Below are 57,671 nucleotides of genomic sequence, written 5' to 3'. Positions count from 1 at the left end.
GAATGGGGCTGGCTGATCCGGTACATGCACAGCACCGGCGCTTCGCTGTTCTTCATCGTCGTTTACCTGCACATGTTCCGTGGCCTGATGTACGGCTCGTACCAGAAGCCGCGCGAACTGGTGTGGATCCTCGGCATGGTGATCTACCTGGTGCTGATGGCCGAAGCCTTCATGGGTTACGTGCTGCCGTGGGGCCAGATGTCGTTCTGGGGCGCCAAGGTGATCATCTCGCTGTTCGGCGCGATCCCGGTGATCGGTCAAGGCCTCACCGAATGGATCATGGGCGACTACCTGCCCGGCGACGCCACCCTCGGCCGCTTCTTCGCACTGCATGTGATCGCGCTCCCGTTGGTGCTATTGCTGCTGGTCGTGCTGCACTTGGGCGCGTTGCACGAAGTCGGCTCGAACAACCCGGATGGCGTCGAGATCAAGAAAGGTCCCAAGGGCAACCGCTGGTCGACCACCGCACCGCGCGATGGCATCCCGTTCCATCCGTACTACACGGTGAAGGACACCTTCGGCGTCGGCGTGTTCCTGATCCTTGCCGCCTTCATCATCTTCTTCGCGCCGGCACTCGGTGGCTTGTTCCTCGAGCACGACAACTTCACCGAAGCCAACCGCCTGGTCACGCCGGAGCACATCAAGCCGGTGTGGTACTACACGCCGTACTACGCGATGTTGCGCGTGATCCCGCACAAACTGTCCGGTGTCATCGTGATGTTCGGTGCGATCGCAGTGCTGTTCCTGGTGCCGTGGCTGGATCGCGCCAAGGTCAAGTCGTACCGGTACCGCGGGCTGTTGTCGAAGATCGCACTCGGCATCTTCGCGATCTGCTTCGTGTGGCTTGGCAAGATCGGCGCCGGCCCGGGTACGGATCCGGTGGAGACCATCATCGGCCGTGTCCTGACCTTCTTGTACTTCGCTTTCTTCATCACCATGCCGCTGTGGACCAAGCTCGACAAAACCAAGCCGGTGCCGGAACGGGTGACGACGCATGACTAACTTCACCCGCAAACTGACCACGTTCGCAGCTGGCTTGCTGATCTCGACTTCAGCGCTCGCTTCCAGCGGTGGCAACGAGCAGCAGGCGGACACTGACCTCGGCGACCGCGTGTCGCTGCAGCGCGGTGCGCAGCTGTACATGAACTACTGCTCGGGTTGTCATTCGTTGAAATACCTGCGCTATTCGCGCATGGCCGAAGACCTTGGTCTCAGCGAAGAAGAGGTGATGAATAACCTCAACTTCACCGGCGCCAAGTTCGGCGAGACCGTGCTGACCGCGATGCCCGAAGCGCAGGCTACCCAGTGGTTTGGCAAGATGCCGCCGGACCTCAGCGTCATCTCACGCGTGCGCGGCAGCAACTGGATCTACACCTACCTGAAGTCGTTCTACCTGGACGAATCGCGTCCGCTCGGCTGGAACAACACCGTGTTCCCGAACGCATCGATGCCGAACCCGCTGTGGCAGCTGCAGGGTCTGCAGCACGCCGAGTACGGCAAGCCCGATGCGGCCACCGGCGAACGCCATGTCGAAAAGCTGGTCTTGGCGCAGCCAGGCAAGCTCGACAGCGAAGCGTTCAACCAGGCCGCGCGCGACATCACCGCTTTCCTCGAGTACGCCGGCGAACCAGCCGCGCTCAAGCGCCAGAGCATGGGCGTCTGGGTGGTCCTGTTCCTGGCGGCGTTCACCTTCCTGGCGTACCTGCTGAAGAAGGAATACTGGCGCGACGTGCACTAGGCGGATCCCTCCGCGAGAGCACGGCCACCCCCACGGTCGGGCTTTTCACGAAAAGCCGCTGGAGTAGGGCTTTTCGGTAGGATCATGGCTATGCTCGAGGCCGTGGCGACCGCCCGCAAGGGGTGGGCGGCGTCGTGACGACCGGCGGATTCCGGTCGCTGGAGAGGTCGATGATGGCCGCAAGCCCGCGTATGCGTAACGCCCTGACTTTGTTTTCATCCACCGATTGCGTGCTGTGCCATCGCGTGCGCTTGGTGCTGGCCGCCAAAGGCGTCACCTACGACCTGATCGCGGTCGATCCGCAGAATCCTCCGGAAGACCTGATCGACCTCAATCCGTACCACTCCGTGCCTACGCTGGTGGAGCGCGAACTGGTGCTGTACGCCGCCTCCGTGGTGACCGAATATCTCGATGAGCGTTACCCGCATCCGCCGCTGATGCCGGTGGATCCGCTCTCCCGCGCGCGCCTGCGCCTGGCGATGCTGCGCCTCGAACACGACTGGGTGCCGCAGGTGCAGGCGATCCAGCTCGGCAACAAGCAGCAGGCCGAAGCCGGCCGCAAGCGCCTGAAGGAGCTGCTCACTGCGTCGGTGCCGCTGTTCAAGGCCAGCAAGTTCTTCCTCAATCCGGAAATGAGCCTCGCCGACTGCGCCATGGCGCCGATCATCTGGCGTCTGCAAGCGCTCGAGATCCCACTGCCGAAGGACGGCAAGGTGATCGAGGATTACGGCAACCGCATCTTCCGCAATCCTGGTTTCATGCGTAGCCTGACCGACCAGGAAAAGAAGCTGCGCGATTTGCCTACATGAGCGAAGACAGTCCGGCGATGACCAGCCACCGCCCGTACCTGCTGCGGGCGTTGAACGAATGGATCGCCGACAACGGCATGACCCCGCACCTGCTGGTCGATGCCACCCGCCCCGGCGTGCAAGTGCCGACGCAGGCGATCAACGATGGCAAGGTCGTGCTCAACATCGCCGAGCGCGCGGTCGCGCGGCTGCTGATCGACAACGAGAGCGTCAGCTTCACCGCCCGTTTCGGCGGCGTCAGCCATCCGGTGGTTGTGCCGATCAGCGCAGTGCTTGCGATCTACGCGCGCGAAACAGGGCAGGGCATGGCATTGCCGGAGGACGTCGCCACTTCCGGCCCGCAAGACGAACCGCCGCATTCGCCGGATACGCCACCCGAGGATGCAGGCCCGACGCCGCGACGCGGGCATTTGCGGGTGATCAAGTAGCCTCGCCCCAGTATTTGCTGGTCCCGCGCAATTAGTGCAACTCGATCACATTGGCCGCCCGCGTCGGCCCGACGAACGACACCAGGCGCTCACCGCGCAATACGAGCTTGCCGATGTGGCGATCGCTACCGTCATACGAGTACTCGAAGCGGAAGCTGCGTTCGAAGCCGAGCCGGCCGTCTTCGCCACGGTGCAGTCGCAAGCCGGAGGCGTGCACGGTCTGGTCCAGCCATTGCACGCCAGCGGCGCGGCAGGCATCGCGGCCGAGGTGTTCCGCCCGCTCGGCGGCGGCGCGACCGGCGCTCCAGAATGCGAACGCCATCGCAGCAACGATCATCAGGATGAGTAGAGTCGGCATCCATGTAATGTGGCGATAGCAGTGGCCGGTCGCAAGCGTCTTGGCACACGATTCAAGGATACGGAGCCAACTCACGCATGAAACTTGTCTTCCCAGGCGGTGAACATCCGCAAGTGCTGCTCGGGCTTGGCGTCAACCGGATCGGTTCCGACCCCAAGGCCAATATCCTCCTCAACTATCCAGGGGTGCAGCCGCAACATTGCCAGCTGCACGTCACCCACAGCGGGGTGATGCTGGATGTGCCGCACGGCACCACGGTCAGCGTCAACGGACGCCAGGTCGATGGCCTGATCGCACTGCGCCCGGGGGACAGCGTCGCCTTCGACCACGTGCAGGCACGGCTGACGGCAGTAGAAGCCCCGGCGCTGGTGCGGCGTGGGCAGCTGCCGTCGCCGGCGAACGACGACCCAGGCGCCACTGCGATTCGGCCGGCGGTGCCGCGCTACGTGTTGCGTGGCGTCTCTGGCGAGGCTTTCGGCCGCACGTATCCGATCCACGGCACGACCACGATCGGTCGCTCGCCGGAATGCACGCTGCGCCTCGACGAATCCGGCATCTCGCGCGTGCATGCGCGCCTGCAGCCGACCGAGGACGGCATGCTGCTCGAGGACCTGGGTTCCAGCAACGGTAGTTACGTCAACGACAAGCGCGTACTGCGTGGCGAAGCCAGGATCGGCGATGAGATCGGTTTCGACACCTTGCGTTTCCGCCTGACCGCAACGGGCCAGCCCGAGCAGGTGCATGCGGAACGGAAAGCCGACCCGTCGCGGTTGCAGGTGTCGCCGTGGCCCTGGATCGCGCTGGCCACGGTCGCGCTCGCGGCGATCTGGGTTATGGCGGCGCTGCGCTAGCCAGCAGGCCGGCCCAGTTTCATCGAAAGATCGATCGCGTGGACGTGCTTCGTCAGTCCGCCGATCGAGATGCAATCGACGCCATCCGCGGCGACGGCGCGCACGGTATCCAGATCTACGCCGCCGGATACTTCCAGGGGAATTCGACCAGCCGCACGTCGCACGGCCTCGCGTCGCGTGGCAGCATCGAAGTCGTCGATCAGGATGCGTTCGCACCCCGCCTGCAGCGCTTCATCGAGTTGTTCCAGGGTTTCCACTTCCACGATCAGCGGCAACGCCGGATGCATCGCACGTGCGGCATGGATCGCGGCCTGGAGTGAACCCGCAACGCGGATGTGGTTTTCCTTCAGCATCACGGCATCGAACAAACCGATGCGGTGGTTGACGCCCCCGCCGACCCGCACGGCGTACTTCTGTGCCAGGCGCAGGCCGGGGATGGTTTTGCGAGTGTCGAGGATTTGCGGGTCAGGAGCCGGCACCCTGGTGCCGCGTACCGCATCCACATAGGCCGCGGTCGTGGTCGCCGTGCCGCTTAGCGTTTGTAGGAAGTTGAGCGCCGCACGCTCGGCGCTGACCAGTGCGCGGGTGTGGCCTTCCAGCGTCGCCAACACCGTGCCCTTGCCGACGCGATCACCCTCGGCGACACGCCAGTCGATGCGGACGTCCGGATCGAGCGCGCGGTGGCAGGCATCGAACCACGGTCGTCCGCAGACCACCGCGTCTTCCTTGCACAACAGGTAGGCGATGTCGGGTGCATCAGGCAATAGGGAGGCAGTGACGTCACCGCTGCCGAGGTCTTCGGCGAGCGCGCGGGCGACGTCGGATTCGATCACCGTGGTCGGCGGCGCCTCAAACCGCGTGCTCATGCGGATCGAATTCATTCTTTCGGAAAGCCGGCCACCTGCCCCGTGGCGATGCCTTCCTCGACCAGCAGCACCGGGATGCCGTCGTCGATGCGATAGACGAGCTTGCGGTCACGGGTGACCAGCCCCTCGCGTAAGGCATCGGCCTGCGGCGTGTCGTCTATACGCTTGATGCCACCCGCCTTGATGGCCTGGTTCAACGCCTCCAATCCGCGCGCCTCCAGCAGCGCCAGCGGCTGGCGGGTGGCGGGGCAGGCGAGGATGTCGAGGAGTTTCCGGTCCATGGCGATGCCGACGACGTAGGAGGCCGGTAGAATACTTTGTTTAGAGCGGCGTTTTGCCGCAGGAAGCAGTCATGCCAGCACCCTTGGTCGGCATCGTGATGGGCTCCCGTTCCGACTGGGAGACGATGCAGCACGCCGCGCAGAGGCTCGAGGCCCTGGGGGTGCCGCATGAAGTGCGCGTGGTGTCGGCACATCGCACGCCGGATGTGTTGTTCGACTATGCCGCCACCGCCGCCGAGCGCGGCCTGCGCGCGATCATCGCTGGCGCTGGTGGTGCCGCACACTTGCCTGGCATGCTCGCCGCCAAGACCGCGGTGCCGGTGCTCGGCGTGCCGGTGCAATCGAAAGCACTCAACGGCATGGATTCGCTGTTGTCGATCGTGCAGATGCCCGCTGGCATTCCCGTCGCGACCTTCGCCATCGGCAACGCCGGTGCCGCGAACGCCGCATTGTTTGCCGCCGCGATGCTGGCGAACGAACACCCGCATATCGCCACCGCGCTGGCCGCGTTCCGTGCCAAGCAGACGAACGACGTGACCAGCAACGACGACCCGCGCAAATGACGACGGTTGGAATCCTCGGCGGCGGGCAACTGGCCCGCATGCTCGCGCTTTCCGGCGCGCCGCTGGGCCTGCGCTTCCTGGTGATGGACAACACCGCCGACGCCTGCGCCGGCCAGTTCGTGCCGATGGTGGTCGGTGATTACCGTGACGAAACCGCGCTGGCGGAATTCGCCAGCCGCATCGATGTCGCCACCTTCGACTTCGAGAACGTGCCGGCCGACAGTGCCGAGTGGCTCGCCCAGCGCGTTCCCGTGTTCCCGAATCCGCGCGCGCTTGCCGTGGCACAGGATCGTCTCGCCGAGAAGACTCTGTTCCGCGAACTCGGCATCGGCGTACCGGCGTTCGCCGCGATCGACACCCGCGCCGACCTCGATGCCGCGCTTGCGGTGATCGGCGCACCCAGCATCCTCAAGACCCGCCGCCTCGGTTACGACGGCAAGGGCCAGTTCCGCATCAGGACGCTCGCCGACGCGGACGCCGCCTGGGTTGCGCTGAGCGGCAACACGCATGGCTTGATCCTCGAAGCCTTCGTGCCATTCGAACGCGAGCTGTCGGTGGTCGCCGCACGCGGCCGCGATGGCGAGTTCCGCGCATGGCCGCTGACCGAGAACTGGCATGAACACGGCATCCTCTCCGCCAGTCTTGCCCCTGCGCACGTGGCGCCCGCGCTCGCTGCGCACGCGCTCGACTACGCGCGCCGCGTGGGCGAAGCGCTCGACTATGTGGGTGTGTTCGCACTCGAACTGTTCCTGCGTGACGGCGAACTGCTGGCCAATGAAATGGCCCCGCGCGTACACAACTCCGGGCACTGGACCATCGAAGGCAGCGAGACCTCGCAGTTCCAGAACCATTTACGCGCCGTGCTCGGCCTCCCGCTTGGCGACACTCGCATGCTCGGCCACGCCTGCATGCTCAACTGGATTGGTGACCTGCCCGATGCCAACGTCGTGTTGAACGAACCCGGTGGCCACTGGCACGACTACGGCAAAGCCCCACGTGACGGGCGCAAGGTAGGGCATGCGACGGTGCGCGCGGACTCTGCCGAACAGCTGGCAAGTGCGTTGCAACGCGTGGGCATTGCGCTTGGTCGCGAAGCACAGGTTGCGCCTGCCATTCAAGCGCTGCGCTGACGGCGCACGCTTCGGCCTGGAAAACAAAAACGGCCGGGTACTCCGGCCGTTTTGCATTCGACGATGGCGATTCCGGTCAGCGCATGTTCGACGCGACGAAATCCCAATTGACCAGGTTCCAGAACGCTTCGACATACTTCGGTCGCGCGTTGCGGTAGTCGATGTAATAGGCGTGTTCCCACACATCGCAGGTCAGTAGCGGGGTGTCCTCGCCAGTCAGCGGCGTGGCGGCATTCGGCGTGCTGGCCAACGCCAGCGAGCCGTCCGGACGCTGCACCAGCCAACCCCAGCCGGAGCCGAACGTGCCGACCGAAATCTTGGTGAACTCTTCCTTGAACTTGGCGAAGTCGCCGAAGGCCTTGCTGATGGCATCGGCCAGCTTGCCACCCGGCTCGCCGCCACCCGCATTCGGTCCGGAAGCCGGCTTCAGGCAGTTCCAGTAGAAAGTGTGGTTCCAGATTTGCGCGGCGTTGTTGAACATGCCGCCCTGCGCCTTGCGGATGATGTCCTCGAGCGCCATGTCGGCGAACTCGGTACCCTCGATCATCTTGTTGAGGTTGTCGACGTAGGTCTTGTGGTGCTTGCCATAGTGGTAATCGATCGTCTCGCCGGAAATATGCGGCTCGAGCGCGGTACGGTCATAGGGGAGAGCAGGCAGTTCGATAGCCAAAGTCGGCTCCTGTGGGCTGTGGGGGAGGCGGCCTGTGGCCGCGCGAAGGCTTACAATTGGCTTCGCAATTGTATCCCCACGTCGTGTTGAGACGCCGTCATGGCCGCGCAACACGCTATTGCAGGAGTTGTCCATGTCAGTGCTTGAGCGGATCCAGGCCGAAGTAGAAGGCCATCCGATTGTCCTTTTCATGAAGGGAACCCCGCAGTTCCCGATGTGCGGTTTTTCCAGCCGAACTGTGCAGGCGTTGAAGGCCGCGGGGGCGACAGGCATGCACACCATCAATGTGCTGGAAGAACCCGAGATCCGTGCCAATCTGCCGCGCTATTCCGATTGGCCGACGTTCCCGCAGCTTTTCATCAATGGCGAACTGATCGGCGGCTGCGACATCACGCTGGAGCTGTTCGAATCCGGCGAGCTGGCACGCATGATCACGGAAGCGCAGAAGGCGTGAGCGTGGCCGCGGCCACGGAGTCGAACGCGCCGGTGCTGGCCGGACCTGCTCTGAAAGGGCGTGTCGTGCTCGTCACCGGCGCGCATGGCGGGCTCGGCGGCGCGGCATCGCTCGCCTGCGCGCGCGCAGGCGCGACCGTGGTGTTGCTCGGCCGGAAACCGGCGAAGCTGAATCGCCTATACGACGCCGTGGCTAAGGAAGGACCGGAACCATTGCTGTATCCGCTGGACCTGGAGGGCGCATCGCCCGACGACTATGCGGAACTGGCAGCGCGCATCGAAACCGAACTCGGACGGCTCGACGGGCTACTGCACTGCACGGCCGAATTCCGCGGCCTGACTCCGCTCCAACACACGGACCCGGCTGCATTCGCGCGTGCGGTGCATGTCGGCTTGACCGCTCCGTGGTGGCTCACGCAAGCCTGCCTGCCATTGCTGCAGAAGGCCGAAGACAGCGCAGTCGTGTTCGTGCTCGATGACCCGGCGCGCGTCGGACAGGCGTTCTGGGGCGGCTACGGCGTGGCGCAGCACGGTCTCGCTGCATTGGTCGGCATGCTGCATGCCGAGTCGGCGAAGACTTCGATGCGCGTGAGTGGCCTGCGTCCGGGCCCGATGCGTACCGCGTTGCGCGCCAAGGCTTATGTCGAGGACGGCGACCGTGATGCGCGCGATCCGGCGACGTATGCCGACGCCTGCGTCGCCCTGTTGTCGCCTGCTGGCGCTGCGCATCGCGGCACGGTGTGGAGCCCGCGGCCATGACGATCGCGTCCGCCGCGCTCCTGTTGTTCCTCATCCTGGATCCGCTCGGCAACATTCCCGTGTTCCTGAGCCTGCTCAAGCCGCTGCCGGTCGCGCGTCGGCGCATCGTCCTGGCGCGTGAGTTGCTGATCGCGCTGGTCGTGTTGATGGTTTTCCTGCACGGCGGCAAATACATGCTGGAGCTGATGCACCTGCGTCAGGAGTCGGTGTCGATCGCCGGCGGTATCGTCCTGTTCCTGATCGGCATCCGCATGATCTTCCCGCCACCCGAAGGCCTGATGGGCGAGTTGCCCGGTGGCGAGCCCTTCATCGTGCCCATGGCCATTCCGCTGGTGGCCGGCCCTTCGGGCATGGCCGCGGTGATGCTGATGGGCAGCAACGACCCCGGGCGCCTGGCCGACTGGAGCCTGGCCCTGCTGATCGCCTGGGTCGCCACTGCCGCCATCCTGTTCTCCGCGACCTACCTCTACAAATGGCTGGGCTCGCGGGTGCTGATCGCGGTCGAGCGGCTGATGGGCATGCTCCTGGTGGCGATCTCGGTACAGATGTTCCTGGATGGTATCGGCGTATACATCCGCGCTGGCTGAGTCGTTCAGGGGACGGTGTCGACCGCTGTCATTCCGCCGTCATTCCCAATTGTTACCGTGTTAATCTGGCGTTAACCCGTGCGCTACCGCATGGGTGGGGATGCAGAGTTGCCGACGAGCCCGCAATAAGGAATTTGCGCGCGTTGGCATGCGCCATGACGCCGCCACTTTCCTGCAATCGAGGTCAACAAGATGAGTCATCCGAACCGCGCCCGCGTATCCAAACTGTCGCTGGCCCTGATCGCTGCGCTTGCCGCGGCACCTGTTTTTGCGCAGAGCACCTCCGCCGCCCTCGGTGGTCGCGTGGTCGGTGCCGATGCGCAACCGATCGCTGGCGCTGAAGTCACCATCGTCCACACTGCTTCGGGCACGGTCAGCAAGGCCACGACCGACGCCAATGGCCGTTACACCGCCCGCGGTCTCCGTGTCGGCGGTCCGTACACGATCACCGTGAACAAGGCAGGCGCCGGCACCGATAGCGAACAGGGCGTGTACTTGGAGTTGTCGGAGTCGAACAACGTCGACCTGAGCCTCGCCAGCGGTGCGGCTACTACGCTCGAAACCGTCACGATCGTAGGTACGGGCATCAGCGTGTTCGCGCCGAACGCCATGGGTACGGGCAGCAACATCAGCCGCGATCAGCTGGACGGCTTCAGCTCGATCAAGCGTGACCTGCAGGATTACGCGCGCATGGATCCGCGCATGTCGCAGACGGACAAGGAGCGCGGTGAGATCTCGGCCGCCGGCCAGAACACCCGCTACAACTCGATCACCATCGACGGCGTCACCACCAACGACAAGTTCGGCATCGAGTCGAACAACCTGCCGACGATCCGCCAGCCGATCTCGATCGATACCATCGACGCGGTTGAGGTGAACGTCGCCAAGTATGACGTCACCGAGAAGGGCTACACCGGCGCCAACATCAACGCCGTCACCAAGTCTGGCACCAACGATTTCCACGGCTCGGCGTATTACGTTTACCGCGATGCCGACATGGTCGGCGACAGCGAGCAAGGCGCACCATTCACCGGCTTCAAGGAAGACTTCAGCTACGGCGCCACCTTCGGCGGCCCGCTGATGAAGGACCGCCTGTTCTTCTTCCTGAACTATGAGAAGAGCGAGCGCACTGCACCGTCACCCGAATTCGGCCCAGTTGGCAGCGGCAAGCCGAACATCGTCAACATCACCCAGTCGCAGATCGACCAGGTGATCGCCGAGGCCCGGGACAAAAACCTGATCCCCGGCAGCCTGGTGGCCCAGGACCTGTCGACCGAGTCGGAGAGCTGGCTCGCCAAGTTCGACTGGAACATCAACGACGACCATCGCGCATCGTTCCGCATCAACCACACCGAGCAGCTGGAAGCGTTCCAGGGCAACTTCAGCCGCAATGGCCTGTCGCTGTCCAGCTATTGGAACAGGCAGCCGAAAGAGTTCGACAACTACGTCGCCCAGCTGTTCAGCGACTGGTCGGAGAATTTCTCCACCGAGGCACGTCTCTCGTACCAGAACTACCAGAGCAAGCAGCCGCTGATCATGGCCAGGCAGCCGCAGATTCGCGTCGACTTCGGCTCGGCCAATCTGCGCCTCGGCACGGAACAGTTCCGTCATGCCAACGTAATCGACAACAAGACCTGGAATGGCTACTTCGCCGGCAACTGGTACATGGGCGACCACGAGCTCAAGTTCGGCGTGGATCACGAGAAGAACGAAATCTACAACCTGTTCCTGGACTCGGGGTTCGGCACCTATCGCTTCCGCAGCCTTACTGATTTCGAGAACGGCGTTTACAGCGAGTACCAGTTCCGCACATTCCCGGCTGGCGGTTCGCTTGACGATGTTGCGGCCAACTTCACGCTCGAAAACACCGGCCTGTTCGTCCAGGACACCTGGACGCTCACTCCGAACCTGACCCTGCTGTTCGGCGTGCGCGCCGACATCCCCAATGTCGATGAGCCGCCGCGGTTCAATGCCGCGGCCTCGGCTGCGTTCGGCCGCCGCAATGACGTCACGATCGACGGTAATTACCTGATCCAGCCGCGCTTCGGCTTCAACTACACCTTCGACAGTGAGCGCCCGACCCAATTGCGCGGCGGTATCGGCCTGTTCCAGGGCTCGGCCTCCAATGTCTGGCTGACCAACCCGTACACGAACAACGGCCAAACCATCCAGGTATTCGGTTGTGGTACCGGCATCGGCTTCACCAATTCCTGTACGGGAGCTCCGCCGTTCCTGGATGCCAATGCGCCGCGCCCGCAAATCGGCACGGCACGACAGGACGTCGACTTCGTCGAAGAAGACCTGCACCAGCCGTCCGTATGGAAGGCCAATCTCGCGTTCGAGCACGAATTGCCGTGGTACGGCATGGTGGCTTCAGCCGAGCTGCTGCTGACCAGCGTCAACACCGGCCTCTACTACGAACACCTCAACCTCGGCGGTGCATCTCGCATCGGCGCCGACGGCCGCAATCTGTACTGGGGTACCTACAACACGGCTACGCCTTCGGTCTCGGGTGCCCGTGCCAATGCCAACGCGGCTTACCGTGACGTCCTCCTGGCCAGGGAGACCAACAAGGGCGAGGGTCAGAACCTCACCTTCAGCCTCAGCAAACCGATGATCGGCGACAGTCATTGGTACTGGCAGGCTGCGTACAGCTACACCAATGCCACCGAAGTGAACCCGCTCACATCGAGTCGATCCATCTCCGGCTGGCAGAACCGCGCGGTCTTCAATCCGAACGAGGAGGTTTCCGCCCGTTCGAATTACTCGATCCGCCATCGAGTCACAGCCGCCCTGCAGTTCAAGCAGGCCTTCTGGGGTGACAACGACACCAGCATCGCGCTGTTCTACGAAGGCCGTACCGGCAAGCCGTACAGCTGGACGTTCTTCAACGACATGAACGGCGACGGCACCTCTGGCAATGACCTCCTCTACATCCCGGACAACCGTGACGGCGTCGCCTTCGTGTCGCAGGCCGACAAGGATGCGTTCTGGAACTACGTCGCCAGTCACAAGGAGTTCAATGGCGCGGCGGGTGGCGCGATGGAGCGCAACAGTTCGGAAACGAACTGGATCAACAACTTCGACATGCGCATCAGCCAGGAACTGCCGGGCTTCTTCGAGGGCAACAAGGCCGAGTTGTGGATTGACATCCTCAATGTCGGCAACCTGCTCAACAAGAAATGGGGCCATATCGACGAAGTCGGGTTCGACAACAACTTCGGTGGTGTCGTTCGCAGCCCTGTAGACTTTGTCGGTATCAATGCCCAAGGCCAGTATGTCTACGACTTCCGCGGAGACGAAGCGCTGACGCGTCGCGACCGTACTGGCGAATCGCGCTGGTCGCTACAGGTCGGCTTCCGCTACAAGTTCTGATCGGCGATACCCATGACACTCGAAACGGCCGGGGTAACCCGGCCGTTTTCTTTTGCGCGTCCCGCTGCGCTAAAGTCGTCATCATGAACAACGATACGAAAGCTGCGAAAGCGACGAACGCCACCCTGCCAACCGCCAATGCACGCATCTACCCGCGGGGCGGGTTGGATGTACTTTCGCGCGCGGAAGTCGCGCGCCTGCGGGATGCCTCCAGCGGCGGCATGCACGACTTATTGCGGCGTTGCGCGCTGGCGGTGCTGACCAGCGGCAGTGCCTCCGATGACCCCCGTGCGGCGCAGGAGCTGTACCCGGATTTCGACATCGAAGTGCTGCAACAGGACCGCGGCGTGCGTATCGACCTGCGCCACGCGCCAGCAATGGCCTTCGTCGATGGCGAGATCATCCGCGGCGTCGCCGAACTGTTGTTCGCGGTTGTGCGCGACCTTGCTTACACCGCGATCGAACTGGTCAAGGAGGGCGGTCGCGACCTCGAAACCAGCGAAGGCATCACCGACGCCGTGTTCGGCTTGTTACGCAACGCACGCGTGCTGCAACCCGCCGACCCCAACCTGGTGGTGTGCTGGGGTGGGCATTCGATCAATCGCGACGAATACGTCTACACCAAGCAGGTCGGGTACGAGCTCGGCCTGCGCGGACTCGACATCTGCACCGGCTGCGGCCCAGGCGCGATGAAGGGGCCGATGAAGGGCGCCACCATCGCCCATGCCAAGCAGCGCCGGCGCAAGACGCGTTACATCGGCATCACCGAGCCCGGCATCATCGCCGCCGAATCGCCGAACCCGATCGTCAATCACCTGGTGATCATGCCGGACATCGAGAAGCGCCTGGAGGCCTTCGTCCGCATCGGCCACGGCATCATCGTGTTCCCTGGTGGCGTCGGCACCGCGGAGGAAATCCTGTACCTGCTCGGCATCCTGTTGCGCGAGGAGAACAAGGACCTGCCGTTCCCGCTGATCCTCACTGGCCCGACCGCGTCGGCGCCGTACTTCGAACAGATCGACCAGTTCCTGCGCCTCACCTTGGGCGAGGCCGCAACCTCACGCTACGAAATAGTCATCGGTGACCCGGCGACAGTGGCCAAGCACATGGCCTCCGGCATCCGCAAAGTGCGCGAGCACCGCATCGCCCAGAAGGATTCGTTCTTCTTCAACTGGTCGATGCACGTGCCGCTGGAATTCCAGCGACCGTTCGTATGTACTCATGAGGCCATGGCTGCCCTCGACCTGCACCATGGCCGCAAGCCGCACGAACTCGCCGCCGACCTGCGCCGTGCTTTTTCCGGTATCGTCGCCGGCAACGTCAAGGAAGAGGGCATGCGCAGGATCGAGGCGCGCGGCCCATTCGAGATCCATGGCGACCCCGGCATGATGCAAGCCCTTGATGCGTTGCTTCGCGCCTTCGTCGAACAGCGACGGATGAAGATCGCCGGGGAGTATCGGCCCTGTTATCGAGTGATGGCCTGACTAATTTTCCCAGCACTCTGCCGGCGTGCGGGTGCCGGCCTGGTTTAGGGTCAGTGTCGTGCAGGCAACGCCACCTGCGTTGTCTTTGGCCTGTTTGCCGACAGCCGTCACACTTATGGACCATGTGGCCGGTGGACCAGCCGCAACAACGACGTCGGCCCAGTCAAACCATTCTCCGATCCCCGTTGGGCTGGTGGTATCGGGATCGCCGCCAAGCAAAGCCCAGTTAGCGGTATACCCCGGGTTTTCTGCCCTAAACCGCTCTTCCGCCAGGGAGATCTGCTGCATCCGCTGCATGGCGTCCGCGCGTCGCGACTTCCGTATGTACTGGCTGTACATGGGGACGGCGATAGCAGCAAGGACCGCGATGATCACGACCACGATCATGAGTTCGAGCAAGGTAAAACCGAACTGACGGGAACGGGCTTTGGGTAGCATGGAGGCTCTCCGACGATTGCATCCCATCATATCGTGCCCTCTTGCCAAGAGGCGCCGTCCATCTTCAGGCAGGCGCCGCTGGTCGCGGCCAGCTTGCCCTTAAGGCTGGAGGCTGGCTACCGTGAGCCTCGGCGCCGAACGTGTGAGTGACATGAGACATCGCGGCTTTACTCTCATTGAGTTGATGGTGACCCTGGTCGTGCTGACGGTCCTGATAACCATGGCCGTGCCGAGCTTCGCCGACTATTTCCAGAAGGCGCGGGTTCGTGGTGCTGCGGATCAAGTCACGAATCTCCTCGCGCGCGCACGCGCCGCTGCAGTCAAGACCAACATGCCCATCGGCGTGCTCGCGATAGAGAAGGCATCGGGGGGCTGGTGCGTCGGTGCCAGGCAACCTGCGGAACCTGGCGCATGGCAACTGCGCCCGAGCACGGCATCTGGATGCGATTGCGAAACCAGTAGCGCAGTCTGCCTGGTGGATGGCGAAAAGCTTGTCGTGGACAACGCTGACCTCGGGGCTGAGCGAGCGCCGACGATCGATATCGTGGATTTCGATTTTTCGTATACGCCGAAGTTGGGTGGCGTTTCCAGCAATGGTGCGCCGGGCAAGGCATTCCTGGAGAGCGCTGCCAGCAGCTTGGCGATCACCAGTGCCAATGGTCGATACGTCGTCAATGTCATCGTTACCCCGCTTGGACAGTCATATGTATGTGTCCCTGGCGACAAGCCGCCTTTCTTCAGTTATCGCTCCTGTTGAGGTTCACGCGATGCGATTCAAAGCACCCAGGCAAGCAGGCTTCTCACTGGTCGAATTGATGGTCGGGATGGCCGTTGGCCTCATCATGCTGGCGGCCGTCGTCGCGCTTGCAACCTCCGTCCTGCGGACGAACGCCGAGACCGTTACTGTGGCCAAGCTGACACAGGAAGGGCGCGCGATCGGCGACCTGGTGTCGCGGGAATTACGGCGCGCACGCTATAGCGGCAACTATCGCCAGTTCGTTGGTGCGGCCGGCACTGTCCCCAACGCGTTTGGGAACATCGACATCCTCAGTGGCGGCAATTGCGTACGTTTCGCTTATGACACCGACGATGATGGTGCTTTGGACACCAATGAAGTCAAGGTGATCAGCCTGAGTGGAGGCGCCGTTTACTTCGCGCAATACAACGCCTATACCGCCGCGACGTGCTCCACCACCGGCGCGCTCAGAATCAGTTCGCCCGACGTACAGGTCACGAATCTTCTATTTGCACGCGATACCGTTGCCGCCCCCAACCGGATCGATGTGACCTTCCGCCTTGGACTAACGGGCAACGCTGCGATCACGCGCCGCTTCGACCAAGCGGTGCAAGTGCGTAACCCATTCCTCTGATGTTGCCATGAGACTGCATATGACCAACGCTCCTACAATCCGGCAGCGGGGATCGGCACTCACCGTAGCGATCGTGCTTTTGCTGTTGCTCACGCTGGCTATTTTCGTAGCCATGCCTGCCATCCTCGGCGAACAGCGCGTCTCCGGCAACGACGTGCGCGCAAAAATTGCCCAACACGTGGCTGAAGCCGGCTTGAGCCATGGCCGCGAGTTCTTGAGGTTGAACTCGGGAACATTGATTCCAGACCCGCTCGTTGCAACGGATGCGACAAAATGGGTGGTATGCGGGGCGGCCGAAACCACGTTTCCATGCGGCACCATTGAATCCGACGTTGGCAGCTCCGCGCTCCGCGCCAGGCATTATCGTTACATCGGCGGCGGTGGCCGCACCGTGACGTTCTCTCCTGGTCGAATGTACGACGGCACCGGCAACGATGCCGGCAACTTCAATGCCAGTTACGACGTCGGTGTCCTCTTGTGCCGATTGAACACAGCAACCGACTGCACGCTCACGGCCGCCAGTACAACGGCCACGTCGATGTTCACGCTCGTGTCGCGTGGCACGGTCGATGGCGAGGGTACTACCGCGACTGTCAGCGAAACCATCGGCACATTCCGCCTCATCAATCTTTCCACGAATATTCCGCCGGTGATGGCGGCGGGAACGATCACCGGACTCGGCAACTCGACGATCGTCGGCAATCCAAGCGTTGCCCCGCCAAAAGGATTGGCAGTGTGGGCCAGGAATAACTTTGACGGCAGCGGTGGTTCCTGGCAGACCTGCCAGCAGGACGAATACTTCCGTAGCGACATTACGGGCGTCGTGATGATGGGCAAGAGCAAGACCGTGCCCACCTGTGACGATTGTGCCTGCAATGTCGGGCAGAGAGTGTCCAGTGCGAGTACAGGCGAGGGCGAAGACATCCTGGATTCCACCAATACGGATGGGGGAAAGGCTTTCGCTGGTTCACCCTACTACTACCCCTGCGACATGTTCGAGTACGTACTCGGGGTCAAGGCCCGTAATGACACGGATGCCGACGGCGTATGCGAGACGCTGAAGATGACCGACGGGGATCCCACGCAAGCGGATGTCGTGGAATGGCTGGCAGCGAATGCTGAGATCAAGACCTGCGCAGACTTGAATGCAAGCAGTAGCGGGGTGATCTGGGTTCAGGGCCCTTGCACCGGCGGAAACGCCCTAACGGGGCAGATCGGCTCGCCTGACGACCCGGTGGTCCTGGTGATCGACGGTTCACTCAAGTTGAATACGAACGTCAAATTCTTCGGGCTCATCTTCCTGAGGTATACCGGTACTGCCTTTACTACTTGCGTATCCGATGGCACCGGGTGCCCGGAACTCGAGCCTGGCGGCGGTGGAGCCAAGATTTACGGGTCGCTCGTCATGGAAGGCGGCGGCAAGATCAACGGCACCGTAGATGTCATTTACTTGCCGCAGCTCGTCTCGGCCTTCAATGAGTCCCCCGGGAACAATCGGTTCGCCGGACTGCCCGGCTCATGGTCCGACCGCGTGGCGTACTGAGGTGGCAATCATCATGAACACAAAGCTCCCGCAGCGCGTTGCCGGCTTTACATTGCTCGATGCGTTGATCGCAGTCGTGGTCCTCGCGACCGGCATCCTCGCGCTGACCTTCCTGCAAGTCACGATGTTACGAACCGCCGCCGAGTCCAGGGAGCGGAGCGTGGCCATGACGTTGGCGCAGAACATCGTGGAGGAACGGCGGGCCAACGGTAATCAGACGTTCCCCAACTACCAGGCGCTCGATAGCCAGGGGACCTTCACCTCTGGCGCCTGCGACTATGACAATGCAGGGGCTTTGGTTCCACCGAATTCCTCCGGGCTTCCGTCGGATTACCGTTATTGCGTCCAGGTGCAGCGCTTCCGCGCCAGTGGCAACACCTTTGCCGCCGTGCCGACCAGCGGCGTTGGGGCGCCGGCTTATGGGGGACTCATTCCCGAGTTCAAGCAAATCACGGTCGACATCGGCTGGCGCAAGACAGATGGCTCGTGGGGGAACCTCCGCTTGGGCGATGCGCTCAGTGGCATCCCACTGATCAATTCGAATGATCTCGAGAATCGGCCGATTTCCACCAGCGTCGTACAGCCGCCACCGAGCAAGTTGACCGATGAAGATGTGCTGACCCAGAACACCAATTTCACCACCATTCCGCTTGATGACGGCACTGGTGCACGAATTGCGGCGACGAATCCCACGCCAAAGGTCATTGGCGGTGGCGTGGCTGAAACCAGTTTCCAGGTCTATAAGTACGAGGACGTGGGCGGTGGTTTGATCAATGTGCAGCGGGAGATCGACACACGCGTCATCGGTTGCAAGTGCACTTCGAGGAGTGCGCCCGACCTTCTCGCTCCCGATCAGAGCACCACCACCGAACTTTTCCTGACGCGCCCACTACGTACGACCTATTGGGATGGTGCTCGCTATACTGAGCCGGGCCAGGCTACCTATCCGACTACCGATCTCATTGGCGCGGAACAGACTTCGGCAGTGGGCCTGCAAAGCCCGCTATGCGACGTATGCTGCCGCGACCATCATGATCCATCCAGTGTCGACTACGCTGGACCGACCTCTGCCGAATCGGATGACATTCCGAAATTCGACCCGTATCGGGCAGATCATATCCACTACGTTGATCCAACGGGCGACCTCACCGCGAACCGTGTCACGGCAGCGAATCAGAACTACGAAGAAGTGTGCCGCGTAATCCGCGTCAACGGGATGTACCGGGTTTCGCAGGATCCACTACTGGATCACTATGCGTATATCCCGACCGACAACAACGCTATCGACTACACGACGATATCGGCTACCGCTGGCTACCAGAATTTCGTCAAGACCTATGTCAATGATCGCGTCCTGCCGCTTTCAGGGTATGACTGGGCAGTCAACCGGGTCACGGTCAGCGCGCTCGAAAGCTCAAATGGATTGAATGACCAGGCAGGCAGCCCGATCCAGATCAATTTGGACGACCGTCGTTACCTGCAGAACCGCGCGATCCTGATGGACGTGCTCGGCTTCGAAGCAAAAAGCGTAATGCAGTCCTGCATCGACGAAACGGGCACGGGGACTCCGACGGACCAGGCCTGTGCGTTGCGGCACACCCCGTTCGCCAGCATCAACTTGACCGAACTGACACGCTGGTCAGTGGAGCGTGATACGGCCGCGGCCAGGGATCCCATCACGGTCCAGCCCAAGAACTTCTCGGTGTCGACGCCGACCGGAGCGCCAGTCGCCGGGCAGGTATTTGATGCGTCAGGCGCGATCGCAAATTCCATCGCTGACGCCGTTGGCGCGATCAACCGTTCGGTCGCCACGCTCGTGGACAAGCTCCCCGTGGTTTACCAGGCGGTTACCGACACCTTGTGGCCGGCATCAGACAGGCAAGGCTTCCAGTTCATAGGTGGCACGCGCCCAAGCGTGAAGATCACCATCTCACTGACCGGCCTGAGCTATTTCACCAATCATACCGGCGACAGCTTTGCTCCCTACATCGGCTGGGTCAACGCGGCCCAGGCCACGCAAGGTGATTGCATTCGTGTCGTGAATACCACCAGTTTCGTCTGCGATCTTTATACCGCCGCGAATGCGTCCAATGTGCAGATCCGGATGTTCAACTACCACCAGCAGTTGACCGCGCAGAACAACGGTGCAGTATGCGGTAGCGGCCCGAGCCGCGTGCGAGCGGATTTGCCCCGTTGCAACCTGTTCCGCCCCAACGCATTTACCGGAAGTACCACGGTCACCTTTACACCACCGGCCTTCCGGACCTCTTCGGATGCAGGCAAGCCCAGGGATGACGAGGCTTCGGCGGACCTGGGTGCGGTTGTCGACGGAGGTAGTTACTCCGTTACCTTCGAGGAATCGACCAGCAATCCGTTCAATGCGACGTTTACCTGCGACGCGCTGACCGGGCAGCCTGTGCTGAGCTTCCAGGATCAGGAATGCCGGCGATAAAAAGAAAGGGCCTGCTGGTGCAGGCCCTTTTTTCTGAAGCTGGCGCCCGAAGTTGGACTCGAACCAACGACCCCCTGATTAACAGTCAAGTGCTCTAACCGGCTGAGCTATTCGGGCAGGGGCGCCATTGTGCCGAGCCAGCGCGCCGCGCGCAACCTGACGATGCTCACATTGGCGAAATGCAGGCAAGCGCCGCAGCCTTGGTTGGTTTGCCTGAATGCAGCCGGCCGTCGTTGGCCAAAACCAATGTCACGGCTTGCTCCGGCCCGCGACCGTCGCAAAGGGTGAAAGTGACGTTGGAACCGGCATTCCCGCCATTGGGCTGGAATACCAGCCGAGTGCGGCCCGTCGTGCTGCGCAGGTGCACTTTGCCGCCCAGGGATACGGTGATCTTGAGCAAAGTCTCGTTGCCGTCGCGGGTGCGATCACCGTCGATGTCGGCGTAGACGATCCAGCCTTGGCTCCAATCGATGCTGCTTCGACAACCGCCGGCTTCGTCGCCCGGGCAGAGAACAACGTCTCCGCCGGTCAGCACGGAGTGCCTGACCGCGCCAAGCACCGATTCCACCAGCGCTGCCTGCGCCGCGCCGCTGCAAGTGGCTTCGCGGGCGTTTGACCAGGCCGGCACCGCCGCGCAAATCAAGGCGCTGACCACGGCCAACGCAATCATCGCTTCGATCAAGGTGAATCCGCAGTTCGTGCTTCGCACAGCGATTTCCCAGTGGCTGGATGACCGGGTCAGGCTAAGGTCGGCGTGCTTCCGGGACGATCAGGCGTTCATGCTTGCGAGGGTAGGAAAATCCCGCATCCGCCCGCATCTTCGACGGAGCTACACTGATCGATCGACTCTTCTCCCCCGGCCATGAACGATCTCATTCACCCAGCTGGTTTCGAATTGGTCGCGCCGTACTCCCCAGCCGGCGATCAACCACAGGCAATCGCGAAGCTGATCGAAGGCTTCGAGTCCGGCCTGGCACGGCAGACCCTGCTCGGCGTCACCGGCTCGGGCAAGACCTACACCATCGCCAATGTCATCGAGGCGGTGCAGAAACCGACGCTGGTGATGGCGCCGAACAAGACCCTGGCGGCGCAGCTGTACGGGGAGTTCAAGGCGTTCTTCCCGCACAACGCGGTTGAGTACTTCGTCAGCTATTACGACTACTACCAGCCCGAGGCCTACGTCCCGTCCTCCGACACCTATATCGAGAAGGACAGTTCGATCAACGAGCACATCGAACAGATGCGGTTGTCGGCGACCAAGGCGCTGCTGGAACGGCGCGACGCCATCATCGTCTGTACCGTTTCGGCGATCTATGGCCTCGGCGATCCGAACGAATACTTCAAGATGGTGCTGCACATGGTGCGCGGCGAGCGCATCGACCAGCGCGAGCTGATCCGCCGCCTGACCGAGATGCAGTACACGCGCAACGAGTTCGAGCTGCAGCGTGGCCACTTCCGCGTGCGTGGCGAAACCATCGACGTGCATCCCGCCGAATCCGACGTTGAGGCGCTGCGGATCGAGCTGTTCGATGGTGAGATCGAGAACCTGACGCTGTTCGATCCGCTCACCGGTGAAACCATTCGCAAGCTGCCGCGCTACACCATCTATCCGAAGTCGCACTACGTCACCACCCGACGCACCGTGCTCGATGCGGTCGAGGCGATCAAGATCGAGTTGCGCGAGCGCCTTGAGCAGCTTTACGCGCAGAACAAGCTGGTGGAAGCCCAGCGCCTGGGGCAACGCACGCAGTTCGACCTCGAGATGATGGCCGAGGTCGGCTACTGCAACGGCATCGAGAATTACTCGCGCCACCTGACCGGGCGCATGCCGGGCGAAGCGCCGCCGTGCCTGTTCGACTACCTGCCACCGGATGCATTGCTGGTGGTCGACGAATCGCACGTCACCATCCCGCAGATCGGTGCGATGTACAAAGGCGATCGTTCACGAAAGGAAACCCTGGTCGAATTCGGTTTCCGCCTGCCGTCGGCACTGGATAACCGCCCATTGAAGTTCGATGAATGGGAGCTGCGTTCGCCGCGTAGCGTTTACGTATCGGCGACGCCGAGGGATTACGAACGGGAAAAATCGGAAGGGCAGGTGGTCGAGCTGGTGGTGCGGCCGACCGGCCTGATCGACCCGCAAGTCGAGATTCGCCCCGTGGCCACGCAGGTCGACGACCTGCTGTCGGAGATCAACGAGCGCGTGTCCTGGGGCGATCGCGTCCTGGTCACCACGTTGACCAAGCGCATGGCCGAGAACCTCACCGAATATCTGGGCGAACATGGCGTGCGCGTGCGTTACCTGCACTCCGACGTGGAAACGGTGGAACGCGTTGAGATCATCCGCGACCTGCGCCTCGGCAAGTTCGACGTACTCGTCGGCATCAACCTGTTGCGCGAAGGTCTGGATATGCCGGAGGTGTCGCTGGTGGCGATCCTCGATGCCGACAAGGAGGGTTTCCTGCGTTCGGCTGGTTCGCTGATCCAGACCATTGGCCGTGCCGCGCGCAACCTGCGCGGCAAGGCGATCCTGTATGCGGATCGGGTGACGCGCTCGATGCAGCTCGCCATTGACGAGACCGACCGTCGCCGCCACAAGCAGGTCGAATACAACGAACACCACGGCATCACCCCGATTTCCGTGTCGAAGCCCATCGTCGACATCATGGAAGGCGCGCGCAGCGAACCGGGCGAGGAGAAACGGGCACGTGGCAAGGCGCGCAAGGTGGCGGAGGAGCGCGAGGATTACGCGTTGCTCACCCCGGCGCAGATCGCCAGCAGGCTCAAGGCGCTGGAACAGCAGATGTACCAGCACGCCCGCGACCTCGAATTCGAGGAGGCGGCACGGGTGCGCGACCAGATCCGCCGGCTCAAGGACGCCAGCCTGGCTGTCTAGGAGCGGATTCCGGTTGTCCCTGGCTGGCTGGCTGGGCTAAACTGCGCGCCCTCGCCGCAATGCGGTGTGGACAGCGGTAACGTTTAAAAACTTGGGCGGTTAGCTCAGCGGTAGAGCACTACCTTGACATGGTAGGGGTCACAGGTTCGAACCCTGTACCGCCCACCACGCACCAGCGTGGATCGCGAACGAAGACATTCAGACAGGTGGCCCGCGGAAACGTTGGCCGAGCGTGCGACATGAGGACTACCGACGCCCACTGTTAATCGTCCCCAAGTCGCAGGCTGTTGCAGGCGCCCTTGGGCGCTTTTTTTATTTCCGGCGTCCTAAATTCCTCATCCATGATCACGATCACGCTCCCCGACGGCAGCCGCCGTGAATTCGTCGCCCCCGTCACCGTCCAGGACCTGGCCGCCTCGATCGGCGCCGGCCTGGCCAAGGCCGCGCTGGCCGGCAAAGTCGACGGCAAGCTGGTCGATACCAGCTTCCTGATCGACCACGACGTTGCGGTCGAGATCGTCACCGACAAGCATCCCGACGCCCTCGAGGTGCTGCGCCACTCCACTGCACACTTGCTGGCGCAGGCCGTGCAGCGCCTGTTCCCGGGCGCGCAGGTCACGATCGGCCCGGTGATCGACAACGGCTTCTATTACGACTTCGCCTACGAGCGCCCGTTCACGCCGGAAGACCTGCCGGCGATCGAGGCGGAGATGCAGAAGATCGTCAAGGAAGCGCTGCCGGTGTCGCGCAGCGTGAAGTCGCGCGATGACGCGGTTGCCTTCTTCAAGGGGTTGGGCGAGCTCTACAAGGCCGAGATCATCGAATCCATTCCCGCGGACGAGGATCTCTCCCTCTACAGCCAGGGCGAATTCACCGACCTGTGCCGCGGCCCGCATGTCTCGGGCACCGATAAGCTGCGCGCCTTCAAGCTGATGAAGGTCGCCGGCGCGTACTGGCGCGGCGATTCCAACAACCAGATGCTCAGCCGCATCTACGGCACGGCGTGGCTGAACGATAAGGACCTCAAGGCTTACCTCACCCAGTTGGAAGAGGCCGAAAAGCGCGACCACCGCAAGATCGCCAAGCAGCAGGATCTGTTCCACCTGCAGGAAGAGGCCCCGGGCCTGATTTTCTGGCACCCGAAGGGCTGGTCGATCTGGCAGGTGGTCGAGCAGCACATGCGCAAGGTCTACCGCGACAGCGGCTACCAGGAAGTACGCTGCCCGCAGATCCTCGACGTGTCGCTGTGGCAGAAGTCCGGCCACTGGGACAACTACAAGGAAAACATGTTCTTCACCGAGTCCGAGAAGCGGACCTACGCGGTGAAGCCCATGAACTGCCCCGGCCACGTGCAGATATTCAACTCCGGCCTGCACAGCTATCGCGACCTGCCGATCCGCTACGGCGAGTTCGGCGCCTGCCATCGCAATGAGCCCTCCGGTGCGCTGCACGGCATCCTACGCGTGCGCGGGTTCACCCAGGACGACGGCCATATCTTCTGCACCGAGGACCAGATCGAGTCCGAAGTGACCGCGTTCCACCGCCAGGCCATGGCGGTCTACGCCGACTTCGGCTTCACCGACGTGCAGCTCAAGATCGCGCTGCGCCCGGAGCCGCGCCTCGGCGACGACGCCACTTGGGACAAGGCCGAGAGCGCCCTGCGCAGTGCGCTCGGCGCCGCTGGCGTCGAATGGCAGGAGCTTCCGGGCGAGGGCGCGTTCTACGGCCCGAAGATCGAATACCACCTCAAGGACGCCATCGGCCGGACCTGGCAGCTAGGCACCATGCAGGTGGATTTCATGATGCCGGGCCGGCTCGGCGCCGAGTACATCGACGAGAACAGCCAGCGCCAGCAGCCGGTGATGCTGCACCGGGCCATCGTCGGTTCGATGGAGCGGTTCATCGGCATCCTGATCGAGCACCACGCCGGACATTTCCCGTCCTGGCTGGCCCCGGTGCAGGCGGTGGTGATGAATATCACCGACGCCCAGGCCGATTATGTGGATGAAGTCCGGAAAACCCTTGCAAATCAAGGCTTCCGGGTGGCAGCCGATTTGCGGAACGAAAAGATCGGCTATAAGATTCGCGAGCACACGCTGCAGCGCGTGCCGTACCTGCTGGTGGTCGGGGACCGCGAGAAGGAAAATGGCGCAGTGGCCGTGCGCACGCGCAGTGGCGAGGACCTGGGGACCATGTCCGTTGCCGATTTCGTAGCGCGTTTGCGCAGGGAACAGGCTCGCCACGAGCACGCTGCAGTTTGAATAGTCCCGGCCGCGCGTGAGCGGCCGGCATGTTCCACCTCGGAGATTGAAACATCACTACCCCCGAAAAGCAGAACCGAAAGAACCAGGAGATCCGCGTGCCGCGCGTGCGCGTCATCGGCAGCGACGGCGAGATGATCGGAGTCTTGTCGCGCGACGAGGCCCTGCGCATGGCCGAGGACGAGGGCCTGGACCTCGTCGAGATCCAGCCGAACGCCGATCCGCCCGTGTGCAAGATCATGGACTTCGGCAAGTTCAAGTTCGAACTGCAGAAGAAGGCCAACGAGGCCAAGAAGAAGACCAAGCAGGTCGAGATCAAGGAAGTGAAGTTCCGCCCGGTCACCGATGAGGGTGACTACCAGATCAAGCTGCGCAAAATGCGCGAGTTCCTGGAAGAGGGCGACAAGATCAAGGTCAACATCCGTTTCCGTGGCCGCGAGATGAGCCACCAGGAACTCGGCCGCGAGATGGCCAACCGCATCGAGGCCGACCTTGGCGAGAACATCGTGGTCGAATCGCGCCCGCGTCTGGAAGGGCGGCAGATGGTCATGATGATCGCGCCGAAGAAGAAGACCTGACGGCCGGCCCGGCCGCAACTGCTTCAATTTGCAAGGATTTCCAAGACGGGGCATACTGTGCGGCCCGGTTCGCCGGGTTTGTTGTGCGCAGTACCCAGGACATGTCTTGATTCATCGCTGAATCAATGACTTACGACCGGCAAGGGCAGGACGGAAAGCGTGGCACCAGCCACCGCCCAGGCCAGTGACAGATTTCGAAAGGATCCCCAATGCCCAAGATCAAGACCAATCGGGCGGCGGCCAAGCGCTTCCGGAAGACCGCTTCCGGCAAGTACAAGTGCGGCCACGCCAACAAGAGCCACATCCTCACCAAGAAGGCGACCAAGCGGAAGCGCAACCTTCGGCAGACGAACCATGTTCGTGCCGAGGACGCGGGCCGTCTGGACCGCATGCTTCCGTATTTGTGAGGAGACTGAACCATGGCACGAGTTAAACGTGGTGTTACGGCGCGTCGCCGCCACAAGAAAATCCTGAAGCAGGCCAAGGGCTACTATCACGCCCGCCGCAAAGTCTTCCGCGTCGCCAAGCAGGCGGTGACGAAGGCGCTGCAGTACGCCTACATCGGCCGCAAGCAGAAGAAGCGCAATTTCCGTTCGCTGTGGATCACCCGCATCAATGCGGCGGCCCGCATCAACGGCATGAGCTACAGCCGCTTCATGAACGGCCTGTTGAAGGCCGGCATCACCCTCGACCGCAAGGTGCTGGCGGACATCGCCGTGCACGACGCGGCGGGTTTTGCCGCGCTGGCCGAAAAGGCAAAGGGCGCGCTCGCGGCGTAAGTTTTGTCGGCCTTTCCGTAGTTCGCGCTTCGAGCGCGGGCTTCTGAAGTCGAAAAACGCAGTACACGCATGGGGAAGGGCGCAAGTCCTTCCCCATGTTCGTTTGGGGACCGAGGAACTCGATGGATATCGAACAACTCAGCAAGCAGGCATTGGCCGACATCGCCGCGGCCGATTCGCCGGATGCGATCGAGACGCTGCGCGTCGCGCTGCTCGGCAAGCACGGCAGCATCACCACGCAGCTGAAGGCGTTGGGCACGCTGCCTGGGGACCAGCGCAAGAGCGCAGGCGAGGCGATCAACCGTGCCCGCGATGCAATCGGCGAAGCGCTGGGCGCGCGCAAGATCGAGCTCGACGGTGCCGCACTCGACGCGCGCCTCGCCACCGAAACCATCGACGTCACCCTGCCGGGACGCGACGCCACACGTGGCGGCCTGCATCCGGTCAGCCGCACGCTGGAACGCATCACCGACATCTTCGGCCGGCTCGGTTACGAACTTTCCGACGGGCCCGAGATCGAGGACGACTGGCACAACTTCGAAGCGCTGAACTTCCCGCCGCACCACCCGGCGCGCGCGATGCACGACACGTTCTACTTCGGCGACGGTCGGCTGTTGCGTACGCACACGTCGGGTGTGCAGGTGCGCTACATGAAAGAGCATCAGCCACCGCTGCGCATGATCGCCGCCGGTAAGGTCTACCGCAGCGACAGTGACCAGACCCACACACCGATGTTCCACCAGGTCGAAGGCCTGCTGGTCGACGAGCACGCCAGCTTCGCCGACCTCAAGGGCACGCTGAGCGAATTCGTGCGCGCGTTCTTTGAGCGCGACTTCGCCATGCGCTTCCGCCCGAGCTATTTTCCGTTCACCGAACCATCGGCTGAAGTCGACATCGCCTGGCAACAGCCGGACGGCAGTACGCGCTGGCTGGAAGTGCTCGGCTGCGGGATGGTCCATCCGAACGTGCTGCGCAACGTCGGCATCGATCCGGAGCGCTATACCGGTTTCGCCTTCGGCCTCGGCGTCGAGCGCTTCGCCATGCTGCGCTACGGCGTTGACGACCTGCGCAGCTTCTTCGAGAACGACGTGCGTTTCCTGCGCCAGTTCGCCTGATTCATGCCGATTGAACCACGCCGATTGATTCACGCCGATCCGAGCAATCCCCGATGAAATTCTCCGAAAACTGGCTGCGCCAGCACGTCAAGACCGATGCGACGCGCGAGGAACTCGCGGCGACGCTCACTGCGATCGGCCTCGAAGTCGAAGAGATGACCGTGCTCGGCGCCGCGCTCGACGGTGTCGTGGTCGCGCGCATCGTCGACTGCGCCAAGCATCCGGAAGCCGATCGCCTGCAGGTCTGCCAGGTCGACACTGGCAGCGAGCGCCTGCAGATCGTCTGCGGTGCACCTAACGCGCGTCCCGGCCTGATTGCCCCGCTGGCCACCGTCGGTACGCGCGTCGGCGAGATCACGATCAAGGCGGCCAAGCTGCGCGGCGTCGATTCGAACGGCATGCTCTGCTCGGCGAAGGAACTCGGCCTCGATGCCGATGCGTCCGGCCTGCTCGAATTGCCGGGCGATGCGCCGGTGGGCACACCGCTGGCCGATTACCTCGGCCTGCCGGACGCCAGCATCGAACTGAAGCTCACGCCGAACCGCGCCGACTGCTTCAGCGTGCGCGGCATCGCCTTCGACGTGGCGGCTGCCTGCGGCTCCGACGTGGTGCCGTTCGACGCGACGCCGATGCCGGCCTTGAACAACGAAAGTCTCCCGGTCGAATTGGATGCCGGCGCGAAGGTGCCGCGTTTCGTGGGTCGCGTCATCGAGGGCGTGAACGCCGCCGTGCCCACGCCCGTCTGGATGGCCGAGCGCCTGCGCTGCAGCGGCGTTCGGCCGATCAGCTTCCTGGTCGATGTGACCCAGTACGTGATGCTGGAGCTCGGGCAGCCGATGCACGCCTTCGATCGCGACACACTGGTGGGGCCCGTCGTGGTGCGCCACGCACGAGCAGGCGAGCAAACGAAGCTGCTCGACGGGCGCACTGTGTCGCTCGACGAGGATTTCCTCGTGGTGTCCGACAGTCAGGGAGGGACAGGCGCACGTGTGGTCGCCCTCGGCGGCATCATGGGCGGTTACGACACCCGCGTGACCGATGCGACACGTAACGTCTTCCTCGAAGCGGCGCACTGGATTCCCTCTGCGATCATCGGTCGTGGACGCAAGCTGGGCCTGCATACGGACGCGGGCCATCGTTTCGAGCGCGGCGTCGATCCGGAATTGCCGCGCCAGGCGGTTGAAGTAGCGTCGCGCCTGATCGTCGAGATCGCAGGTGGCGCACCCGGCCCGGTAACTGAAGCGGTCCTGCCGCAGCACTTGCTGCAGCCGCAGCCGGTCGTGCTGCGTCGCACGCGCCTGGCGCGCGTGCTCGGCGTTTCGATTACCGACGGTGAAGTCGAACGCATCCTCCGCGCGCTGGGCCTGTCGGTCGAGAACACCGCCGATGGTTGGCGCGTGACGCCGCCGACCCGCCGCTTCGATCTCGCGATCGAAGAAGACCTGGTCGAGGAAATCGCCCGCATCCACGGTTACGACGCGATCCCGACCACGCTGCCCGGCGGCGCCACGCGCCTGGCCGCGCCCAGCGAAACCAGCGTCGACGAAGTCACCGTGCGTCGCCAGCTCGCCGCGCGCGATTACCTCGAGGCGATCAACTACGCCTTCGTCGACGCCGATCTGTTGGCGAAGTGGAATGCCACCGATGCTGCGGTACCGCTGGCGAATCCGCTCAGCGCCGAACTCGGCGTGATGCGCACGGTTTTGCTGCCGGGCCTGGTTGCCGCGCTCGCGCGCAATGCTGCGCGCCAGCAACCGCGCGTGCGTTTGTTCGAACTCGGCAAGACGTTCGCGAACGCCAATGGCGCGCCGACCGAAACCTTGCGCGTTGCCGCCGTCGCTTGCGGCGATGTCAGGTCCGAGCAATGGGACGCGGCCGCGCGCAAGGTCGATTTCCACGATCTGAAGGGCGACTTCGACAGCCTTGCTGCGTTGTCGGGTGCGGCGCTCGAATACCGGTCGTCGCAAGCCGCCTGGGGCCATCCCGGCCGCTCTGCCGATGTCTACCGTGACGGCGTGAAGCTGGGCTGGATCGGCCAGTTGCACCCGCGCCTGCAGCAAGCCCTGGACCTGGATGTCGATGCGGTCGCGTTCGAGCTGGACCTCGCCCCGCTGCTGGCCCGCGCAATACCGAAGGCGCAGCCGCTGTCCAAGTATCCGTCCGTCCGCCGCGACCTCGCGTTCGTCGTCGCCGATCAGGTGCCTTGGGCGGCGCTCCAGGCCAGCGTGAAGGCCGCCGCGGGCGCGTCCCTGCGCGATCTGGTGCTGTTCGACCGTTATGCCGGCAAGGGCGTGGAAACCGGATTCAAGAGTCTCGCTATGGGCTTGATTCTGCAGGATGAATCCCGCACGCTGACCGACCGCGATGTGGAGGCGGTGGTGGCCGAGGTGGTGGCCGCCCTGCAGCGTGACCACGGCGCGGTCATCCGCAGTTGATCGTTCACAGGGGGACGAGAGGATGGCTTTGACCAAAGCAGAAATGGCCGAGCGTTTGTTCGACGAGGTCGGACTGAACAAGCGCGAGGCGAAGGAGTTCGTCGACGCGTTCTTCGATGCGTTGCGCGAGGCGTTGGAGGGCGGGCGACAGGTGAAGCTGTCGGGGTTCGGCAACTTCGACCTGCGCCGCAAGAACCAACGGCCGGGGCGCAACCCGAAGACCGGCGAAGAGATCCCGATCTCGGCGCGTACGGTGGTGACCTTCCGTCCGGGCCAGAAGTTGAAGGAGCGCGTGGAAGCCTATGCCGGGGCTGGACATGCTTGATCCGGGCAGTAATCGCGAACTTCCGCCGATCCCGGCGAAGCGCTACTTCACCATCGGTGAAGTCAGCGAGCTGTGCGACGTCAAGCCGCACGTGCTGCGCTATTGGGAAACCGAATTTCCGTCGCTGAAGCCGGTCAAGCGCCGCGGTAACCGCCGCTACTACCAGCGCCACGACGTGCTGATGGTGCGCCAGATTCGAGGCCTGCTGTACGAGCAGGGCTACACCATCGGTGGCGCCCGCCTGCGCCTCGAAGGTGAGGCGGCGAAGGACGAATCCGCGCTGAGCTCGCAGATCATCAAGCAGGTGCGGATGGAACTGGAAGAAGTCCTGCAGCTGCTGCGCCGCTGAGGAAGGTACAATTCGTTTTGAAGTCGGGGCGTAGCGCAGCCTGGTAGCGCATCTGCCTGGGGGGCAGAGGGTCGTCGGTTCAAATCCGGCCGTCCCGACCAATCGATCACCTAAAACGCCCGGTCATTACCGGGCGTTTTTCGTTCGCGGAACTTGCAACATCAAACCCAGTCCTATCAGCGGCTGCCCCGGTCGCGGGCTTACGAAATCCTCACCGTTGGAAAGGGAGCGCATTGGATGCGTCCAGGGTTATTGGCCTGCCTGCTGGTCTCATCCAGCTTATCGCCTGCGTTCGCTCAGTCGAGCCCTGGTCCGGTTACGCCAGCGTCGGACATCCGGAATATCGACACCGTCGTGGTCACCGGTTCGCAGCCGGGACCCGGTATGTGGAAAGTGTCGAAGGGCGATCACGTGATGTGGGTGTTGGGCACAGTGTCACCGCTGCCATCGCGCATGGAATGGCAGTCCAGTGAAGTGGAGCGCGTGATCGCCCGGGCCGACGAAGTGATCTGGTCACCGGCGATCACGGTCAGCGTCAAGGTCGGCTTTTTCAGCGGATTGCTGCTGGCGCCGAAGGCGCTTGGCGCGCGTAAGAATCCGGACGGCGAAACGCTGGCGCAGGTCGTGCCTGCCGACATGTACGCGCGCTGGCAAGTGCTCAAGCGCAAGTACGTGGGCCGCGACGGCGGGATCGAGCAATGGCGGCCACTTTTCGCCGCGATCGAACTGTACGACGAGGCGATCAAGGACAGCGGCTTACGCAAGAGCGGCGTCGTCGGGCCCGTGCTGCAGCGCGCGATCAAGGCACGCAAGCCGAAGGAAACCAATCCGGCGGTAACGGTCGTCATCGCAGACCCAAAGGCGGCCTTGACGGAATTCCGGGCATCGAAACTCGACGACATGGATTGCTTCGCCAAGACCCTGCAGCGTCTTGAAACCGATCTGGACGCCATGCGCCTGCGCGCGAACGCGTGGGCCATCGGCGACATCGCAGCCTTGCGCGCATTGCCGTATAGCGATCAGAGCGAGGCCTGTGACCGCGCTGCAACCGAGACAGGGGTGGTGCGGAAGCGTTTGGGGATTGGCGATCTCGAAGCCGAGAAGCGTTCGCGCTGGCTGCAGGCGGCGGAACAGGCCCTCGCGAACAATGCCGTCACCTTTGCCGTGCTGCCAATGCGCGAGTTTCTGAAGACGGACGGCTACATCGCGGCGTTGCAAGCGCGTGGTTACGCGGTCGAAGCGCCGGAATAATCAGCCGGCGGCAGTCCGCGCGGCTTGCGATGCGGTGACTTGCGGCCAACGCGCCAGCAACGACGCGCGAATGCCGGCGGTGTCGAGGCCAGCTTCGGCCAGCAAATCCTCGCGGCTCGCGTGATGCTGGAAATGATCCGGCAGGCCGAGGTGCAGTACCGGCAGCTGGATGTTTTCTTCCGCGAGCAGTTCCGCCACACCCGAACCCGCGCCGCCGGCGACGACGTTGTCTTCGAGCGTCACGAAGGCGTCGTGCGTCTCCGCCAATTCAAGGATCAACGCGCGATCCAGCGGTTTGACGAAGCGCATGTTGACGACGGTCAGGCCGAGTTCTTCGCCGATCTTGTCAGCCGCCGGTATGAGCGCGCCGAAGGCGAGCAGGGCGATGCGCGCGCCACGACGGCGTAGTTCGGCTTTGCCGATCGGCAGCGTGTCCAGCGTCTGTTGCACAGCCACGCCCGGGCCGCTGCCACGCGGGTAGCGCACTGCGGCCGGGCCTTCGAAACGGTAGCCGGTGCTGAGCATCTGCCGGCATTCGTTTTCGTCGCTCGCGGCCATTACCACCATGTTCGGCACGCAGCGCAGGTAGCTCAGGTCGAGGTTGCCGGCGTGTGTCGCGCCATCGGGACCAACCACGCCGGCGCGGTCGAGTGCGAACAGCACATCGAGGTTCTGGATTGCGACGTCGTGGATCAGCTGGTCGTAGCCACGCTGCAGGAAGGTCGAATAGATCGCGACCACCGGCTTGGCACCTTCGCAGGCCATGCCGGCAGCGAGCGTTACGGCGTGTTGTTCGGCGATGGCGACGTCGAAATAGCGCTCCGGATACTCCTTCGAGTAGCGCACCAGGCCAGAGCCTTCGCGCATCGCGGGAGTAATCGCGAGCAGTTTCTCGTCTGCGGCGGCCATGTCGCAGAGCCAGTCGCCGAACACATCGGTGTAGGTCGGCTTCTTCGCCCCGGATTTGCTGACCAGGCCTTGCGATGGATCGAATGGGCCGACAGCGTGGTAACCGATCTGGTCGTCTTCGGCGAGTTCGTAGCCTTTGCCCTTGGTGGTGATGATGTGCAACAGCTGCGGACCCTTGAGCGTCTTCAGCGTCTTCAGCGTCTTCACGAGCGAGGCGACGTCATGGCCGTCGAGCGGGCCGGTGTAATGGAAACCCATCTCCTCGAACAGCGTGGACGGCACGAACATGCCCTTCCAGTGTTCTTCCCAGCGACGCACGAACTTCGCCGGCGCGCCATGCTTGTCGCCGAGGAGCTTCTTGCCACCTTCGCGTAGCGCGTTGAGCGTCTTGCTGCCGGTCATGCGGCCGAGCATCTTGGTGAGACCGCCGACGTTCTCGGAGATCGACATCCGGTTGTCGTTGAGGACGACCAGGAGATTGGGCTCGGGCTCCATGCCGCCGGCGTGATTCAAGGCCTCAAACGCCATGCCCGCGGTCATCGCGCCGTCGCCGATCACAGCGACGACCTTGCGCTCGCTGCCGGCGTGCGCGGCGGCGATGGCCATGCCGAGCGCGGCGGAGATCGACGTCGACGAATGGCCGACGCCGAAAGTGTCGTATTCGGATTCCTCGCGCTTGGGGAACGGCGCTACGCCATCCTTCTGCTTGACGGTGTGGATGCTGTCGCGGCGGCCGGTGAGGATCTTGTGCGGATAGCTCTGGTGGCCGACGTCCCAGACGATGCGATCGTCCGGGGTGTCGTACATCCAGTGCAGGGCGACGGTCAATTCGATCACGCCGAGGCCGGCGCCGAAATGGCCGCCGCTCTTGCCGACGGATTCGATCAGGTAGGCGCGCAGTTCCTCGGCGATCGCCGGCAGTTCGTCTTCGCCGAATTGGCGGAGGTCGGCCGGGGTTTCGATCCGGGACAGGCGCGGATAGCGCGCGCTGTCGATGAATGTGGGGTCGATCATCGTGCTTATTGTAAAGCGCGACTGGGGCCTGTTAGCGCTATCCGCGCAGATGGCGTTGCCCTTCAGTGGCCGCCAGGTGGTGTTGCGCGACGCAGCGCCTTGAGGGTCAAGGCGCGCTGCTTATTTCCCGCGCAGGCGCCCGAATAGACCGCCCGATTTCTGCGAATCCGGCTCGGGTTCCGGCTCCTGGTATTGCTCGGCGTAGCCGGTGGCGAGATTGGCGTTGACGAAGTCGATGACTTCCTCGCGGGCGACGCCGCTGGCGGCGGCAACTTCGTCCAACGTGGCCGGGCCCTTCATCATCGCGGTCGCGATGCGGAAATGCTTTGGGAACTCGCGTTCGGTCTGTGGCCACTTGGTGAGTCTGAAGTGGCCGGTTGGGTCATAGCCGGGCAGCAGGAACTTGCCCTTGCCGGCGAGCAGGGCGCCGTACCACTGAAGGCGCGACAAGGGTTGAGCAGCCCCGAGCGCCGTGGATTCGCGCGCCCAGGCGGCAGGGTCGACAGCAGCGAAATCGCCAGCAACCACAACACCTTCGAAGTAGCTGGCGAGTGATTTCAGGGCCGCCGGGCCGTGGTACTGGCGCGAGGCAGGGTCGATCAACAGCGTCGGCCCGGCATTGCGGCCGTAGCGTACGCGTCCTGCCAGCAAGCCCGGGGCCAGCCAGTCGGCGAGACCGCGGGGTACCGCAGGGGTATGCGCGGGTGGGAGCGCCGCAGTGCTGGGTTTGATCGTGGTGGGTGCCAGGGTGCCCGCGGCGACCGAGGCCGGGAGTGTGGGCGCCGGCGGTGGTGCCTTGGCCTCCTCCTTGACCGGCTGCGGGCGCTCTTCCGGCAACTGGTCCTGCGGCAGTGGGGCCGGGCTCATGCCTGAGGGCACTGCGGGCGCAGGCGATTTTGGCGCGGATGGTGCTGGGGCCGGCGGGGGCGCAACCGGCGCGATCGGAGCCTTGGGCAGGACACCATTTTCGAGCGCGATCTGGGTGAGCAGTGCGGTGAACCCATCGGGATTGAGCGGACGGCCGAGGCGATAGTCGGTCTGCGTGCGCGGCGCCGAGGTCAGGCCGATCACCCGCTTGCCAGCGGCGTGCAGGCGCAGCCAACTCATCGGGCCGTACATGCTGTCCATGTCGACGATGACGAAGTCGGCTGCGTTCTCGTCCAGCATCTGCCAGCGGTCACCGCTTTGCGCGTTCGCAATCTTGAATGCGGTGCGCAGGTCCGCCTCGGTGGTGGAGTCCATTCCGGTAGTGCCGAGGGTTAACGCCATTGCCAGGGTCCGGATCGGGAAAGTCCGGAGTGTAACTTTATCGGCGTCTTCGTTCTGGCGAAGCGGGCACGACTCAGGCGTGAGACCGCGCTTTCTTGGGCAGATGGGACTTCAGGAATGCCATCTGGTCGGCCAGGATGTGGCGGTTGCTGAGGATCAGGTGCTCGATCCAGCTAGGCCGATACGGTACGGCCAGCAGCGGCATGCTCGCCTGCTGTGGGGTGCGGCCGCCTTTGCGCGAGTTGCAATGGAAACAGGCCGAGACCACGTTCTCCCAGATGTCGCGACCGCCTTTCGACAGCGGCAGGACGTGATCGCGGGTGAGGTGCGGACGCGGGAATTCGTGGCCGCAGTACAGGCACAGGTGCTGGTCGCGCGCGAACAGCGCGACGTTGGTCAACGCCGGGGTCGGGTCGAGCGCATGTGCTCGGGCGTGGCCACGCGCGGCGATGATCGGATGCAGTTCGAGCTGGCTCTGCACGCCGGTGGCGCGACAGGTGCCCCCGTGCACGGTCAGGCAGGGATCACCGAGTGTCCAGGCGACCGCATCGCGCACGTACAGGCAGGTTGCGTCCTGCCAGCTCATCCAATCGAGCACGCGGCCATGCGCGTCCAGCGACAGCAGGCGTACGGCGTTGAAGCGCAGGGGATTTTGGGCAGCGACGGGAGCGGGAGCCAGTCCGCGCTGTTCGAACTCAGCGAGGGTTCCGGCTCGGACCAGGCGAAGCTTCGCTCTATCGGTCTCCATCGGGAAATCAGCTTATACCCCTTTGTTTACTTTTTGTGTAGGCGGCTGGAATGAATCGGCGTTTTTGTAGTGCCGAGCGGGCTCGGCACTGCCGTTTCTGCGTCAGTTGTCGAATGCCGCTTCGTCCAGTGCAGTCAGCGTGCTCGCCGGGGTGGCGATCGCGGCGGCGTGGGCGAGCGTGCGCGGGAGGATGCGGGCGAAGTAGAAACGGGCGGTTTCGCGCTTGCCTGCCTTGAACTTTTCCGACTGCGACGAGGTTTCCGCGGCGGCAACACTGCGCGCCCACCAGTAGGCGAGAGTGACGTAGCCCGAATACATCAGGTAGTCGTAGGCAGCCGCTCCGATTTCCTCGGGATTGGCGGCTGCACGCTGGCCGATCTGCAGGGTGAGTTGCTGCCACTGCGCGGCCTTCTCGCGCAGTGGCCCGATGAATTCGGCAACAGCGGGATTGCCCGACTGTTCATTGCAGAACTGCTCGATCATGCCGAGGAACAGTTTCAGCCCCGTACCCTTGAGTTGCATCACCTTGCGGCCGAGCAGGTCCAGCGCCTGGATGCCGGTGGTGCCTTCGTACAGGGTGGTGATGCGCGCGTCACGTGCGAGTTGTTCGATGCCGTGCTCGCCGATGTAGCCATGGCCGCCGAAACACTGCAGCGCGTTGTAGGTGCACTCGATGCCCCACTCGGTGAGGCAACCCTTGACGATCGGGGTCACGAAGTCGAGTAGCGCGTCGGCTTGCGCTCGCTCTTCCTCACTGGTGCCGCGCGCGGCGCCGTCGACCAGCAACGTGGCGTGGTATGCCATCACCCGGCCGGCTTCGATGATCGCCTTGCAGGTCAGCAGCATGCGGCGCACGTCGGGCTGGACGATGATCGGGTCAGCAGGCTTGTCGGGAAATTTAGGGCCGGAGAGTGAGCGGCTTTGCAGGCGGTCGCGCGAATAGCGCAACGCGTTCTGGTAGGCGCGATCGGACAAGGCCAGGCCCTGCAGGCCAACGCCGAGGCGCGCGGTGTTCATCATGGTGAACATCGCCATCAGGCCCTTGTTGGGTTGGCCGACGAGATAACCCTGCGCCCCATCGAAGTTCATCACGCAAGTCGATGAGCCGTGCAGGCCCATCTTGTGTTCGATGCTGCCGCAACGCACGGTGTTTGCTGCCCCGACGGTGCCATCGCGCGCGACTTTCACTTTCGGCACGATGAACAGCGAAATGCCCTTGCTGCCGGCCGGTGCATCAGGCAGGCGCGCGAGCACCAGGTGCAAGATGTTGTCGACCATGTCGTGCTCGCCGGCGGTGATGAAGATCTTGGTGCCGGTGATGCCATAGCTGCCGTCTGCTTGCGGTTCGGCTTTGGTTTTCAGTAGGCCGAGATCGGTACCGCAATGCGGTTCGGTCAGGCACATCGAGCCGGTCCATCGGCCTTCCACCAGCGGTTTGAGGAACGTCTCCTGCTGCCAGGCCTCACCGTGGTGTTGCAACGCATCGATCGCGCCGTGCGAGAGCAGCGGAAACGTGCTCCAGGCGAGGTTGGCGGCGTCGATCATTTCCTTGAACGGCACCGCGGCGGCGTGCGGCAAACCTTGGCCGCCGAACTCAGCTGGCGAAGTCAGTCCGGGCCAACCGCCTTCGACGAATTGCACGTAAGCCGGCTTGAAGCCTGGCGGCGTGGCCACCGTGCCTGTGGTCTTGTCGAACCGCGAACCGATACGGTCGCCAGCTTCGTTGAGCGGCGCGAGGATGGTTTCGGTGAAACGCGCGCCTTCGTCGTAGATCGCATCGAGCAGGTCGCGCGTGGCATCGGCGAAGCCGAGCTTCTGGAATTGCGCTTCGGCGCCCAGGACGTCGAACAACGCGAAACGCATGTCGGTGAGGGGGGCTTTGTAGGTGCTCATGTTTCGTAGTCGCAGATTGAAAAATGGGAATCAAGAAAGAAGCGTTCGTCGGTTTGGGTTATAGGCTGAAGTGGCCCATCGATTCCCATTTGCAATTCCGGTTCCGGTGTTTCAGCGCAATACACCAGGCAGGCCCGGTGCGGGCGTCAGCGAACTGCTGCGATCGATGTCGAAGTTGCGCAAGCGCTCTTCGTCGGGCGTGGCGTCGACGTTGCCCTTGAGCGTGTAGGTGATGCTGCGGTGGCTGGCGAGTGCGTCGGCGAGCACGATGCGTGCCCCGGATGTCGGAGTGAGCGAGAGCGTCACCACATCGGCCGATTCTGGTCCGATCTCGATCGCGGGCTGGCCTAGCAGAGTGCCGGCGGACTCGCTGCCGACGGTGAGCGCGAGGCTGACGCGGTCGAAGCGCATCGGGATGCTGCTGAAATTGTTGATGCGCAGGTCCACCGACCAGGCGCCGTCGGCGCGCACGGTCAGTTGCTGGATGCTGGCCGCGGGTTCGGATACGCGCCGCACAGGACCACCGCCGCAGGCGGCGAGTAAAGCGCACAACAAAGCCATGACAATGATTCGCATCGTTCCCGATCTCCGCTGTAGAGGCGGCGAGCATACACCGGGGTACGGTGGCGATGGCGGACGTGCGAGGCCGCGAAAAAGTGAAGCCCGCCGTAAGACTGCGGCGGGCTTCAGGTGCGCTGTTCGAGGGGTACGACCAGCGCGGTCGGCCGGATGACCCTCCCCCGGGCGCTCCAGTCGTGTGCAGGCTGGTCCGGTTAGCGTCGCGGTGCTATCCGGTGCAGCACTCACGGCGGAGGGGGAAAACCACCCACGCGCGCAAAGAGGTGAAGCCCGCCGCAGGGAACGACGGGCTTCGGGGTTGCACTGATCGGGGGTGACGGTCAGCGCGAGACAACGCTTGCTTACGGTCAGTACACGCCGAGCCAACGGCTGGCCGCGGCGGCGTAGGCGCCGCGGGTGACGAGTTGGGCGGGGTCGAAGTAGGCCTTCAACGTCGGCTGCAGATCGAACGGCCCCTGCGCCAGGGCGAAGCGTGCATTGATCAGGCCCAGGTCCAGTGCCAGCTGCACATAACCCTGCAGGCTGGCTGGAATGGTGGTCGCGTCTTCGATCGGAATGCGCTTGCCATCGGACAACACCGTCAGCGTGCCGCTGAAGCCAGCCGCCTGGTCCTGTAGAGCCAGTGCCTGCACCAGCGAATAGGCCATGCTCACGCGCGTCACCGAATCGCCCGCGCGGAATGCGCCGTTGAGCTTGCCCATCATGCCGGCTTGCCGCTGTTCGCGATTGCGCAGCGCCGCACCTTTGGCCGCCACCGCTTCCGCGAACGGGGCCAGCGGATCGCTGGGGTACAAATCGGTAAAGCTCGATACGGCGTTGCTCGGCTGGAACTGCCGTGCGCCCGCGCCCATCACCAGGTACTGCGCGAGCTCGCCGCGAGTCAGCACCTGGTCAGGGCGGAAGTTGCCATCGCTGTAGCTGTCGACCAGGCGATTGGCCACACCGAACTCGATGAAGCCGCGTGCCGCGTGGCCGGCGATGTCGTTCAAACCGCTGTAACCATCGGTGCGCACTTGCTTGACATTGACGTTGACCGTAGCCGGCACGCCGTAACCGTTGGTGACCTTCGCTGGATCGAGGGCGACGCCCGAGACCGAACCGACGCCGCGTACGGTCACCGTCCATGTGCCCGCCACGCCCGGCGCGGAAACCGCGACGTTCGAGCCGAGCACCGGCAAGCCGACCGAGGAGCCATAGCGCTTGCCGTTCGGATCCGTCAGCGAGATCGCCAGCGTGTTGTCGCCGATGTTGGCGCGGGCGTTGACCAGCGAGATATCGGCGCCGACCTCGAACTGTTGCGAACCGGTCGGACCGACCGGGCTGAATTCGATCGGATAGTCGGTGCTGTTGCCGGTAGAGACGTTGGCGCTGGCGTTGAAGGTCCGGTTGCTATTGAGCGTGCTGCCGAAACCAGTAGCACCGAGCGCCGCCTTCACTGCGTCGTGGGCGTTGACGTAACCCGCGCCGGCTTCCCAGGCTTCGTTGCCGGGGATGTTGGTGGCGGTCTGTTGCAGGATCTGTTTCACCTCGCGCCAGCTCATGCGGGGGTTGGCTTCCAGCATCAGTGCGACGATGCCGGCCACGTGTGGCGCCGCCATCGAGGTACCACTCATGTGCGTGTAGCGCGCGGCAAGCGCGGGACCGAGGACGTTGATGTCCTGTTCCGCGGCCAGCTTGTCGATCGTGCCGAGCGAAGCGCGGGTCGAAACGATATCGACGCCGGGGGACGTCACCGTCGGGCGATCGGCCCAGCTGTATTGCTCGCCGTCGACCGTCACCGTGCCGCCCTTGCCGTTCTCGCCGCGCGAGGAGAAGCCGGCGAGCTCGCCGCCCTTGTCGCCCGCGGCGACCGCGATCACCCACGGTGCCTTCTTGAAGTTGCCGGTGATCGTGGCTTCGCCCGGACCGGAATTACCGGCCGAGAACACCACCACCACGCCACGGTCGGACAGCTTCTTGGTCGCGATGTTGGTCGGATCGTCCGGGTCGAACTCGGTGCCGACGTCGCCAGTGTTGCCGAACGAGTTGGAAATGACGCGGATGTTGTACTGCGCCTGGTGCGTGAGCGCGTAATCGAAACCACCGATCGTATCGAGCACGAACAGCGCAGCGCCCGAGCCATAGCCGATGATGCTCGCGCCCGGCGCCACGCCTTCGAAGTCGCCGCCCGGCGAGGCCGCACCGGTGCCGCCGATGATGCCGGCGCAGTGGGTGCCATGACCGCCGCCGAGGTCGGTGTTGGCGACGCCTTCGATGTAGGTGATCGGCAGTTGTGAATCGAGCGCATACAAATTGGTCTGCGCCGCGACGTTCTGGACGACGTGTGCGGGGTATTGCAGGTCGGAGTGGGTGCCGTCGATGCCGGAATCATTCACCACGACACCGATGCCCTTGCCGGTGTACGGCAAGCCCGCGGCATTGCGCAGGCTGCTGTCGGTGCGCAGGCGATCGACGCCGGTGATCTGGGTGGCTTCCTTGTTGTCGTACTCCAGCGGTGCGTTCAGCCAGATCGAGCGCACGTCCGGCATCGCCAGCAGCGATTGCACCTGCGCCGGAGTGGCCAGCGCGCCGGCGATCGGCAACGCGCGCATGTTGAGGCCCTTGATGCCGAGTGCATTGAGGCGCTGGGTCTGTTCTGTGGTCAGCGGTCCGTCGCCGTTGAAGCTGATGATGACCTCGACAGGCTCGTTGGCGGCCAGTGTGGGCAGCACGCGCTCCAGTTGCAGATCGAGGCGGCGCGCCTCGGCGAGCAACGGAGTGGCCAGGATGGCGGCGGCGAGCAGGCTCGCCCGCAGCGTACGGGGAACAAACGACATGGAAGAACCCTCGTGAATGTGACAGGAGCGCTGAGCGCCGCAGCAGCATGGAGTGCGCTGCCCTGTGCCACATCCGGAACAGTCCCCAGCGCAAGTTGGGGAAAACACTCGTGTACGGCGTAATGACCCGCGTATACGGCGTAACAGTGATCGGCATGGCAAATCGTGCCGCGGAATGGCAATCGACTTCAGCGGCACGTCGTCCTTGTGCTGCAGCTGCTGATGCAGCCGATGCGATCAGTCCAGCAAGCCCTTGCGCAGGGCGTAACGCACCAGCTCGGCGGTGTTTCGCACATCGAGCTTGTCGAGCACGCGGGCGCGGTGGTTCTCCGCGGTCTTGGCACTGATCTCGAGCCTGCGTGCGATTTCCTTGGTGGTCAGGCCTTCCACGATCAGGTGGAACACTTCGCGTTCGCGTGTGGTCAGGCGGCCATAAGGGTCGTCGACCACACGTTCAGGATGCTGCAACTGCTCAGCCAGGGCCCTTGAAGCTTGGGGTCCGAAGTAGCCGCGCCCGGCCTGCAGGCTGTGCACGGCGGCAAGCAGTTCCGATGCGGCGCTGTCCTTGACCAGGTAACCGGAAGCACCGGCACGCACCGCCTGCAGCACGTATTCGTCTTCCTGGTGCATGGTCAGCATCAGCACCTTGGTCTCGGGCAGTGCTTCGCGTAGCCGCCGGACCACTTCGAGCCCGTTGAGCCGTGGCATCGAGATATCTGCGACGACGATGTCGGGGCGTGTGGCGATCGCCTTGGTCACCGCTTCCAGGCCATCGGCGGCCTGCGCCACGACCTGCACGCTGCTATCGGCCTGCAATAGGCCGACCAGGCTTTCGCGGACCAGCGTGTGGTCGTCTGCGAGTAGTACACGGATGATGCCGATCCCCATGCCGGCAAGTTGCGCGCGTGCCCCGGTCGCCGTCAAGTCGGCGGCGTACCGGTCACGCGTCGATCAGCGGCACGACGGCGCGCAGGCGCGTGCCTGCGCCGGGCGCGGAATGGATTTCGAGCCGCCCGTCGTACAAGCGCAACCGTTCGCGCATGCCGCCGAGACCGCTGCCACCGGAGCGCAAGGCTGCATCGGGATCGCAGCCGCGGCCATCGTCGACCACCTGCAATTGCAGCAGCCCGCTGCGGGCGACCAATCGCAGCAACACACTGCGCGCATCGGCGTGCTTGGCGGCGTTGTTAAGGGCCTCCTGGGCGACGCGGAACAGCAGGGTCTGCACATCGCCGTCCAGTGGCGGCAGCGCATCGATCTCGACGGTGACTTCCATGCCGCTGGATTCGCGCTGGCTGCGTGCCAGCCATTGCAGGGCGGGGCCCAAGCCCAGGTCGTCGAGGACCTGCGGACGCAGTAGACGCGACAGCTCACGGGTATCGGTGAGGGTGTCGCTGCACAGCGCAATCGCCGCATCGAGTTGCGTGCGTTGTTCCGGCGTCACACCGAAGCCGAGCTGGAGCTGCACGAGGCGATGCTTGAGCGCCGTCAGGTTCTGGCCGATCCCGTCATGCAGTTCGCGCGCGAGGCGGCGCTGCTCGTCCTCCTGCACTCGCCATACTGCCCGGCCGAGTCGGCGGAATTCGCGTTCGTTGGCTTCCAGTCGTTGCAGCAGGCGTTCGTACTGCTCACGCAGGGCAGGGAGCAAGTCATCGCGTTGATCATGATCCCGCCCGCTTGGGATGTCGCTCATGATGGCGGCTCCATCGCAATGCCCGCGATTCTGGTCGCAGCATCAAATCCAGCGCGCTGCTCGCCGGGAATCTGCGCGCGCAATTGTTCCCAGGCGCGGGCTGCGGCAGCCCCTGCGGTGGCGGCACCAGCCGGGTCGCCGGCAGCGGTCAGCGCACGCGCGCCCAGTGCATGCAGTTGCGCCGCGCGCTGGAAATCACCTGCGCGCAGGCGCGCCTGCGCGTCGCGATATGCGCTCACGGCGGCAGCCGGATCACCACGCGCCATCGCGTTCACCATCGCCATTTCCAGCCAGCGCAGGCGCAGCGCGGCATGACCGAGTGCGCTGGTGTCTGCATCGAGCGTGCCGGCATCCGGACCTTGCAAGGCAACCTGCAATTGCAGTGCCTTGACCCCCGAGGCCGCCGCCAGGCGTGCGGCTTCTGCGAGCTGCGATCGTGCAACGGCCGCGTCGCCGCGGCCTTGCGCCAACTGCGCGCGCAGGCTGGCGGCGATTGCGCGTTGTTCGCCGGAGGCCTGAGCCAGCGTCGGTGCCGCTGCATCGAGCATGCGTGCGGCATCGGCGTCGGCATGCATCGCCAGCAGCGCCTGGACTCGCAGCAATGTGGCGTCGGCCTGGCCGCGCGCATCATCGCGCTGCTTGAACAACGCTTCGGCTTTGCCTGCTTGTTCGAGCGCGGCGCCGAAATGACCCTGCAGCAACTCCAGTTCGGCGAGATGGCGACGGCTGACCGCAACTTCCTCCAGCATCTGCTGCTGTTCGGCGTTCGCCAGCGATTGCTGCAGGAGTCGGCGCGCATCGTGCCAGTGCCCACGCGCGATCGCGAGCAGGCCGAGGCCTTGATCGGCACGAATACGACCGGTCAGGTCACCGATCTCGGCATAACCATTGGCGGCCTGCTGCAGATACACCTGCGCGTCGTCGTAGGCACCAAGCTGATAGTGGGCAAAGCCGATGTCGTTGAGCGCCTGCGCCTTGCCGAGCGGGTCGTCCAGCTGCTGCCAGGCCTGCAACGCGCGCCGGAATGCCGCCAATGCGCCGCGGTAATCGCCGCGCTCCTCGGCGAGCAGGCCCAACTCGTTCTCGACCGCGGCCAGGCCGGCGCGATCGTCGAGCTCGGCATGCAGTGCGCGCGCCTGCGCAAGGACGGTTGCGGCTTCGTCGAATTTGCTGGCCTGGGTCAGCAGGTTGCCGAGGTTGCGCAGGCTGGTCGCTTCGCCACGACGATTGCCGACCGCGCGCCGCAACTCCACCGCCTTGCGGTATTGCTCGATGGCATCGGCGGTCTGGCCGAGGCGGTTGTAGCCGATGCCGAGCGCATTGATGGTCTCGCCTTCGCCGAAGCGGTTGCCGCTGCGTTTGTACAGGACCAGTGCGCGCACCAGGTAGTCGTCGACGGCACGCCGCGAGGCGCCGCTGAGGATGGAGAACTTGCCAAGCTCGAACCAGGTACGCGGGTCCTGCGCGTCACGCATCGACAATTTCTGCAGGCTGGCGACCGCGGCCTTGAAGTCGCCTCCCGCGCCTAGCGCGCGCGCAAGGTTGAGTTCGGCCCAGGTGTCGTCCGGCGTTGTCGCCAGCATGGCGCGCCAAGCCGCGACCGCAGCCGGCGGATCGCCTTCGAGCAGGGCGCGCTCGGCGCTGAACTGGCGCTGGAGGCGTTGTGTTGCCTTTGCAACGGAGGACTGGCCTTGGTCGAGTGCGGTGAAGGCCGCGTCCTGGTCGCCAATCGCCAGCGCGATCTGCGCCTGCGCCAACCACGCCGCGGTGTAATCCGGTGCGACCTGGGTGGCCGAGCGCAACTGCGTGGCGGCATCCGCGAGTCGGCCGTGTTGCCAGGCAAGCATGCCGTTGCCGTAGGCATCAAGTGCTTTCGGTTGCGCGGGCAGGTGCACTTCGATCGTGGCCTTCTTCAGGCCCAGCGCATTCGCGGTGTGCGCTTGCGTGGTCCACGCGCGCAAGGCCGCGAGTGGATCAGCCGCGACCGGGCCTTCGATCAGCTGCGGCGTTTGCGCATCGCTGTGCAATTCGGCCCGCAATCGCCAGCGACCGTTCTCGGCGAGCAGTTGCGGTTGCAATACACGTTGTGCGGCGGCGACCGTGCGCAAGGCGCCGATATCGGGCGGCGCCGTGCCGGTGGGATCGAGTTGGCGCAGCGCTTGTGCGGTGCGTTCCCCATCGACGACTGCGAATCCCGGGATCGCCGCCAGCGCATCCCGCAGATGTGCGCCGGCGCCGGCCAGCTGTGACGCCAACGCGCGGTCGCCAGCGTCGGTTTGCACGATCGGCAGAACCAGCAGTCGCTGCAGCGGCGGCGATACCGCAGCAATTGCAGCAGAGGGTTGCTCACGCTGCATCCACCAAGCGCCGAGTGCTACAGCGAGCGCGAGCACGGCCGCGGCGCCGATCCACAGACCTGGACGGAACTCGCGCGCGACTTCGCGTTTGTCGATCGCCGCGATCACCGCCGCGGCGTCGCGGAATCTGTGCGCTGGTTGCGGCCGCAGCAGCTTGTCGACCAGTCGTGACACCCATGCGGGTACATCGCTGCGATGCTTCGACAGCGGTTCCGGCGTGCGTACCAACCGTTGCGCGAGGATCTCGGCGACGGTGCCACCGGAGAATGGCGGCTTGCCCGCCAGCATCTCGTACAGGATCAATCCCAACGCATACAGGTCGCTGCGCGCATCCACCGTGTCGCCGCGCGCCTGTTCCGGCGACAGGTACTCCGGCGTGCCGACGACGGTGCCGGATTGGGTCAGGCCGGTGCTCGCGAGCGAGCGTGCGATACCGAAATCGCTGATGTAGGCATTGCCCTGCCCGTCGAGCAGGACGTTCGCCGGTTTCATGTCGCGATGGACCACGCCCTTGGCGTGTGCGGCGGCGAGGCCCTCGGCGAGCTGGCGGGTGATGCGCAGCGCGTCCTCGATAGCGAAGGGACCATCGCGGTCGATGCGTCGATCGAGTGATTCGCCATCGACGAAGTCCATGCTGATCAGCCAGCGGTCTTCGTGCTGGGCGAGATCGTGGATGCGCACCACGTGCGGGTTCGACACCTGCCGCGCCAGCAGCAGCTCCTGGCGGAAGCGTTCGAAGGCACCGCTGCGGGAGGCCAGTTCCGGGCGCAGCAACTTCAGCGCCACCGGCACTTCCAGCGCGAGATCCGTGGCGCGATAGACCACGCCCATGCCACCGACGCCGAGCATGGCTTCGATACGAAAGCGCCCGGCCAGGACCGCGCCGACGGCAAAGTCGGCATGGGCGTACAAGCCGGTGGCGGTAGCGGCTGGCGGTAGTGCCTCGCTCACGCGATGTGTCCTTCGCGAGTGTGTGCGGAGACGATCGTCTTCCAGCGCGGTGCGTTATTCAAAACCTCGATCGCCTGTCCGGCCAGCATCCATACCGCGGCGCTTTCGGCAAAGGCGCTCAGCAGTTCCACATCGAGTTGGGTGATCGGTTCGCCGGGTTCGCTGCGGTCCGCATACACCGCGCCAAGCACGCGCTCGCCATCCAGCAGCGGCAGGCACACCAGGCATTGCAAACCCAAGCCGATGACCGAGGCGCGGCCAGCCAGCCAGGGCTCGCTGTCCATCTGGTTGACCACGACCGGTTTGCGCTGGGTCAGCGCCCGCTGCACGGCACCGACGCTGCCGGAGAAGTTGCGGGTGTTCAAGGCACTGGGATCGATGGTCCTGCTCGCGCACACCACGTAATCGTCGCCGCGGGCCATCAACAGGAAGCCGCGGCTGCAGCCGGCCAGCTCGAGCACGCCGCGCAGGATGTCGTCGAGCAGCGCACCGAAAGGTGCCTGGCGGTCAATGCGCCTGATCAGCGCCTGCGACTGCGCATGGCGCGATTGCTGGCGAGCGCTGAGCGCCGCAGCCTGCACCGCATCCAGGACCGCGAATTCGCAATGCACGTCGCCGAAGCGCAGCCAGCAGGTCCGGTCCAGCATGGCTTCGCTGATCGGGTGGCCGTCGATGAAACTGCCGTTCTTGCTGCCGAGGTCGCGCAGGCGCCACCCCCCGGGCTCGCCGCGCAGTTCGGCATGGGTACGGGACACCGAGGCATGCTCGAGGACCAGATCGCAATCGCTGGCCCTACCGATACGCAAAAGGTCGTCAGGCGCCAGCGATCGGATGATGGCGGCGCCGCTATCAGGTGGATAGGCAATCAGACGCGCCTGTTGCATCGGGCCATCTTAGCGCGGGGTGGCTGGGCGAATGATGGGCGCTCTCTTCCAGCAGGCTGCCGTGCAGGTGCGAGCCGGCCAAGCCCGCTTGAACAGGCTTGGCCGTAGCGCCGACGCGGCAGCATGGGCGATCGGATCGTCGCGCCTTATTGCCCGTAATCGCGCAAGTAGGCGACGCTGAACTTGAGCGTCGCGGCGCCGGCGATCAGTTCGCCGGCATGGTTCTCGACGTCGCGGGTCGACCGCCACACATCGGGGATATAGGTGCCGGCCCGAGCGGTGGCACGGGCGGTGATCGAGTCGATCGCCACAATCGCATTGGCATAGTTGCCGCTGGCAATGGCGGACTCGGCGGCATTGAGCAGGGTGGTGAACGCCGGCTGTTCGCTGGCCGGCAACCTGGCGATGCGGGTACGCAAATAGCTGATCTTCTCGGCGACGACCGTCCCGGTCGCACGCAGGTCGACCAGCACCAGGAATTGCGAGAAACCGCCGTAACGGCTACGCGCTCGTACGCTGCCGGAAGCGATCTCTTCGGTGATGTCGCGGAACTTGCCGTCGAGTGGCGCCTTGAACACCCGCAGGTGGCTGCCGACGCTATAAGGCAGCAGGATGGTGTGCAGTTCGTAGCGGCCGCTGCGACGGAAGCTGAGTCCACCCGCAGATGGCGGCTCGACGGTGATCAGCAACGGCAGCGTCGAGGTGATCTGGGTCAAGCTGGGCAGGCGGCCGCGCAGTAGCGGGTCGGTGAGGCTGACCAGTTGAGCGCTGATCCCCACACTCGAAGGGGTCAAGCCGCTGACCTGATCGAACGTCAGCGTCACGTCGGCCAAGGTGCCGACCAGTGGAAGGCCGACGCGTGCGGTAGCCGTATTACCCGCGACCTTGACCTCGACGGGCAAAGACTGGGCATGGGCCAAGGTCATGGCCGTCGACAGAACCAGCGCGCTCCAGATGCGGAACGCACAGCGCGTGAGCTTCTTCATACCACCCCCTGTGCCTCGTCACCGCTTGCAGGGCGGTCTCGAGGCTTGGCGACTTGGGTCACCTGTGAACAGAAGCAGCACTACTTGTACGGCAAGACTGGCAGGACGAACCCAAACCGTGACGCAGGTCGAATCTCTAGGCGTTTTCCCCTGGTTTGTCAACAGAAATCCCTCGCGCGGTCCCATGCCCCCTGGGGGACTTCACCTGGGCCGCATGGGGACTTTCCCGCGTCGACGAAACATCGCTATCGGGCAACGCTGTTTATGCCGTAAGCAGCCAAGGAGAATGGCGATGCGCAGCGATGCGATACCGGTGAAGACCGCCGCCGGGATGCGCGAGGTCACTCGGCACGAACAGCCGCTTTCCTGTCGCGCTCGGGCGATGCTGATTGCAATCTTCGGTGACCTCACCGTGCGGGAGTTGCGCCAGCGCTTCAACGACATCATCGACGCCGACCAGGTGCTCGACGAGCTGCATCAACTGGGCCTGATCGAATTCAACCAGCGCGACGGCCTCGTGCCCGAGGGTGTGACGTCGGAACAATTGGCGCGCACGTTGATGGCGGAGGTGGCGACCGTCGCGCCCGGCATGAACAGTTATCTGTTCACCCTGCGGATGCGGGCTTGCGAGTCACGCGAACAGCTGTGCGGCTTGTTGCCGTCGTACCACGAACTGCTGGCGGGTGCGGTTGGCGAGACCTACGCGCTGAAACAATCCGCACGTGTCGGCCTGTTGCTGGCGTCGCCCTGACCGGACCTGCATTGGCAGGCCCGGGTCTACTACTGCCCGAAATCGCGCAAGTACGCGACGCTGAAGCGCAAGGTCGCCGCACCAGCGACCAAATTGCCGGCCTGGTTGTCGACGTCGCGGGTGGCACGCCATTCATTGGCGATGAATTGCCCGGCACGGGCTTGCGCACGGCCGCGGAAGGCGTCGACGGCGGCAAGTGCGGCAGTGTAATTGCCCAGCGCGACGGCGTTCTGGACCTCATCGAGCTTGGCGTCGAACGCGCCACGTTCGCTAAACGGGAGGGTCGACACCTTGTCGCGCAGCCAGCCGATTTTCTCGTTGATGACCGCGCCAGTGGTGCGGACATCGGTGAGGATCAGGAACTGCGAAAAGCCGCCATAAGTGCTGCGTGCTCGGACGCTGCCTTCGGCGATCTCATCGGTGACGTCGCGGAAATTACCGCCCAGCGGAGCCTTGAACACACGCAGCGAACTGCCGAGCGTGTAGGGCAGGGCATGGGTGTGGATTTCAAGCCGGCCGACGTCGCGGAAGCTCAGGCCGCCGTTGGCGGGCGGTTCGACCGTGATCATCACCGGCAGGCCGGTGGTGAGTGTGGTCAGGCTGGTGTCGGGCAGGCGCGCCAACAGCGAACTGTCGAGCGGACTGACCACTTCGGCGCTCACGCCGAGACTGGTTGCGCTCAGGCCGCTGGCGTCCTGGAAGTCGAGGATGAGTTCTGCGACCTCGGTCCCATCGATGGTGATCGAGGCATGGGCATGGTTGCCCGATGCTTCCACGGTGACCGGTAGTGATTGTGCTGCGGCGATCCCTGTGCAGACGAAAAGCATGGCGGCGAACAAGGCCTTCGACGCCAGGGCGAACTTCACCATGCTTGCTCCACAACCGCGGCCACGAAGCGCGAAGACTAATCGCGATTCCAACCCGGCGTCTGTAGGTAGTTTCACCCAGCGCTGCCTTGTGTTCAGCAGCGTGATGAGGGTTGTGTCGCAGAACGTCGCTCCGAGCGCGTCGGTGAGGGTTTTCCCCCGTTCGCCGTGAAGGCAACGCCGGATCAACATCGCGGGTCCCCTGAGAGCTGAATGCGCTGCGCACCCATCCTGGGGCGACCCGGAGCCAGATCATCAAGGAGCTCGACATGCCGCATTCGCATCCCTGCCCACCCACCAAAACGTTCCGAATCTGCGCACTCGCTGCCGGCTTGCTAGCCAGCGGCGTGGCGCTTGCCGATGCCCAGCTCGATCCGCGCCTCGTCTCGAAGCTGGTTACCGCGTTGCCGTTCGAGCAACTGCAGATCGTGGTGACCTACGACCAGGCCAATCCGGTCAGCACGGGCCAGATCGCCGCATTGAAAGCGCTTGGCATCGACAAGGGCATCGCGATGCGCGTGTTGCCGATCGCTGGTGCTTTTGCGACCCCCGCCGAAATCCGCGCACTGGCACAGCGCGACGATGTCGCCGCGATCCATCTCAATCGTGACCTGGAGTACTACAACGCCGACGCGCGTCAGCTGTCGGGTGTCGACCAACTGCAAGCCGATCCGGCCTTGGGCTTTACCGGTCAGGGCGTGACCGTGATGGTCAACGATTCGGGCATCGATGCCACCCACGAGGATCTCAAGTTTGGCGTTCGCGTCGTGGAGAACGTCCAGGCGTTGACCAATTTGTCCTCTGTGCTGACTTTCCTGCCGGTGACCTACCTCGAAGGCCAGCTCAATACCGATATCAGTTCCGGTCATGGCACCCATTGCGCCGGCACGGTTGGTGGCAGCGGTGCGCGTTCGGCCGGTCAGCATCGTGGCGTCGCGACGGGGGCGAACATCGTTGGCTACGGTTCCGGCGCGGTGATTTCGATCCTCGATGCAGTCGGCGGCTTCGATTACGCCATCGCCAAGCAGAATGCATTCAATGCGCCGATCAAGGTGATCTCGAATTCCTGGGGCACCAGCGGCGCGTTCGATCCCACCGATCCTGTCAACGTCGCGAGTTACGCCGCATACAAGAAGGGCATCGTCAGCGTGTTCGCGGCCGGCAACGATGGCCCGGCGGAAAACACCCACAACCCTTACGCGCAGGCACCATGGGTGATCTCGGTTGGCGCTGGTAACAAGGACGGCACGCTCGCCGACTTCTCATCGCGCGGCAAGATCGGCGAGAGCGGCAACTTCACCATGGGTGATGGCGTGCAGTGGACCTACGTCAACCAGCCAAGCCTGGTGGCCACTGGCGTCGACATCGTGTCCACGCGCGCATTGACCGGTGCGCTGCCGTTGCTGGCGGTGTCACAGGATCTCTCGCTGGGCGCGCAAGCCGCGTTCTACACGCACATGAGTGGTACCTCGATGGCGACGCCGCACGTTGCCGGCATCGTCGCGCTGTTGTTCGAAGCCAACCCCGGGCTGACACCGCTGGCGGTGAAACAAGTACTGCAATCCACCGCCAATCCGATGGCGGGGCGACAGCCGTTCGAAGTGGGCAGTGGCCATGTCGATGCCTACGAAGCCGCGCAGGTGGCGCAGGGTTTGTAGAGCACATCACTTGGCACGATTTCACGGCCCGGATTTCCCCGGGCCGTTTTTTCTTGCGCACGCGATGACCAAGAAGCGTTGTGCTTACGTCGTATAGCGGGCGCGCTGGTGGTTTTCCCCCAATACGGTTGAAGGCAACCACGGATGTGATCGGTTGCTGCGGTAACGAACACTGCGGGCTCTCCTCATCTTGGAGGAGTCCTTCGGAGACCGCACACCATGCTGTTCCATGCATCTACCCCCGCCAAGCATCGGACCTTCAAGGTCTGCGCTATTGCTGCCGGCCTGTTCGCCAGCGGCGTCGCCCTCGCCGACGCCCAACTCGACCCGCAGCTGTTGTCGCGCATGGAGAGCGCGCTGCCGACCGATGAACTGCAGATCGTCGTCAGCTACGAACAATCCGTCCCGGTGACCACCGGCCAAATCGCTGCGCTGAACGCGCTCGGCATCACCAAGGGCGTCACCATGCGCACCTTGCCGATCGCCGGTGCACTGGCGACACCGGCCGAAATCCGCGCGCTTGCACTGCGCAACGATGTCGCCTCGATCTATTTCAACGCCCCGCTGCGTTACTTCAACAAGGAAGCACGCGAAATCACCGGCGCCGCACGTGCCGTGCAGAACCCGGGTGATTACGGCCGCGCGATTCCGTTCAGCGGTGCCGGCGTAACCGTGTTGGTCAACGACTCCGGCGTCGACGCCACGCATGAAGACCTCAAGCTCGGCGAACACGTGGTGCAGAACGTACTCGGTGCGCAGAACATCCTGGCGGAACTCGCCACCGAGTTCGCACCGGGCATCGTGCCGGTCACTTACCTCGAAGGCGTGCCAAACACCGACCTGGGCTCCGGCCACGGCACCCACTGCGCCGGTACGATCGGCGGCACCGGTGAGCGTTCCAATGGCCTGTACCGCGGTGTCGCGCCGGGTGCGGACCTGGTCGGCTACGGTTCGGGCGCGGTAATCCTCGTGCTCGATGCGGTCGGCGGTCTCGATTACGCCGCGACCAACCAGTTCAGTTTCGACAGCGCGATCCGCGTCACCAGCAACTCCTGGGGCAGCTCGGGTCCGTTCGATCCGATGAACCCGGTCAACATCGCCACCTACGAGTTGTACAAGCGCGGCATCGTCAGCGTGTTCGCCGCCGGCAACGATGGCCCGGGCGAAGACACGCACAACCCGTATGCGCAGGCGCCGTGGGTGATCTCCGTCGGCGCTGGCGAAAAGGATGGCGTGCTCACCAGTTTCTCATCGCGCGGCAAGCGCGGTGAGACCGGCACGTTCACCATGCCAGACGGCAAGTCGTGGACCTACGTCAACAAGCCGACCATCGTCGCGACTGGCGTCGACATCGTCTCCACGCGCGACCTGCTCGGCGTATTGCCGCCGCTCGAAGCGCAACACGACGCCGAAACCCTGGCGCCGGCGTACCTGCCGTTCTACACCCACATGAGCGGCACCTCGATGGCGACGCCGCACGTGGCCGGCATCGTCGCGCTGATGCTGGAAGCCAATCCGCATCTCACTCCGGCGCAGGTCAAGAACATCATCGAACGCACCGCCACCAACATGACCGGTCGCCTGTCATGGGAAGCTGGACACGGCCATATCAATGCCTACGCGGCGGTCGCCGAAGCGGCCGGCACACGCGCAGGTTGGGGCGGCACCGTCAACGCGCTGCGCACGTTCAACAGCAATGCGATCCTGCTCGGTGGCGTGCCGAACCGTCCGTTCTCGGTCGATTTCGCCCCGGTCGGCACCGTCGAGGAAGAAGAGTTCACCGTCGGTAACGACATCGCCTGGGTTGCCGCACGCGCGACCATCGGCGAGAACACGCTGGCCCTGGTGCTCACCGATCCGGACGGCATCAAGTACGGCTCCGCAATTGCGTTGCCTGTCCTTGGCGACACAGTCACCACCGGTGCCCCCGGCAAGCCTGGCGTGTGGAAGATCAGCGTCCGCGGCATCGGTTCGGTGTCCGGCGCCGATGTCGATCCGCTCAACGTCACCAACGGCTACGGCTTGCCGGGCACCGTCAATGGCGAGATCAGCTTCCTGCGCAGCGGCGGCTACACGGGCTTGAACGACATCGCCAACCACCCGGCTCGGCAGGCGATCGAGTTCGCCGTCGCCAATCGTCTGGTGGATGGCTATCCGGACAACTTCCGCCCCGACCAGAACCTCAAGCGCAGCGAACTCGCGCAGTATCTGCTGATGGGGCAGAGCGTGCGCCAGCACCTGCCGTTCAATGGCCGCTCGAGCTTCAGCGACCTGGCCGCCGGTGATTCACGCTATGCCTATGCCGAATCGGCAGTGGCCAATGGCGGCGCGCTGCGTGACCTGACGCAGGGCCAGAACGGCGTGATGGGCAAGCTCAACGGCGCGTTCCGTCCGAACGACAACGTCACCCGCGTCAGCCTCGCGTACTCGCTGGTGCAGAGCATGGCGTTGCAGAACGAAGCGCAGGCCTTCACGGGCGAGCTGACCGTGTTCTACGACGGCAAGCGCTTCCCGATCGATGATGCAGGTTCGATCCCGGCCTCGCTGCGCGGTTACGTGCAACTGGCGCTGGACCGCGGCCTGATCAACGCGCGCTTTACTGTGACTCAGGGACCGTTCGATCTGTTCCCGACCCTGCACGCGTACTTCGACCCCAACAAGACCGTCACCCGCGCCGCCTTCGCAGTCGCCGCCGGTCGTTACCAGGTCAGCTACCAGAGCGTCGAGGACTAAGCCGCATCCAGGCACGGAAGCTTGCAAAGCGGCCCGGGGAAACCGGGCCGCTTTCTTTTTGCAGATTTGGAAACGGCTCGCATTTTCGTACAGGCTCTTGAATTTGCTGGAAAGTCGAAGACGAAATTCGAATCCACGATCCCCACAATCCCAACCCAATCCGCTGATAGACTCGGGTCATCTGGCGCGCTCGGGGCGTGCCACGTCGGCTAGGGACTGGCTACTGCCGTGCAATGCGGCTGGCCACAGGGATAGGTAGGGGAATCGAATGAAAGCAATTTGTCGTGCGTTACTCGCAAGCTGCCTACTCGCCTGTGGCTTGGTCTGCGCACAAGGCAACTCGATGAGCGACGAGTATGCCAAGCAGATCAAATCTGCCGAGGCGGTGGGTGCGCTCGGCAATGACCTGTTCGGTGAGAAGGTGAACCTCTATACCGGCAGCACCGAGTTCACAGTCACCGATGTCAGCTTGCGCGGCAATAACAGTCTGCCCGTAGCCATCGGTCGTCGTTACACCGTGCAGCCACGCCTCGAGATCGATAGTTTCTATCGTCCCTTCGGTGACTGGGACTTCGACATTCCGCATCTGCAGGGCATTTTTGGTGGGGCCTGGTTAACTCGTGCCGGAACTCGCCGCTGCAATGTCTCGGCTTATGAAGCAATTCCGCCGAAGGTGACCTATCAAGACGCCTCCTTCGACGGCATTGAATACTGGAGTGGCAACCATCTGTATGTTCCCGGGCAAGGCAGTCAGGAAATGCTTTTGACCGTGCCCGAGAACACACATCGGCCTACGGATGGCAGCACGTACCTATGGGTCACGGCCAATCACTGGTACTTCTCCTGCATCCCCGATCCCAATGGGGGTGACGCCTTCCTGGCCATCGCGCCGGATGGCACGCGCTATTGGTTCGACTGGCTAGCAACCCGCAGTTACCCGGCCCTGGAAAAAGGCACCAACGTTCCCACCGGAATGATGGCCAGCAAGGCGAGCGGGAACGGGAAGAAAGGAAGGGTCACCCCGACGATATTTGCGGGCTATCGCATGCCACGCAACGAAGCTTGGCTGATGCCGACCCGCGTAGAGGATCGCTTCGGCAACTGGGTCACCTATACCTATGACGCCGCCAATCGCTGGCAACTCAAGCAGATTCTGGCAAGCGATGGCCGGCAGTTGACCGTCACCTACAACGCCTCCGGCGTCGTCTCCACCGTGAGTGATGGCACCCGCACATGGACCTATAACGCGGGCGCGAGCACCCTGAGCAGTGTCACCTTGCCCGATGGTAGCCAATGGCAATACGCCCTCGGCAGCTTGAACGCGGAGATGGAGACATCGGAAGGCGGCATGTGCGACGGACTTTATCTGCCCGGCACCGAGAGCTACACCGGCACGATGGTTCATCCCTCAGGCGCGACGGGGCAGTTTACGTTCAAGGGTGCGTTGCACGGCCGTTCTTACGTGACGCGGGTGTGTTACGAGATAGTGGGCGGATCCGCCAGCTACACCGCCCGCTACGCGAAGGAGTTCGCACAACTGGCGATCCAGCAGAAGACCATTTCAGGTCCCGGGCTGACGACGGCGCAATGGACCTACAGCTACGGTCCCACCAACGACAGCTTTTCCGACGAATGCCCGACCGCTTGCCCGACCACCAAGACGGTGGAAGTGTCCGGTCCTGACAGCCAATGGATTCGCTACACCTTCGGCAACAAGTTCCTGGATACCGACGGCAAGCTAGTCCAGGTCGAGACCGGCACCGGCCCGACCAACATCCTGCGTATTGAGACCACAAGCTATCTGACCGATCCGACCGGCCAGAACTATCCGTCGCGGATTGGCCACAGCCCCTATACCCGCAGCGATCGGACAGCCGAAAGGCACGCGCCCATGGTGCAACGACAGACAACGCAACAAGGGCGCGTCTTTACCTGGCAGGTTGAGCAAGTCAATGGGATCTACGACATGGACCAGCTTGCCCGACCCACCAAAGTCACCAAATCGAGCGGGCAGTAAATGGGAACTATGGAACTTCAAATGAAAAACGGCTCAGGCAACCCCGTTTCGCAAAGCAGCTTGCGGTGCCTTGTCATGGCAGCAGGCCTGGCGTGCGGCATTCCGCTTTACGCCTTAGCGGCGACCTACGCATGGGAAGAGGGATACAAGCAGGTCATCCCGTCCTCGAACATCGAGGCGCTGTCGCCCGATGGCATGTTCGGCGAACAGATCGGGCTGTATACCGGGTCGCTGTCGTTCCTCAGCCCCACGGTAGACCTGCGTGGCAACAACGACCTCAAAGTGTCGTTCGGTCTCGCCTTTTCTTTCGACAACCCCAAAGTTCCAAGCACCTGGTTGCCTGCTGTTCCGCATCTCGAGGGGGTGTATCCGCGGGACGTGGTCTGGAAGCGGATGAACCAGATTTCAGGCATCGAAGTCGGACGATGCAGTGCCGGTAAGGCCGCCCCGCCTTGGGCGAGTGGTGGCCAAGTTGGCAGCATGAGCAATGTAACGTCGACATGGGATGCGACCGAATACTGGAACGGCGACTTCCTGGTCTTACCGGGAGCAGGGAGCCAGGAAATACTGAAAGCCCAATCCACGGGCGTTAAGTTGCCCACGGACGGCAAGACGTACGTTTGGGTGACCCAACAGGGTTGGCGCTTCACTTGCCTGCCGACGGCCAAGAATGATCCTGGCGAAGGTTTCGTTGGTGTCTCACCCGATGGGATGCGCTACCACTTCGACTGGTTCGCGGTGCGTGACGAGGGTGGGATCGATCGCCCGGTCGGAGCTGGTCCTGCTCCAAAAAAAGGGGGCAAGAAAGGCCAAGTGACACCCACCGTTTCGGCGCGCAAGGTGGACTACTTGCTGCGTGACCGGGTGTACATCTACCCGACCCTTGTCGAAGACCGGTTTGGTAATTCGGTCACCTATACCTACGATGCGTTGGGCGTGAAAAGCATCACCGCCAGTGATGGCAGATCGATTAGCGTGACGCGGGTCAATGACACCACGACCGTCACCGCTGCAGGAAAGACGTGGACGTATACAAGTTCTACGGTCACTCTGCCGGATGGCAGTCGCTGGGTGTATGACTTCAGTCACCTATCAAGCTTGCTTAATTACAGTTCGGATGGCGGCGTCGCCTCGACAAGTCAATGCGACACCCTCCCCCCGGCTACTCATGGAAATGCTGCCCCTTATTACGGCACGGTCACGCATCCCTCTGGTGCAACCGCGACGTTCACCATCGCCCCAACGCGTCACGGCCGCTCATACATTCCGCGTAACTGCATCGGTGGTGCCGTGGAGGGCGGCTACTTCTATTACGCCTACCGTCCCTACTTGTTCGACACCGTGTCGCTCGTCAGGCGCGAGGTGACCGGCCCGGGGCTGCCGACGATGACGTGGCAATACTC

Annotated in this window: 49 protein-coding genes and 3 tRNA genes (2 of these 52 running past the window's edge); 33 read left to right on the top strand and 19 right to left on the bottom strand. The window is 63.7% G+C overall.

Features of this window, described 5'->3' with window-relative positions:
- From MO486_RS03355 to MO486_RS03340, 4 genes are all read left to right on the top strand, one after another.
- Window positions 1-1,002 carry the 3' portion of a cytochrome bc complex cytochrome b subunit gene (locus MO486_RS03355; RefSeq protein WP_242904519.1) on the top strand. 258 nt of this gene lie to the left of the window's left edge, so 1,002 of the gene's 1,260 nt are visible here — the last part of the coding sequence; its start codon lies off the left edge, out of view; the stop codon is at window positions 1,000-1,002.
- Window positions 995-1,738 (top strand): cytochrome c1, encoded by a 744-nt coding sequence (locus MO486_RS03350; RefSeq protein ID WP_242904517.1) that lies wholly within the window; start codon window positions 995-997, stop codon window positions 1,736-1,738. Before MO486_RS03355 ends, MO486_RS03350 begins: the two co-directional genes overlap by 8 nt.
- Window positions 1,739-1,911: 173 nt before the next feature.
- Entirely contained in the window at window positions 1,912-2,547 is a 636-nt protein-coding gene (locus tag MO486_RS03345; RefSeq protein ID WP_242904615.1) for a glutathione S-transferase N-terminal domain-containing protein, read from the top strand.
- Entirely contained in the window at window positions 2,544-2,975 is a 432-nt protein-coding gene (locus tag MO486_RS03340; RefSeq protein WP_242904516.1) for a ClpXP protease specificity-enhancing factor, read from the top strand. The genes MO486_RS03345 and MO486_RS03340 overlap by 4 nt, the downstream gene beginning before the upstream one ends.
- 31 nt (window positions 2,976-3,006) lie before the next feature.
- Here the strand turns inward: MO486_RS03340 and MO486_RS03335 are convergent, their stop codons facing one another.
- Complete coding sequence (locus tag MO486_RS03335) at window positions 3,007-3,333, bottom strand: DUF3301 domain-containing protein (RefSeq protein ID WP_242904515.1); 327 nt, start codon at window positions 3,331-3,333, stop codon at window positions 3,007-3,009.
- A 77-nt stretch (window positions 3,334-3,410) separates the two neighbouring features.
- Here MO486_RS03335 and MO486_RS03330 point away from each other — a divergent pair, with 77 nt between their 5' ends.
- A complete protein-coding gene (locus tag MO486_RS03330) occupies window positions 3,411-4,184 on the top strand; it encodes an FHA domain-containing protein (protein ID WP_242904514.1) in 774 nt (257 codons plus the stop codon).
- On the opposite strand, the gene nadC is transcribed toward MO486_RS03330, so the two are convergent.
- Together nadC and MO486_RS03320 are read right to left on the bottom strand one after the other, a co-directional pair.
- Window positions 4,181-5,050 (bottom strand): carboxylating nicotinate-nucleotide diphosphorylase, encoded by an 870-nt coding sequence (gene nadC, locus MO486_RS03325; protein ID WP_242904513.1) that lies wholly within the window; start codon window positions 5,048-5,050, stop codon window positions 4,181-4,183. The genes MO486_RS03330 and nadC overlap by 4 nt on opposite strands.
- Before the next feature lie 11 nt (window positions 5,051-5,061).
- Window positions 5,062-5,331: a Trm112 family protein gene (locus MO486_RS03320; RefSeq protein WP_242904512.1), complete on the bottom strand. Its 270-nt coding sequence runs from the start codon at window positions 5,329-5,331 to the stop codon at window positions 5,062-5,064.
- Window positions 5,332-5,402: 71 nt separating this feature from the next.
- Here MO486_RS03320 and purE point away from each other — a divergent pair, with 71 nt between their 5' ends.
- Together purE and MO486_RS03310 are read left to right on the top strand one after the other, a co-directional pair.
- Entirely contained in the window at window positions 5,403-5,894 is a 492-nt protein-coding gene (purE, locus tag MO486_RS03315; RefSeq protein WP_242904510.1) for a 5-(carboxyamino)imidazole ribonucleotide mutase, read from the top strand.
- Window positions 5,891-7,024 (top strand): 5-(carboxyamino)imidazole ribonucleotide synthase, encoded by a 1,134-nt coding sequence (locus MO486_RS03310; protein ID WP_242904508.1) that lies wholly within the window; start codon window positions 5,891-5,893, stop codon window positions 7,022-7,024. Before purE ends, MO486_RS03310 begins: the two co-directional genes overlap by 4 nt.
- 76 nt (window positions 7,025-7,100) lie before the next feature.
- On the opposite strand, the gene MO486_RS03305 is transcribed toward MO486_RS03310, so the two are convergent.
- A complete protein-coding gene (locus tag MO486_RS03305) occupies window positions 7,101-7,694 on the bottom strand; it encodes a Fe-Mn family superoxide dismutase (protein WP_242904506.1) in 594 nt (197 codons plus the stop codon).
- Window positions 7,695-7,827: 133 nt separating this feature from the next.
- On the opposite strand from MO486_RS03305, the gene grxD reads away from it, so the two are divergent.
- The 5 genes from grxD to ppnN all read left to right on the top strand — a co-directional run bounded on the left by grxD (window position 7,828) and on the right by ppnN (window position 14,352).
- The gene (gene grxD / locus MO486_RS03300; RefSeq protein WP_242904613.1) at window positions 7,828-8,148 is read left to right on the top strand and encodes a Grx4 family monothiol glutaredoxin; all 321 of its coding nucleotides are present in this window, start codon (window positions 7,828-7,830) and stop codon (window positions 8,146-8,148) included.
- A 2-nt stretch (window positions 8,149-8,150) separates the two neighbouring features.
- Entirely contained in the window at window positions 8,151-8,906 is a 756-nt protein-coding gene (locus MO486_RS03295) for an SDR family NAD(P)-dependent oxidoreductase (protein WP_242904504.1), read from the top strand.
- The gene (locus tag MO486_RS03290) at window positions 8,903-9,493 is read left to right on the top strand and encodes a MarC family protein (RefSeq protein WP_242904502.1); all 591 of its coding nucleotides are present in this window, start codon (window positions 8,903-8,905) and stop codon (window positions 9,491-9,493) included. Before MO486_RS03295 ends, MO486_RS03290 begins: the two co-directional genes overlap by 4 nt.
- A 192-nt stretch (window positions 9,494-9,685) precedes the next feature.
- The gene (locus tag MO486_RS03285) at window positions 9,686-12,868 is read left to right on the top strand and encodes a TonB-dependent receptor (RefSeq protein WP_242904500.1); all 3,183 of its coding nucleotides are present in this window, start codon (window positions 9,686-9,688) and stop codon (window positions 12,866-12,868) included.
- 83 nt (window positions 12,869-12,951) lie between these two features.
- Window positions 12,952-14,352: a nucleotide 5'-monophosphate nucleosidase PpnN gene (gene ppnN / locus MO486_RS03280; RefSeq protein WP_242904499.1), complete on the top strand. Its 1,401-nt coding sequence runs from the start codon at window positions 12,952-12,954 to the stop codon at window positions 14,350-14,352.
- On the opposite strand, the gene MO486_RS03275 is transcribed toward ppnN, so the two are convergent.
- Entirely contained in the window at window positions 14,353-14,790 is a 438-nt protein-coding gene (locus MO486_RS03275; RefSeq protein WP_305037355.1) for a type IV pilin protein, read from the bottom strand.
- 121 nt (window positions 14,791-14,911) lie between these two features.
- Here MO486_RS03275 and MO486_RS03265 point away from each other — a divergent pair, with 121 nt between their 5' ends.
- From MO486_RS03265 to MO486_RS03250, 4 genes are read left to right on the top strand one after another with little or no spacing between them, the layout of a single operon-like run.
- Window positions 14,912-15,547, top strand: a complete 636-nt coding sequence (locus MO486_RS03265) for a GspH/FimT family pseudopilin (RefSeq protein ID WP_242904498.1) — start codon at window positions 14,912-14,914, stop codon at window positions 15,545-15,547.
- A complete protein-coding gene (locus MO486_RS03260) occupies window positions 15,495-16,160 on the top strand; it encodes a prepilin-type N-terminal cleavage/methylation domain-containing protein (RefSeq protein ID WP_242904497.1) in 666 nt (221 codons plus the stop codon). Before MO486_RS03265 ends, MO486_RS03260 begins: the two co-directional genes overlap by 53 nt.
- Window positions 16,161-16,179: 19 nt before the next feature.
- Complete coding sequence (locus MO486_RS03255) at window positions 16,180-17,703, top strand: PilX N-terminal domain-containing pilus assembly protein (protein ID WP_242904496.1); 1,524 nt, start codon at window positions 16,180-16,182, stop codon at window positions 17,701-17,703.
- A 13-nt stretch (window positions 17,704-17,716) separates the two neighbouring features.
- Window positions 17,717-20,155 carry a hypothetical protein gene (locus MO486_RS03250; protein ID WP_242904495.1) on the top strand — a complete coding sequence of 813 codons (2,439 nt, stop codon included), beginning with the start codon at window positions 17,717-17,719 and terminating at the stop codon, window positions 20,153-20,155.
- A gap of 40 nt (window positions 20,156-20,195) precedes the next feature.
- Here the strand turns inward: MO486_RS03250 and MO486_RS03245 are convergent.
- Window positions 20,196-20,272 (bottom strand) — tRNA-Asn (locus MO486_RS03245).
- Between the two features lie 49 nt (window positions 20,273-20,321).
- Window positions 20,322-20,864: a GspH/FimT family pseudopilin gene (locus tag MO486_RS03240; RefSeq protein WP_345779193.1), complete on the bottom strand. Its 543-nt coding sequence runs from the start codon at window positions 20,862-20,864 to the stop codon at window positions 20,322-20,324.
- 153 nt (window positions 20,865-21,017) lie between these two features.
- On the opposite strand from MO486_RS03240, the gene uvrB reads away from it, so the two are divergent.
- The 12 genes from uvrB (at window position 21,018) to MO486_RS03180 (ending at window position 32,144) form a co-directional block, all read left to right on the top strand.
- Window positions 21,018-23,051, top strand: coding sequence for an excinuclease ABC subunit UvrB (uvrB, locus tag MO486_RS03235; protein ID WP_242904494.1), 2,034 nt, complete (start codon window positions 21,018-21,020; stop codon window positions 23,049-23,051).
- Window positions 23,052-23,144: 93 nt separating this feature from the next.
- Window positions 23,145-23,219 (top strand) — tRNA-Val (locus MO486_RS03230).
- A gap of 173 nt (window positions 23,220-23,392) precedes the next feature.
- The gene (thrS, locus tag MO486_RS03225) at window positions 23,393-25,312 is read left to right on the top strand and encodes a threonine--tRNA ligase (protein ID WP_242904493.1); all 1,920 of its coding nucleotides are present in this window, start codon (window positions 23,393-23,395) and stop codon (window positions 25,310-25,312) included.
- Window positions 25,313-25,365: 53 nt separating this feature from the next.
- Window positions 25,366-25,890 (top strand): translation initiation factor IF-3, encoded by a 525-nt coding sequence (gene infC / locus MO486_RS03220; RefSeq protein WP_242904607.1) that lies wholly within the window; start codon window positions 25,366-25,368, stop codon window positions 25,888-25,890.
- A 209-nt stretch (window positions 25,891-26,099) separates the two neighbouring features.
- Window positions 26,100-26,297 carry a 50S ribosomal protein L35 gene (rpmI, locus tag MO486_RS03215; RefSeq protein ID WP_027083463.1) on the top strand — a complete coding sequence of 66 codons (198 nt, stop codon included), beginning with the start codon at window positions 26,100-26,102 and terminating at the stop codon, window positions 26,295-26,297.
- A 12-nt stretch (window positions 26,298-26,309) separates the two neighbouring features.
- Complete coding sequence (rplT, locus tag MO486_RS03210; protein ID WP_242904492.1) at window positions 26,310-26,669, top strand: 50S ribosomal protein L20; 360 nt, start codon at window positions 26,310-26,312, stop codon at window positions 26,667-26,669.
- Window positions 26,670-26,791: 122 nt separating this feature from the next.
- A complete protein-coding gene (gene pheS, locus MO486_RS03205) occupies window positions 26,792-27,784 on the top strand; it encodes a phenylalanine--tRNA ligase subunit alpha (protein ID WP_242904491.1) in 993 nt (330 codons plus the stop codon).
- Between the two features lie 53 nt (window positions 27,785-27,837).
- On the top strand, window positions 27,838-30,219 hold the full coding sequence (gene pheT, locus MO486_RS03200; RefSeq protein WP_242904490.1) for a phenylalanine--tRNA ligase subunit beta: 2,382 nt from the start codon (window positions 27,838-27,840) through the stop codon (window positions 30,217-30,219).
- A 22-nt stretch (window positions 30,220-30,241) separates the two neighbouring features.
- Complete coding sequence (locus MO486_RS03195; protein ID WP_242904489.1) at window positions 30,242-30,544, top strand: integration host factor subunit alpha; 303 nt, start codon at window positions 30,242-30,244, stop codon at window positions 30,542-30,544.
- On the top strand, window positions 30,537-30,893 hold the full coding sequence (locus tag MO486_RS03190) for a MerR family transcriptional regulator (RefSeq protein ID WP_242904488.1): 357 nt from the start codon (window positions 30,537-30,539) through the stop codon (window positions 30,891-30,893). The genes MO486_RS03195 and MO486_RS03190 overlap by 8 nt, the downstream gene beginning before the upstream one ends.
- Window positions 30,894-30,917: 24 nt before the next feature.
- Window positions 30,918-30,994 (top strand) — tRNA-Pro (locus MO486_RS03185).
- Window positions 30,995-31,130: 136 nt separating this feature from the next.
- A complete protein-coding gene (locus MO486_RS03180; RefSeq protein ID WP_345779192.1) occupies window positions 31,131-32,144 on the top strand; it encodes a TraB/GumN family protein in 1,014 nt (337 codons plus the stop codon).
- On the opposite strand, the gene dxs is transcribed toward MO486_RS03180, so the two are convergent.
- The 11 genes from dxs to MO486_RS03125 all read right to left on the bottom strand — a co-directional run bounded on the left by dxs (window position 32,145) and on the right by MO486_RS03125 (window position 48,243).
- Window positions 32,145-34,067: a 1-deoxy-D-xylulose-5-phosphate synthase gene (gene dxs / locus MO486_RS03175; protein WP_242904487.1), complete on the bottom strand. Its 1,923-nt coding sequence runs from the start codon at window positions 34,065-34,067 to the stop codon at window positions 32,145-32,147. It lies immediately after the preceding gene.
- 120 nt (window positions 34,068-34,187) lie between these two features.
- A complete protein-coding gene (locus tag MO486_RS03170) occupies window positions 34,188-35,309 on the bottom strand; it encodes a hypothetical protein (protein WP_242904486.1) in 1,122 nt (373 codons plus the stop codon).
- Between the two features lie 100 nt (window positions 35,310-35,409).
- Window positions 35,410-36,084, bottom strand: coding sequence for an HNH endonuclease (locus tag MO486_RS03165; RefSeq protein ID WP_242904485.1), 675 nt, complete (start codon window positions 36,082-36,084; stop codon window positions 35,410-35,412).
- Window positions 36,085-36,186: 102 nt separating this feature from the next.
- Window positions 36,187-37,977, bottom strand: a complete 1,791-nt coding sequence (locus MO486_RS03160) for an acyl-CoA dehydrogenase C-terminal domain-containing protein (RefSeq protein WP_242904484.1) — start codon at window positions 37,975-37,977, stop codon at window positions 36,187-36,189.
- A 111-nt stretch (window positions 37,978-38,088) separates the two neighbouring features.
- Window positions 38,089-38,538, bottom strand: a complete 450-nt coding sequence (locus MO486_RS03155; protein ID WP_242904483.1) for an LEA type 2 family protein — start codon at window positions 38,536-38,538, stop codon at window positions 38,089-38,091.
- 365 nt (window positions 38,539-38,903) lie between these two features.
- Entirely contained in the window at window positions 38,904-41,372 is a 2,469-nt protein-coding gene (locus tag MO486_RS03150) for a S8 family serine peptidase (protein ID WP_242904482.1), read from the bottom strand.
- 237 nt (window positions 41,373-41,609) lie between these two features.
- Window positions 41,610-42,296: a response regulator transcription factor gene (locus MO486_RS03145; RefSeq protein ID WP_242904481.1), complete on the bottom strand. Its 687-nt coding sequence runs from the start codon at window positions 42,294-42,296 to the stop codon at window positions 41,610-41,612.
- Between the two features lie 16 nt (window positions 42,297-42,312).
- On the bottom strand, window positions 42,313-43,065 hold the full coding sequence (locus tag MO486_RS03140; RefSeq protein ID WP_242904479.1) for a sensor histidine kinase: 753 nt from the start codon (window positions 43,063-43,065) through the stop codon (window positions 42,313-42,315).
- Window positions 43,062-46,373, bottom strand: a complete 3,312-nt coding sequence (locus MO486_RS03135; protein WP_242904477.1) for a serine/threonine-protein kinase — start codon at window positions 46,371-46,373, stop codon at window positions 43,062-43,064. Before MO486_RS03135 ends, MO486_RS03140 begins: the two co-directional genes overlap by 4 nt.
- Window positions 46,370-47,257 (bottom strand): FHA domain-containing protein, encoded by an 888-nt coding sequence (locus MO486_RS03130; protein WP_242904476.1) that lies wholly within the window; start codon window positions 47,255-47,257, stop codon window positions 46,370-46,372. The genes MO486_RS03135 and MO486_RS03130 overlap by 4 nt, the downstream gene beginning before the upstream one ends.
- A gap of 146 nt (window positions 47,258-47,403) precedes the next feature.
- Window positions 47,404-48,243 (bottom strand): DUF6689 family protein, encoded by an 840-nt coding sequence (locus MO486_RS03125; protein ID WP_242904475.1) that lies wholly within the window; start codon window positions 48,241-48,243, stop codon window positions 47,404-47,406.
- A gap of 292 nt (window positions 48,244-48,535) precedes the next feature.
- On the opposite strand from MO486_RS03125, the gene MO486_RS03120 reads away from it, so the two are divergent.
- Window positions 48,536-48,994: a hypothetical protein gene (locus MO486_RS03120; protein WP_242904474.1), complete on the top strand. Its 459-nt coding sequence runs from the start codon at window positions 48,536-48,538 to the stop codon at window positions 48,992-48,994.
- A gap of 29 nt (window positions 48,995-49,023) precedes the next feature.
- On the opposite strand, the gene MO486_RS03115 is transcribed toward MO486_RS03120, so the two are convergent.
- Window positions 49,024-49,863 carry a DUF6689 family protein gene (locus MO486_RS03115; RefSeq protein ID WP_242904473.1) on the bottom strand — a complete coding sequence of 280 codons (840 nt, stop codon included), beginning with the start codon at window positions 49,861-49,863 and terminating at the stop codon, window positions 49,024-49,026.
- Between the two features lie 266 nt (window positions 49,864-50,129).
- Between MO486_RS03115 and MO486_RS03110 the strand changes: the two genes are divergently transcribed.
- The 4 genes from MO486_RS03110 to MO486_RS03095 form a co-directional block, all read left to right on the top strand.
- Window positions 50,130-51,518 carry a S8 family serine peptidase gene (locus MO486_RS03110; RefSeq protein ID WP_242904472.1) on the top strand — a complete coding sequence of 463 codons (1,389 nt, stop codon included), beginning with the start codon at window positions 50,130-50,132 and terminating at the stop codon, window positions 51,516-51,518.
- Window positions 51,519-51,737: 219 nt separating this feature from the next.
- Window positions 51,738-54,251: a S8 family serine peptidase gene (locus MO486_RS03105; protein ID WP_242904471.1), complete on the top strand. Its 2,514-nt coding sequence runs from the start codon at window positions 51,738-51,740 to the stop codon at window positions 54,249-54,251.
- 343 nt (window positions 54,252-54,594) lie between these two features.
- The gene (locus MO486_RS03100; protein ID WP_242904469.1) at window positions 54,595-56,268 is read left to right on the top strand and encodes a hypothetical protein; all 1,674 of its coding nucleotides are present in this window, start codon (window positions 54,595-54,597) and stop codon (window positions 56,266-56,268) included.
- Window positions 56,269-56,343: 75 nt separating this feature from the next.
- On the top strand, window positions 56,344-57,671 hold the 5' portion of the coding sequence (locus MO486_RS03095) for a hypothetical protein (RefSeq protein ID WP_242904468.1). It continues 406 nt past the right edge of the window; the window shows 1,328 of its 1,734 coding nt (coding positions 1-1,328); it begins with the start codon at window positions 56,344-56,346; the stop codon falls past the right edge of the window.

The organism is Lysobacter sp. CFH 32150 (assembly GCF_022758295.1).
Lineage (GTDB): Bacteria > Pseudomonadota > Gammaproteobacteria > Xanthomonadales > Xanthomonadaceae > CFH-32150.
This window is presented reverse-complemented; position numbering and strand designations above follow the sequence as displayed.

Bases quoted from the DNA above. Each gene is read 5' to 3' on its own strand.
- MO486_RS03255 (WP_242904496.1), top strand. From the start codon at position 16,180: ATGACCAACGCTCCTACAATCCGGCAGCGGGGATCGGCACTCACCGTA.
- MO486_RS03335 (WP_242904515.1), bottom strand. From the start codon at position 3,333: ATGCCGACTCTACTCATCCTGATGATCGTTGCTGCGATGGCGTTCGCA.
- MO486_RS03155 (WP_242904483.1), bottom strand. From the start codon at position 38,538: ATGGCTTTGTTGTGCGCTTTACTCGCCGCCTGCGGCGGTGGTCCTGTG.
- pheS (WP_242904491.1), top strand. From the start codon at position 26,792: ATGGATATCGAACAACTCAGCAAGCAGGCATTGGCCGACATCGCCGCG.
- dxs (WP_242904487.1), bottom strand. From the start codon at position 34,067: ATGATCGACCCCACATTCATCGACAGCGCGCGCTATCCGCGCCTGTCC.
- MO486_RS03285 (WP_242904500.1), top strand. From the start codon at position 9,686: ATGAGTCATCCGAACCGCGCCCGCGTATCCAAACTGTCGCTGGCCCTG.
- MO486_RS03190 (WP_242904488.1), top strand. From the start codon at position 30,537: ATGCTTGATCCGGGCAGTAATCGCGAACTTCCGCCGATCCCGGCGAAG.
- MO486_RS03330 (WP_242904514.1), top strand. From the start codon at position 3,411: ATGAAACTTGTCTTCCCAGGCGGTGAACATCCGCAAGTGCTGCTCGGG.
- nadC (WP_242904513.1), bottom strand. From the start codon at position 5,050: ATGAGCACGCGGTTTGAGGCGCCGCCGACCACGGTGATCGAATCCGAC.
- purE (WP_242904510.1), top strand. From the start codon at position 5,403: ATGCCAGCACCCTTGGTCGGCATCGTGATGGGCTCCCGTTCCGACTGG.
- rplT (WP_242904492.1), top strand. From the start codon at position 26,310: ATGGCACGAGTTAAACGTGGTGTTACGGCGCGTCGCCGCCACAAGAAA.
- MO486_RS03130 (WP_242904476.1), bottom strand. From the start codon at position 47,257: ATGCAACAGGCGCGTCTGATTGCCTATCCACCTGATAGCGGCGCCGCC.
- MO486_RS03105 (WP_242904471.1), top strand. From the start codon at position 51,738: ATGCTGTTCCATGCATCTACCCCCGCCAAGCATCGGACCTTCAAGGTC.
- rpmI (WP_027083463.1), top strand. From the start codon at position 26,100: ATGCCCAAGATCAAGACCAATCGGGCGGCGGCCAAGCGCTTCCGGAAG.
- MO486_RS03120 (WP_242904474.1), top strand. From the start codon at position 48,536: ATGCGCAGCGATGCGATACCGGTGAAGACCGCCGCCGGGATGCGCGAG.
- thrS (WP_242904493.1), top strand. From the start codon at position 23,393: ATGATCACGATCACGCTCCCCGACGGCAGCCGCCGTGAATTCGTCGCC.
- MO486_RS03160 (WP_242904484.1), bottom strand. From the start codon at position 37,977: ATGAGCACCTACAAAGCCCCCCTCACCGACATGCGTTTCGCGTTGTTC.
- MO486_RS03110 (WP_242904472.1), top strand. From the start codon at position 50,130: ATGCCGCATTCGCATCCCTGCCCACCCACCAAAACGTTCCGAATCTGC.
- MO486_RS03125 (WP_242904475.1), bottom strand. From the start codon at position 48,243: ATGAAGAAGCTCACGCGCTGTGCGTTCCGCATCTGGAGCGCGCTGGTT.
- MO486_RS03115 (WP_242904473.1), bottom strand. From the start codon at position 49,863: ATGGTGAAGTTCGCCCTGGCGTCGAAGGCCTTGTTCGCCGCCATGCTT.
- pheT (WP_242904490.1), top strand. From the start codon at position 27,838: ATGAAATTCTCCGAAAACTGGCTGCGCCAGCACGTCAAGACCGATGCG.
- grxD (WP_242904613.1), top strand. From the start codon at position 7,828: ATGTCAGTGCTTGAGCGGATCCAGGCCGAAGTAGAAGGCCATCCGATT.
- MO486_RS03250 (WP_242904495.1), top strand. From the start codon at position 17,717: ATGAACACAAAGCTCCCGCAGCGCGTTGCCGGCTTTACATTGCTCGAT.
- MO486_RS03275 (WP_305037355.1), bottom strand. From the start codon at position 14,790: ATGCTACCCAAAGCCCGTTCCCGTCAGTTCGGTTTTACCTTGCTCGAA.
- MO486_RS03340 (WP_242904516.1), top strand. From the start codon at position 2,544: ATGAGCGAAGACAGTCCGGCGATGACCAGCCACCGCCCGTACCTGCTG.
- ppnN (WP_242904499.1), top strand. From the start codon at position 12,952: ATGAACAACGATACGAAAGCTGCGAAAGCGACGAACGCCACCCTGCCA.
- MO486_RS03320 (WP_242904512.1), bottom strand. From the start codon at position 5,331: ATGGACCGGAAACTCCTCGACATCCTCGCCTGCCCCGCCACCCGCCAG.
- uvrB (WP_242904494.1), top strand. From the start codon at position 21,018: ATGAACGATCTCATTCACCCAGCTGGTTTCGAATTGGTCGCGCCGTAC.
- MO486_RS03290 (WP_242904502.1), top strand. From the start codon at position 8,903: ATGACGATCGCGTCCGCCGCGCTCCTGTTGTTCCTCATCCTGGATCCG.
- MO486_RS03310 (WP_242904508.1), top strand. From the start codon at position 5,891: ATGACGACGGTTGGAATCCTCGGCGGCGGGCAACTGGCCCGCATGCTC.
- MO486_RS03100 (WP_242904469.1), top strand. From the start codon at position 54,595: ATGAGCGACGAGTATGCCAAGCAGATCAAATCTGCCGAGGCGGTGGGT.
- MO486_RS03170 (WP_242904486.1), bottom strand. From the start codon at position 35,309: ATGGACTCCACCACCGAGGCGGACCTGCGCACCGCATTCAAGATTGCG.
- MO486_RS03165 (WP_242904485.1), bottom strand. From the start codon at position 36,084: ATGGAGACCGATAGAGCGAAGCTTCGCCTGGTCCGAGCCGGAACCCTC.
- MO486_RS03140 (WP_242904479.1), bottom strand. From the start codon at position 43,065: ATGAGCGACATCCCAAGCGGGCGGGATCATGATCAACGCGATGACTTG.
- MO486_RS03150 (WP_242904482.1), bottom strand. From the start codon at position 41,372: ATGTCGTTTGTTCCCCGTACGCTGCGGGCGAGCCTGCTCGCCGCCGCC.
- MO486_RS03195 (WP_242904489.1), top strand. From the start codon at position 30,242: ATGGCTTTGACCAAAGCAGAAATGGCCGAGCGTTTGTTCGACGAGGTC.
- MO486_RS03350 (WP_242904517.1), top strand. From the start codon at position 995: ATGACTAACTTCACCCGCAAACTGACCACGTTCGCAGCTGGCTTGCTG.
- MO486_RS03345 (WP_242904615.1), top strand. From the start codon at position 1,912: ATGGCCGCAAGCCCGCGTATGCGTAACGCCCTGACTTTGTTTTCATCC.
- MO486_RS03260 (WP_242904497.1), top strand. From the start codon at position 15,495: ATGTATGTGTCCCTGGCGACAAGCCGCCTTTCTTCAGTTATCGCTCCT.
- MO486_RS03180 (WP_345779192.1), top strand. From the start codon at position 31,131: ATGCGTCCAGGGTTATTGGCCTGCCTGCTGGTCTCATCCAGCTTATCG.